42 protein-coding genes (1 of these 42 only partly in view) are annotated in these 57671 nt (G+C 59.1%); 26 read left to right on the top strand and 16 right to left on the bottom strand.

Annotation, left to right across the window (positions count from 1 at the left end; translation table 11 throughout):
- Positions 1-311 precede the first annotated feature (311 nt).
- From ED655_RS12865 to ED655_RS12855, 3 genes are all read left to right on the top strand, one after another.
- On the top strand, positions 312-1046 hold the full coding sequence (locus tag ED655_RS12865; protein WP_162993517.1) for an EAL domain-containing protein: 735 nt from the start codon (positions 312-314) through the stop codon (positions 1044-1046).
- 145 nt (positions 1047-1191) lie between these two features.
- Positions 1192-2412, top strand: coding sequence for a 5-aminolevulinate synthase (gene hemA, locus ED655_RS12860; RefSeq protein WP_122050493.1), 1221 nt, complete (start codon positions 1192-1194; stop codon positions 2410-2412).
- 274 nt (positions 2413-2686) lie between these two features.
- Positions 2687-5374, top strand: coding sequence for a mechanosensitive ion channel family protein (locus ED655_RS12855; RefSeq protein ID WP_122050492.1), 2688 nt, complete (start codon positions 2687-2689; stop codon positions 5372-5374).
- Between the two features lie 196 nt (positions 5375-5570).
- On the opposite strand, the gene ED655_RS12850 is transcribed toward ED655_RS12855, so the two are convergent.
- Both ED655_RS12850 and ED655_RS12845 read right to left on the bottom strand, forming a co-directional pair.
- Complete coding sequence (locus ED655_RS12850; RefSeq protein WP_162993516.1) at positions 5571-9206, bottom strand: PAS domain-containing protein; 3636 nt, start codon at positions 9204-9206, stop codon at positions 5571-5573.
- Between the two features lie 142 nt (positions 9207-9348).
- Complete coding sequence (locus ED655_RS12845; protein WP_122050490.1) at positions 9349-10116, bottom strand: SDR family oxidoreductase; 768 nt, start codon at positions 10114-10116, stop codon at positions 9349-9351.
- 310 nt (positions 10117-10426) lie between these two features.
- Here ED655_RS12845 and cysG point away from each other — a divergent pair, with 310 nt between their 5' ends.
- The 5 genes from cysG (at position 10427) to ED655_RS12820 (ending at position 17984) form a co-directional block, all read left to right on the top strand.
- Positions 10427-11842: a siroheme synthase CysG gene (cysG, locus tag ED655_RS12840; RefSeq protein WP_122050526.1), complete on the top strand. Its 1416-nt coding sequence runs from the start codon at positions 10427-10429 to the stop codon at positions 11840-11842.
- Between the two features lie 93 nt (positions 11843-11935).
- On the top strand, positions 11936-12619 hold the full coding sequence (locus ED655_RS12835; protein WP_122050489.1) for a phosphoadenylyl-sulfate reductase: 684 nt from the start codon (positions 11936-11938) through the stop codon (positions 12617-12619).
- Between the two features lie 50 nt (positions 12620-12669).
- Entirely contained in the window at positions 12670-13464 is a 795-nt protein-coding gene (gene cysD, locus ED655_RS12830) for a sulfate adenylyltransferase subunit CysD (RefSeq protein ID WP_023979512.1), read from the top strand.
- A gap of 15 nt (positions 13465-13479) precedes the next feature.
- The gene (gene cysC / locus ED655_RS12825; RefSeq protein ID WP_162993515.1) at positions 13480-15348 is read left to right on the top strand and encodes an adenylyl-sulfate kinase; all 1869 of its coding nucleotides are present in this window, start codon (positions 13480-13482) and stop codon (positions 15346-15348) included.
- Positions 15349-15791: 443 nt separating this feature from the next.
- On the top strand, positions 15792-17984 hold the full coding sequence (locus ED655_RS12820) for a Hint domain-containing protein (RefSeq protein WP_122050487.1): 2193 nt from the start codon (positions 15792-15794) through the stop codon (positions 17982-17984).
- 99 nt (positions 17985-18083) lie between these two features.
- On the opposite strand, the gene ED655_RS12815 is transcribed toward ED655_RS12820, so the two are convergent.
- The 3 genes from ED655_RS12815 to ED655_RS12805 all read right to left on the bottom strand — a co-directional run bounded on the left by ED655_RS12815 (position 18084) and on the right by ED655_RS12805 (position 20010).
- A complete protein-coding gene (locus ED655_RS12815) occupies positions 18084-18884 on the bottom strand; it encodes an acid phosphatase (RefSeq protein ID WP_122050486.1) in 801 nt (266 codons plus the stop codon).
- Between the two features lie 122 nt (positions 18885-19006).
- The gene (locus ED655_RS12810) at positions 19007-19372 is read right to left on the bottom strand and encodes an ArsR/SmtB family transcription factor (protein WP_122050485.1); all 366 of its coding nucleotides are present in this window, start codon (positions 19370-19372) and stop codon (positions 19007-19009) included.
- Complete coding sequence (locus ED655_RS12805; protein ID WP_205836047.1) at positions 19369-20010, bottom strand: peroxiredoxin; 642 nt, start codon at positions 20008-20010, stop codon at positions 19369-19371. Before ED655_RS12805 ends, ED655_RS12810 begins: the two co-directional genes overlap by 4 nt.
- A 162-nt stretch (positions 20011-20172) precedes the next feature.
- Here ED655_RS12805 and ED655_RS12800 point away from each other — a divergent pair, with 162 nt between their 5' ends.
- The 4 genes from ED655_RS12800 to ED655_RS12785 all read left to right on the top strand — a co-directional run bounded on the left by ED655_RS12800 (position 20173) and on the right by ED655_RS12785 (position 24209).
- Positions 20173-21099: an MBL fold metallo-hydrolase gene (locus tag ED655_RS12800; RefSeq protein WP_122050484.1), complete on the top strand. Its 927-nt coding sequence runs from the start codon at positions 20173-20175 to the stop codon at positions 21097-21099.
- A 135-nt stretch (positions 21100-21234) separates the two neighbouring features.
- The gene (locus tag ED655_RS12795) at positions 21235-22836 is read left to right on the top strand and encodes a bifunctional protein tyrosine phosphatase family protein/NAD(P)/FAD-dependent oxidoreductase (RefSeq protein ID WP_122050483.1); all 1602 of its coding nucleotides are present in this window, start codon (positions 21235-21237) and stop codon (positions 22834-22836) included.
- Positions 22837-22863: 27 nt separating this feature from the next.
- A complete protein-coding gene (locus ED655_RS12790) occupies positions 22864-23646 on the top strand; it encodes a sulfite exporter TauE/SafE family protein (RefSeq protein ID WP_240993658.1) in 783 nt (260 codons plus the stop codon).
- 101 nt (positions 23647-23747) lie between these two features.
- The gene (locus ED655_RS12785) at positions 23748-24209 is read left to right on the top strand and encodes a GAF domain-containing protein (protein ID WP_122050482.1); all 462 of its coding nucleotides are present in this window, start codon (positions 23748-23750) and stop codon (positions 24207-24209) included.
- Between the two features lie 306 nt (positions 24210-24515).
- On the opposite strand, the gene ED655_RS12780 is transcribed toward ED655_RS12785, so the two are convergent.
- On the bottom strand, positions 24516-25313 hold the full coding sequence (locus ED655_RS12780) for a class I SAM-dependent methyltransferase (protein ID WP_122050481.1): 798 nt from the start codon (positions 25311-25313) through the stop codon (positions 24516-24518).
- Positions 25314-25402: 89 nt separating this feature from the next.
- On the opposite strand from ED655_RS12780, the gene ED655_RS12775 reads away from it, so the two are divergent.
- On the top strand, positions 25403-26218 hold the full coding sequence (locus tag ED655_RS12775; RefSeq protein WP_122050523.1) for a helix-turn-helix transcriptional regulator: 816 nt from the start codon (positions 25403-25405) through the stop codon (positions 26216-26218).
- A 149-nt stretch (positions 26219-26367) separates the two neighbouring features.
- Here ED655_RS12775 and ED655_RS12770 read toward each other — a convergent pair whose 3' ends face one another.
- From ED655_RS12770 to ED655_RS12760, 3 genes are all read right to left on the bottom strand, one after another.
- A complete protein-coding gene (locus tag ED655_RS12770; protein WP_122050522.1) occupies positions 26368-27507 on the bottom strand; it encodes a purine-nucleoside phosphorylase in 1140 nt (379 codons plus the stop codon).
- Entirely contained in the window at positions 27507-29030 is a 1524-nt protein-coding gene (locus tag ED655_RS12765) for an adenosine deaminase family protein (RefSeq protein WP_122050480.1), read from the bottom strand. Before ED655_RS12765 ends, ED655_RS12770 begins: the two co-directional genes overlap by 1 nt.
- 317 nt (positions 29031-29347) lie before the next feature.
- Positions 29348-29626 (bottom strand): HU family DNA-binding protein, encoded by a 279-nt coding sequence (locus ED655_RS12760; RefSeq protein ID WP_023979527.1) that lies wholly within the window; start codon positions 29624-29626, stop codon positions 29348-29350.
- Positions 29627-29814: 188 nt separating this feature from the next.
- Between ED655_RS12760 and xdhA the strand changes: the two genes are divergently transcribed.
- The 4 genes from xdhA to ED655_RS12740 all read left to right on the top strand — a co-directional run bounded on the left by xdhA (position 29815) and on the right by ED655_RS12740 (position 35323).
- Entirely contained in the window at positions 29815-31272 is a 1458-nt protein-coding gene (gene xdhA, locus ED655_RS12755) for a xanthine dehydrogenase small subunit (RefSeq protein ID WP_122050479.1), read from the top strand.
- Positions 31273-31285: 13 nt separating this feature from the next.
- Entirely contained in the window at positions 31286-33688 is a 2403-nt protein-coding gene (gene xdhB / locus ED655_RS12750) for a xanthine dehydrogenase molybdopterin binding subunit (RefSeq protein WP_240993660.1), read from the top strand.
- On the top strand, positions 33685-34524 hold the full coding sequence (gene xdhC / locus ED655_RS12745) for a xanthine dehydrogenase accessory protein XdhC (protein WP_122050477.1): 840 nt from the start codon (positions 33685-33687) through the stop codon (positions 34522-34524). Before xdhB ends, xdhC begins: the two co-directional genes overlap by 4 nt.
- Before the next feature lie 130 nt (positions 34525-34654).
- On the top strand, positions 34655-35323 hold the full coding sequence (locus ED655_RS12740; RefSeq protein WP_122050476.1) for an HAD family hydrolase: 669 nt from the start codon (positions 34655-34657) through the stop codon (positions 35321-35323).
- A 103-nt stretch (positions 35324-35426) separates the two neighbouring features.
- On the opposite strand, the gene ED655_RS12735 is transcribed toward ED655_RS12740, so the two are convergent.
- Genes ED655_RS12735 through ED655_RS12725 form a run of 3 tightly spaced genes read right to left on the bottom strand, consistent with a single transcriptional unit; the run spans position 35427 to position 37738 of the window.
- The gene (locus ED655_RS12735) at positions 35427-35624 is read right to left on the bottom strand and encodes a hypothetical protein (protein WP_122050475.1); all 198 of its coding nucleotides are present in this window, start codon (positions 35622-35624) and stop codon (positions 35427-35429) included.
- A 5-nt stretch (positions 35625-35629) separates the two neighbouring features.
- Positions 35630-37483, bottom strand: coding sequence for a ferrous iron transporter B (gene feoB, locus ED655_RS12730; protein WP_408735677.1), 1854 nt, complete (start codon positions 37481-37483; stop codon positions 35630-35632).
- A gap of 15 nt (positions 37484-37498) precedes the next feature.
- Positions 37499-37738, bottom strand: a complete 240-nt coding sequence (locus ED655_RS12725; RefSeq protein WP_023979534.1) for a FeoA family protein — start codon at positions 37736-37738, stop codon at positions 37499-37501.
- Positions 37739-38354: 616 nt separating this feature from the next.
- Between ED655_RS12725 and ED655_RS12720 the strand changes: the two genes are divergently transcribed.
- Together ED655_RS12720 and ade are read left to right on the top strand one after the other, a co-directional pair.
- Positions 38355-39908: an NAD(P)/FAD-dependent oxidoreductase gene (locus ED655_RS12720; protein ID WP_162993514.1), complete on the top strand. Its 1554-nt coding sequence runs from the start codon at positions 38355-38357 to the stop codon at positions 39906-39908.
- A 247-nt stretch (positions 39909-40155) separates the two neighbouring features.
- Positions 40156-41856: an adenine deaminase gene (ade, locus tag ED655_RS12715; protein ID WP_122050472.1), complete on the top strand. Its 1701-nt coding sequence runs from the start codon at positions 40156-40158 to the stop codon at positions 41854-41856.
- 59 nt (positions 41857-41915) lie between these two features.
- Here ade and ED655_RS12710 read toward each other — a convergent pair whose 3' ends face one another.
- The 3 genes from ED655_RS12710 to gluP all read right to left on the bottom strand — a co-directional run bounded on the left by ED655_RS12710 (position 41916) and on the right by gluP (position 46006).
- Positions 41916-43433, bottom strand: a complete 1518-nt coding sequence (locus tag ED655_RS12710) for a carbohydrate porin (protein ID WP_122050471.1) — start codon at positions 43431-43433, stop codon at positions 41916-41918.
- Between the two features lie 172 nt (positions 43434-43605).
- Positions 43606-44676, bottom strand: coding sequence for an N-acetylglucosamine-6-phosphate deacetylase (nagA, locus tag ED655_RS12705; RefSeq protein ID WP_240993659.1), 1071 nt, complete (start codon positions 44674-44676; stop codon positions 43606-43608).
- A gap of 49 nt (positions 44677-44725) precedes the next feature.
- Positions 44726-46006 (bottom strand): glucose/galactose MFS transporter, encoded by a 1281-nt coding sequence (gene gluP / locus ED655_RS12700; RefSeq protein WP_122050469.1) that lies wholly within the window; start codon positions 46004-46006, stop codon positions 44726-44728.
- A gap of 540 nt (positions 46007-46546) precedes the next feature.
- On the opposite strand from gluP, the gene ED655_RS12695 reads away from it, so the two are divergent.
- The 3 genes from ED655_RS12695 to ED655_RS12685 all read left to right on the top strand — a co-directional run bounded on the left by ED655_RS12695 (position 46547) and on the right by ED655_RS12685 (position 50769).
- On the top strand, positions 46547-47683 hold the full coding sequence (locus tag ED655_RS12695; protein ID WP_122050468.1) for an ROK family protein: 1137 nt from the start codon (positions 46547-46549) through the stop codon (positions 47681-47683).
- 101 nt (positions 47684-47784) lie between these two features.
- Positions 47785-48549, top strand: coding sequence for a copper homeostasis protein CutC (locus ED655_RS12690; RefSeq protein WP_122050467.1), 765 nt, complete (start codon positions 47785-47787; stop codon positions 48547-48549).
- A gap of 27 nt (positions 48550-48576) precedes the next feature.
- A complete protein-coding gene (locus tag ED655_RS12685) occupies positions 48577-50769 on the top strand; it encodes a beta-N-acetylhexosaminidase (RefSeq protein ID WP_122050466.1) in 2193 nt (730 codons plus the stop codon).
- 128 nt (positions 50770-50897) lie between these two features.
- Here ED655_RS12685 and nagB read toward each other — a convergent pair whose 3' ends face one another.
- Positions 50898-51665: a glucosamine-6-phosphate deaminase gene (gene nagB, locus ED655_RS12680; protein ID WP_122050465.1), complete on the bottom strand. Its 768-nt coding sequence runs from the start codon at positions 51663-51665 to the stop codon at positions 50898-50900.
- A gap of 326 nt (positions 51666-51991) precedes the next feature.
- Here nagB and ED655_RS12675 point away from each other — a divergent pair, with 326 nt between their 5' ends.
- The 4 genes from ED655_RS12675 to exaC form a co-directional block, all read left to right on the top strand.
- Complete coding sequence (locus ED655_RS12675; RefSeq protein ID WP_122050464.1) at positions 51992-54466, top strand: TonB-dependent receptor; 2475 nt, start codon at positions 51992-51994, stop codon at positions 54464-54466.
- A 93-nt stretch (positions 54467-54559) separates the two neighbouring features.
- The gene (locus ED655_RS12670) at positions 54560-55513 is read left to right on the top strand and encodes an N-acetylglucosamine kinase (protein WP_122050463.1); all 954 of its coding nucleotides are present in this window, start codon (positions 54560-54562) and stop codon (positions 55511-55513) included.
- Positions 55514-55625: 112 nt separating this feature from the next.
- Positions 55626-56417 (top strand): deaminated glutathione amidase, encoded by a 792-nt coding sequence (locus ED655_RS12665; RefSeq protein WP_122050521.1) that lies wholly within the window; start codon positions 55626-55628, stop codon positions 56415-56417.
- A gap of 248 nt (positions 56418-56665) precedes the next feature.
- A protein-coding gene (exaC, locus tag ED655_RS12660; RefSeq protein ID WP_122050520.1) for an acetaldehyde dehydrogenase ExaC crosses the window boundary here: on the top strand, positions 56666-57671 show its 5' portion. 500 nt of this gene lie beyond the right edge of the window; 1006 of the gene's 1506 nt are visible here — the first part of the coding sequence; its start codon is at positions 56666-56668; its stop codon lies beyond the right edge, outside the window.

Below are 57671 nucleotides of genomic sequence, written 5' to 3'. Positions count from 1 at the left end.
GGGGGCGAGGCCGGACAGACAACGCGGGTCCGGGATTATCTATTGAGGAGAAAAGCCCTGCACCGATCCTGTCGCCTGAAAGGGGGGAGGCACAGGCAGACCGGATGGGCGTACGGGTCTCTCGCGTCACGTTGTCCAGTATCATCCTTCCCGATCTCACCCGACCGAACCTTCAGACAACATGTTCTGACCCGGTGAACTGCGCTGGTGCGAGTGCAGGCCGGATTGGCACGCCAATGGAAGGCGCCGTTCGGAGGCGATCGCGCTCATGCTCTCATGTTTCTCACACGGCTCACTGTTCCGGAACCGGGATGGGCGCGCCTGTCCTGCGCTGGATTGGCCGTTATGGTCGCACAGGTGATCATGTCAGGCTTATCGGATGGGATGTCGTACCATTGGTTCAGCCGCGAACCAGGCAGAAGGCGCGTGACAGGGACGATGTGACAAGGTCTGACATCGCGACATTGCGTGAAATCTGTCATCGTATGTCCCCGGTCGGTGGGCATTACAGGGTCAGTCTGGCTCTGTCTGATCATACCTTGCCTGACAAGAGCTTCGTGCTGGCCCTCAAAGAAGTGTTTGCGGAGACACGCTTCTCTCCACAGGCCCTGCGCCTTGTTCTGGATGAACGCAGGTTTTCTCTCGTCGGGCGCGAAGAGGCGAGATGTCTCTCCGCTCTGGTCGAGTGGGGGGTGGAATTGTGGGTTGGGCGTTTTGGGCAGGGAGTATCCAGTCTCAGCCTGTTGCGAGAGCGTGCGGGCTCAGGGTTGATTGCCGGGGTAAGTCTGGAAGCCGGCCTTGTCTCTGCACCATCAGGACTTTGGCGTATGGCCCCGCAGAAACAGGAGCGGCTCGACCCGGTTGCAGCGAAATTCTTCTCTGCCACATGCGGGGCCCTGCAAGCCATTGGGATCAGGACGCATTTCGCCAGAATCGCCTCTTCGGCCCAGTATGGCTTCGCCCTTGGGGCTGCGTTCGATGAAATGAGCGGCTTTTGCCCTGAATTAGAGGACATTGCGATGGAAGCAACGCCGCCTTGCGCATAAAGCAGGGCTGGACGTAGCCTCTCTCTTGCGACAGGTTCCGCCAGTCTCTCCCGTTGCGCGGGCGAGCGCCCATAACGTGAGTTTAACTTGCCCTGCAACGCGGTTAGCTGTTTTGCGCTATGGACATAAAAGAGGGAAGAACGAGATGGCGCACGTCGATACAGGCTATGACACGTATTTCCAGAAGGCTCTGGACGGCCTCAAGGCTGATGGCAGCTACCGGCATTTTGCCGAGCTTGAGCGCCATGCCGGTCAATTCCCTCACGCCTATCACCACGGTCTGAAGCGCGATATCACTGTCTGGTGCTCGAATGACTACCTTGGCATGGGCCAGCACCCCGATGTGCTCAAGGCGATGCATGAAAGCCTGTCTCGTAGTGGCGCCGGGGCCGGTGGCACGCGTAATATCTCGGGTACAAACCATGAGCATGTTGCGCTGGAAAAGGAACTTGCCGCGTTGCATGGCAAGGAAGCAGCCCTTCTGTTCAATTCAGGTTATCTCTCCAACTGGGCGACGCTTGGTACGATTGCTGCCAGGCTCAAGGGCTGCGTCGTACTCTCTGACGCTGCCAATCATGCATCGATGATCGAAGGCATACGCCATTCGCGCGCCGAGAAGATGATCTTCCGCCATAACGACGTCGAGGATCTCGAGCAGAAGCTCAAGGCAATCCCGCTCGACACGCCCAAGATTGTCGCCTTTGAATCGGTCTACTCGATGGATGGCGATATCGCGCCGATCGAAGCGATCTGTGACCTTGCCGATCGTTATAACGCCCTGACCTATCTGGATGAGGTCCATGCGGTGGGCCTGTATGGACATCAGGGAGGAGGTGTCGCCGAGGAGCGCGGTCTTGCGCATCGCCTGTCAGTCATTGAGGGAACTCTGGGCAAGGGTTTTGGCGTGGTGGGCGGCTATATTACCGGCAGCGCAGCCCTGTGCGATTTTGTGCGTTCCTTCGCCTCGGGATTCATTTTCTCGACTGCGCTCCCACCGATGATCGCCGCAGGGGCGTTGGCGAGCATCCGCCATCTGCGCAACAGCCAGAGTGAACGGGCGGCGCATCGTCAGGCAGTGGCGTGGCTGCGTGAAAGCCTCGACCGTGCAGGTATCCCCCATCTGGACAACCCATCGCATATCGTGCCGGTGATGGTGGGCGATGCGACGCAATGCCGCGCGTTGTCTGATGCGTTGCTCCAGCGCTTTGGCCATTATATCCAGCCGATCAACTACCCAACGGTTCCCCGGGGCACGGAGCGTCTGCGCATCACACCAGGGCCCCTGCACAGCAAGGACGATATCGACTCTCTTGTAGCAGCGCTGGCCGAATTGTGGCGAGAGCATCGTCTGGCCAACGCAGCCTGAAAGCCAGAATCACTCATGGGGCGGAGCCGGTCATGCTGCGGACCGCCTTGCGGCGCCCCGGCGACCATATTGCCGTGTCTGGAAGCCGGAACCGGGTTGCGCTTTCATCAGTGAAAGATCGTGGGATACTGGATCCACCGCGGATGTAGATCCCTGATTGTCATGTTGTTTTGACCGGGTGGCTTTGGTCGCTATCCGGCATTGAAGAGGCCTGCCATGCCGGTACAGGCAGGTCGTACACTACCAAATTTCTGTTCCCGCAAGGATATGCCTGATGTTGTCCCTTTCGCGAGCACCCGGTTCGGGCGCCACGGTCCTGACACTCCAGAACAGGTATCCTGCGCGAAGACCCTCCCTGCTGCTGCTGTTTGTCGTCCTGTTTGCTGGCAGCCTGTGCCTGCGTCCAGCCGCGACGCTTGCCCAGACGCAGCCCGCCGCAACAGCACAGGATACACCGCGCATAACGGCTGATCAGGCACGGCAACTGGCTTCAGTGCTCAATAATGAAGTCAAGCGCCGCGAATTTCTGACAACGCTGCAAAATCTCAGCCAGGCCCAGCAGGCGGCCAATCCGGCAGATTCGGCTGACAAGCCGGGCCCGAAGCTCAAGCCCGATGGGCTTGGGGCAGAACTGCTCGGCAGTGCCTCAGACTGGACCCATGCTGCAAGCGTGCAGGCGCATAGCCTCTTGCGTACAGTGGTTGACGTCCGTGCCATAGGGCCGTGGTGGCGTCATATGCGCAACGATCCGGCCGATCGTCAGGAATCCCTGAAGTTGCTGCTGCGTGCGCTTATTCTGGCCGCAGTGAGTACCTGTCTCTTCTACGCCCTGCGTTTTCTGCTGCGTGGCGTGCGTAATCGTGTCGAGGCCCTCGCCCGTATCAAGGGACGTACGGCGCTTGCTCGCGAGATTGATGACCGTCAGGCAGCAGAAGAGGCGGCTGACGAAGCCGTGCGGGAGGATAACAAGGCGAAGTCTAAAGATGAGGTCGTTGCCTATGACGGAATATCATCCTCTGACCCTGCCTCCTTGCTAGCGCAGGACCATGGTGACGCCTATCAGAAGCCTGCGGACGAAACACCGCATCTCCAGTCCGCAAGTCCCTCGCCGCAGGTGAAGGATGTCCCGGGTGGCACTACGCCTCCACCGGACAACCAGGATCGCGAGCGTCTGTCGCGTTTACGTCATCAGGGCGCCCTTGCCAGACTGACGCTGGTTCTCAAGCGGCTGCCATACAGTTTCCTGTGCCTGCTGCTGGATTGCCTGCCAGTTCTCGTCGTGCCGTTCATTGCGCTACTCATCATCATCCTAGATCCTGCGGCTGATGAATTTACGACGGCATTGCTGCGAGCCCTCAGCCTGACAGCGCTGGTGGCAGGAGGGCTGATCATTGCCATACGCACTATTCTTGCGCCCCAGCGCCCCTGGCTGCGTCTTGCGCTGCTCTCCGATTCTGCGGCGAGCTTCCTGTTTGACTGGCTGCGCCTGCTGATCCTGACCACCGGTATTTCAGCCGCTGCTCTCGAAACGCTTGATGATTGTGGTTTGCCCGACAGGGTGATCGAGGCGCTGCTCAAGATCCTGACGCTCGTTCTGCATCTCATGGTGGCAGCCATGATCATTCGCAGCCGCCCCAAGGTCATGCGTTTTTGCGAGCGCAGGGAGAAGCGTGGCTTTGGTGCCAGCATGTTGCATCTTTTTGGTCGCACATGGTGGGTGATTGCCTTGTTCTTCGACATGGGACTATGGCTTGTCTGGGCAGCCGAAATCCATCATGGCTATGCTGCCATCTGGAAGCTGTTCCTGCGCAGCGCCGTCGCGCTTGTAATCATGCGCTGCGTCAGCATTGTACTTTACGGCTTGCTGGAGCGTGTATTCCGCTCCGCACCGGGTTGGGTCACGCTCAGTGAAGACGCACAGACCCGCTTCAGCCGGTATTACGCCCCTGCGCAACGGGTCACGTCTGTCATCATAATCGCGCTGACGGTCCTTGCGCTTGCGAGTGCCTGGGGTGCGCCCATCAAGGCCCTGTTTGGCGCTGGGGGGCTTGGCTATCGCCTCGTCTCATCATCCATGACGGTACTGATCGCCTGCCTGCTTGGTGTTGTGGTGTGGGAGGCGAGCAACATCAGGCTGGAACGCTATGCGCGCAAGGTCGGTGGCCTCGATGACGGTGCGGCAAGAGTGGCGCGCGTGCGAACATTGCAGCCCATGATCCGCATCGTTCTTCTGGTCATTCTGGTGGCGGTCATCGGGTTCACCGTGCTGAGCGAAATCGGCGTGAATGTCGCACCGCTTCTGGCAGGTGCTTCGATTTTTGGCGTGGCACTCGGCTTTGGTTCGCAAAAGCTTGTGCAGGATTTCATCAACGGGATCTTCCTGCTCATGGAAAATGCCCTGACGGTGGGCGATGCCGTGACGCTTAACGGGACTTATGGCGTGGTCGAGCATCTCTCGCTGCGCACGGTGCATGTTCGCGCCAATGATGGCTCGATGAACATCTTCCCGTTCAGTTCGCTCGGCCAGATCATCAATTATAATCGCGATTTTGCCCGTGCGATCATTGTGGCCGAGGTCGGTTATGAGACAGATACGGATGAGGTGGTGAAGGTGATCAATGACATCACGGCTGAAATGCGGGCAGATGACAACTTCAAGGCTCTGATCATCGACGACTTCCAGATGTGGGGTGTGGACGCGCTGAATCAGACCTCTGTTACCGTGAGAGGCACACTGCCGACGATCACCTCAGGGCGCTGGCCAGTGCAGCGTGAGTTTTATCGTCGCCTGAAAAAGACATTCGAGGCCCGTAACATCCATCTGCCCTATCCGACCCGTTATGTGGAGGTGACCGGTCTGGCGGGTATGGGAAGCGGCGAATTGCCGGAACGTGATCTGCCGTCCGGAGATGCGGGCACCACCAGGAAAAACGCGCCGGTACCATCGCCCCGGCAAGAATGATGGTTTCCTGCTCAGGGCCGCCGGGGACGGCCTTGATGACGGGCGATCCGCGCGACATGGGAGAGGGACAGTACCGCTCCCGCCGATACAGGCCACGGTAGTCATAGTGCGGGAGTTGCCCCGGCGCGGGGGCTTTGTGTCCCTGGCTGGAGGTCCACAACGGACAGGTAGATGCACAGATTCTCCCCGGGAGGGGTCAGCCACGCCTGAGAGCGTTCCTCAACTTCTCATCGAGCATGGCGGTGGTGAAGGGTTTGGGCAGGATATGGATTTTCTCATCCTGTCCGCTCCGGTTGAATATCGCCTGCTCGGCATATCCCGTAATGAACAGCACCGAGAGCGAAGGGCGCAGTACGAGGGCTGCATCGGCCAGTTGTCGGCCATTCAATCCGCCTGGCAAGCCGACATCGGTAATCAGCAAATCATAGAGACGTTCGCGGTCGTTCAGCAGGGCCAGCGCTGCCGTACCGTCGCTCGCCTCCTGAACAATGGCACCCCAGTCTTCCAGCGTTTCACGAACCGTGAAACGCAGCGTCTCCTCATCATCGACCAGCAACACGCGCAGATGACGCAGCGCATCGCCATCCTGCGCAAGATTCAGCGTGAAAACAGGGGAGGGCAAGGGAGCGGCATGGCTGGGCAGCCAGATATGGACCGAGGTGCCCGCACCGGGTATCGAGGCAATGCTGACCCGTCCCCCGGACTGTCTGGCAAAGCCATAGATCATGCTGAGGCCAAGTCCGGTACCTTTGCCAATCGGCTTGGTTGTGAAGAAAGGATCGAAAGCACGTGCCATGACATCAGCGCTCATGCCCACGCCTGTATCCGTCACTGACATCACCTGATAGACGCCGGCACGGACCCCCCATTCCTCTGCCTGAAGCGCCCCCAGCGTGGCGCGTGATGTCGCAATCGTCAGATGTCCGCCTTCCGGCATGGCATCGCGTGCATTGATCGAGAGATTGAGCAGCGCGTTTTCAAGCTGGTTCGTATCAACCAGAGCCGGCCCGATGGTCTCGTCCAGACAGAGTTCGAGCACGACAGATGGACCGACTGTACCGGCAATCAGGTCCTGGAGCCCGCGAATGAGCGTGTTGATGTCAGCAGGTTGCGGATCGAGCGTCTGGCGGCGCGAAAAAGCCAGCAGGCGGTGTGTCAGGGCGGCGGCGCGATCGGTAGCGCCCTGAGCCGCTGTTATGTAGCGGTCCAGCCCTTCGGTGCGTCCCTGTTCGATACGACGCGTCAACAGCGAGAGCGCGCCCCCGATGCCGGCAAGGATATTGTTGAAATCATGGGCAAGGCCACCGGTAAGCTGGCCCACGGCTTCCATTTTCTGTGACTGGCGAAGCTGATCCTCCAGGGCGATGCGATCAGTTACATCGCGGCCAATCAGGTAGATATCCTCCCCTTCGGTCGAACCGGACCAGTTGAAAGTATGCCACTCGCCATCCTGGTGCAGAAAGCGCAGGTCCACCCCGTGGTCGAGCCTGCCCTCGCGCAGTAGGGCAAGGGCTTCTGTCGCCCGCGCCACGTCTGCGGGATGCACAAGCTGTTCGGCCTTGCTGCCAATCCAGTCACGCGCCTTGTCACCAAAACAGGTCTGCCAGCTGGGGTTGAGGTAACGCAGCCTGCCGTCGCGATCGGTCAGGGCCAAAAGGTCGGCGCTGATCGCCCAAAGTCTGTCACGCTCGCGTGTGCGGCGCAGAACCTGCTCTTCGAGGGTCTCGTTCATGCGGCGCAGGGCTTCCTGCGCGCGCATCTGGCGTATGGCGGCCCAGCTTCTGTCGGCAATGGTGCGAACGAAGGAGAGGGTGATCTCATCCCAGCAATGGGCATGGGCAAAGTGGACGATGGCGACAGCCTGCAGGATACCATTATCCATGATCGGCACATTGAGCAGGGCGCAGATCTTGAGCGGTGCAAACTGGGTAGCCTGCGCTGCCGTCAGGGGACTGGTCCTGACATCGTCAATGGCCACGACCTCGCCTGCCTTGAGCAGATCGATATAGGTGCCAAAGGACCGGAATGCGTAAAGGCCGGAAACATCGGGAATATCATCATTCCTGCGCCAGCAATCGGTGACCTGCGCCAGTTCCCGCTCATGGTCCACATCGGCAAAGCCGGAGCGATCTGCCTCGATGGTCATACCAAGGGTGCGCGCGGTGAGCGCCAGGATATCGGCCTCGCTCGTCAGTGCGCGGAGTTCATCACCGAAAGTGACAAGGGCCTCGCGCTTGAGTGTCTGGCGCTTTGGCGCGTCGATATCGAGCAGGATACCCGGAAAATGACTGATATGGCCATTATGGTCATAGGTGCAGGAGCCATTGGCTTCGATCCAGCGGCTGGTGCGTGAGCCATCATCGCAGAGGCGGAACTCGCAGCGAAACGGCTTGCGCTCCTCAAGTGCCGTATCGAGAGCCGCCTGTAGAACAGGGCGGTCCTCGGGAGCCACACTATCAAGCAATTGTATGAGTTCCAGGCCATCGGCGAGCTGGGCCGGGGGCAGATGCAGGGTCTGCGCCATACGCAGATCGCCCGTCACAAGCTGGCGTCTGGCATCCCACAGCCACATGCCGATGATGGTGCCTGCTGCGAGTGCAAGTTCGAGTCTCTCATGTTCCTGATTGGCAACCGTCATGTCGCGTGAGACGCCGAGAATACGCTCGGGTCTGCCATCAGGGCCCAGAATGGGGGTGACGACCACATCCCACAGACGTTTGCGCCCGTCGCTTGTCTCGACATATTCCTGAAAATGGCTGGTGAGGCCGTCTCTGGCGGCACCGATCGCATCAAGCGAGAGTTTTCGGCCGCGCTCCTGCCATACATCAGGCCAGTATACGCCGAGCATATCTGCAGGTGAGCAGAGGCCGAGAACGAGTACGGCCCCATGATTGACGAAGGTTATCTTCCCGTCGAGGTCGAGAATTTTTATGCAGTCACTGGCGCTGACGAGCAGGGAATTGATGACAGCCTGACTTGCGTGCAGGGCAGCTCGCGCATCACAATCAATCCCGGCGTCAATGACGGTTCCTGTACACCCCTTGGGGTGGGGTTGAACACTGACATTAACGGCTCTTGGTGCACCACTGGCCTGCCGAAATACCAGTCCGGAGCCTCCGGCCCCGGTTAGCCATCTGACCGGATCGGTCTCGAGCGCTGTCGGCGAGGATTCATGAATACAATCCAGAAAGACCGGCCATTCGACTCCAAGGCGCAGGGCTTCGGCGTCGATGCCACACAGGGCAGCCAGATAGGGATCCCCTGTCAGCAGGCATGTTTCGGCGCTCCACAACAGGAAGCCCAGTGAGGCTTGCCGCACTCTGCCTTCCAGGTCATCCGGCGTCGTGGGCCGTAGGACGTCAGGGAGGGGAGAGACGATCTGACGTTCGGTGCGGGCGGCATCATCCTGCGCCGAGGGTGCCAGGATGAACGGGTCATTTCGGCATATTGCACCAAGCAGATTGGCATGAGCCTGCACAATGCGCTTTTGTTGCAGGGATATGGGAGCCTCATGGGCAGCGACCGCGACAAGCCCTGCGACCGGCGTACCGAAAGGGAAGAAATCCCAACCTGCAAGCTGTCCTTTCCCGGGGAAGGGAACATCTTTCATCCAGTCTTGTTTGCTGGAGCGTGAAAGATCAGGAAGAACCGTCATCCTGCCCGGCGTTTCCGCCTGTGTTGCCTGAATGAGGTGCGGCTCCCCATCTCGCACGGCGATCAGTGAGAAAGCGAGATCGGGGAAAGTCTCCTGCAAGGGGAGCAGGAACGTGGGGGGCGATGCGATCGGCTGGATTGCCGAGGTGTCAGGATCGGGACGCTCCCAAAACAACATGTGATACGCCCCCATGATTCAGGCTGCCCCTGATGAAGCAGGGGCAGGACAGTCGTCTCAGGCACCATACGATGAGCCCGCTTGATCACTATCAGTCATAGCGCTCCAAGCGTGAAAGCGTAAACACAGAATTCCAAACAGGTCAGACGGAAGCCGTCAAACCACCGTCAACAGTTAAAATGTGACCATTGACGAAGCTGGAAGCCTCGGAGGCGAGGAACACAGCGGCCCCGACAAGCTCTTCGCTTTTGCCCCAGCGTGCGGCAGGGGTGCGTTGGCAAAGCCAGGATGAAAAATCGGGATCAGCCACAAGAGCAGCATTCATCTCCGTCTCGAAATAGCCCGGCGCGAGGCCGTTGATCTGTAATCCGTGCCGCGCCCAGTCGGTCGCCATGCCTTTGGTGAGCATTTTCACGGCCCCTTTGGTTGCGGTGTAGGGGGCGATGCCGGGACGCGCCAGTTCGCTCTGGACAGAGCAGATATTGATGATCTTGCCACGTGCGCGCGTGATCATGCCCTTTGACACGGCCTGGGCGACGAAAAACACCGAGCTGAGATTAGTGGAAATCAGCCGGTCCCATTCGGCACGCGGAAACTGGTCGAGAGGCGAGCGGAACTGGATGCCTGCGTTGTTGATCAGGATATCGATCGGCCCTTCGGCCTCGATCGCTTCAACGCCTGCAATGACCTGATCCTGATTGGTGACATCAAAGACGCTGCCGCGTGTCACGATGCCCTCGCCCTCAAGACGGGCGCGTGCGGAATCGAGATGCGCAGGGTCACGCCCGTTCAGAATGATTTCGGCCCCGTAGCGCCCCAGACCCTGTGCCAGAGTAAAGCCGATGCCGCGCGAGGCACCGGTGATGAGGGCGCGCTTCCCCTTGAGGGAAAAAAGGGCGGGCTCGGACATGGCTGGATCCTTTTCTGGACGGTCCGGCCCGTGACTGTCGGGGCGGACATGATCTGGCGGCTCGCTGAACACATTATCGTTTCGAGCCGCTCATATGCTGGGCATGGTATCAGGGATGCTCAGACTGCCCAGCCGACATTTTCGTGTGGTTTCTTTCAGCGATCCTTCACCTGCACCCTTGTCACATCACGGGAAGGGATGACAGGGGCGTATGTCCGGAGAGTTTTCAAGTGCCCTTGCCCAGGCAAGTGAGCGGGCCTGTGTCGCCGCCGATCTTGGCGCGGCGCATAGGGCACGCCATACAGGAGAAATGACCAAGGAAGCGACCTATCTCCCTATCGCCCTGCGCCTCGATGATGGCCGCGCTCTCGTAATCGGGGGCGGGCAGGTGGCCGCCAACAAGCTGCGCCTGCTTCTGGGGCGCTGTGATGATATCGCCCAGATCGGTCCGGTTCATGACATCGAAATCCGCCAGGCGATCGACAGCGGCCACGTCACCCATCTCGGCGAGGCACTCGACGCACATCGTATCAGCGCGTTGCTGGGGGAGATGCGCATTGTTTTCGCGGCCACCGAGGATGCTGCGTTCAACCGCATCATTGCGGCACAGGCGCGCGAACAGGGGGTGAATATCTGCGTCGTTGACGATCCTGAGCCATCCACTTTCATCACCCCTGCCATCATTGACCGGACCCCGGTTCAGATTGCGATCTCCACCAATGGCGCGGCGCCCGTACTGGCCCGGCGCCTGCGCACCCAAATCGAGGCGCTGCTTCCCGACGGGCTCTCGCGTCTCGCGCGCTTCATGCAGGCGCAGCGTACCTGGATACGCCATGCCCAGCCGGACACCATGATCCGGCGACGGGCATGGGAGGATTTTGTGGATGGCGCAGGTGCCGAGCAGGCCCTGCGGGGAGAGGATGAGGCTGCAAGAGCCAGTCTCGAACGCAGCCTGGGTGGCGTGCCGAGAGAAGGCGAGGTCTGGCTGGTCGGTGCCGGGCCGGGTGATCCGGACCTTCTCACGCTGGCGGCCCTGCGCCTGATGCAGAATGCCGACACCGTCCTGTATGACCAGTTGATTCCACCCGCAATCATGGACCGCGTACGGCGTGATGCAGAGCGTGTGTTTGTTGGCAAGAAGCGCAGCCACCACACCTTGCCGCAGGAAGGGATCAATGACGAGTTGATACGCCGCGCCAAAGCGGGTGAACGCGTTCTGCGCCTGAAGGGAGGCGATCCGTTCATTTTCGGGCGTGGTGGTGAGGAAATGGAGGCGCTGGTGGATGCCGGCGTCACTGTACGCGTCATCCCCGGCATTACGGCTGCCAGTGGTTGTGGCGCGGCGGCAGGCATCCCGCTGACGCATCGGGACTGCGCACAGAGCTGTGTGTTTGTCACCGGTCACGCCCGCGCCGATGGCACGCTCAATCTGGATTGGCCGAGTCTGGCCAAGAAAGGGCAGACACTCGCCATCTATATGGGGCTCGCGCCGATGGCGGATCTCTGCGCCCAGCTTCAGGCCCATGGCCTGCCCGCCGACTGGCCCGCCGCTGTGATCGAGCATGGCACGCGTCATGATCAGCGCGTGCATGTGGCAACGCTTGCGACGCTGCCTGCGTTGGTTATCGAGCGCAATGTGGCAAGCCCGGCGCTCACCCTCGTGGGGGAGGTGGTGAACCACCGCCGCTCGGGGCATGGGAAAGCAATTCACCATAAAGAAGCGTGAGTTCGTAGTTTACCCATTGCACGGTGTTGTCTGAGGTATTATGTCGAGCGTGATGGCGCAATAAGCGATTTTTCAGTGTGGATTTAACCAGTCATGGCCCTGACCCAGACCGAACGGCAGATCCTTGAAACGACCGGCGAGGAAGCAATCCTGGAGCGCTCCATGGAAGTGCTTTCAGGGCGTATGGCGCTTGTCTCGTCCTTTGGTGCCGAATCCGCGCTGCTTCTTGCTCTGGTTGCCGAAATCGACCGTGATTTTCCGATATTCTTTCTCGATACCAGGCGCCATTTTCCCGAGACGCTGAGCTATCGTGATGTTCTGATCGAGCACCTTGGACTGACCGGGGTTGTGAATATCGCCCCATCGGCCAAGGCGCTGCATGATCGTGATCCTCAGGACATGCTGGCCGATTTCGACCCGGATGCCTGCTGCGCCCTGCGCAAGGTCGAGCCCATGGATGACGCATTAAACGATTTTGATGCGTGGATAACCGGGCGCAAACGCGGTCAGGCAGCGACACGCGCCTCGATGGCCGTCTTCGAGCCGCTCGCGGACGGGCGAGCCAAGATCAATCCGCTTGCCTCCTGGACGCGAGAGCGCATCGCGAGCGAAATGACCCGGCGTGACTTGCCGCGTCACCCCCTGACGGCCCTCGGTTTCAAATCCATCGGCTGTGCGCCCTGCACACGGGCCGTGGCCGAAGGTGAGGACCCCAGAGCCGGACGCTGGGCCGGCCAGACCAAAACCGAATGCGGCATTCACCTGCCAGCGCGATAACGGAGCATAAAATGAGTTTGGCGTCCCCCACCCTCGCCACGCCGCGTGCCATGGATGACCTCGATCAGCTTGAGGCGCAGAGCATCTTCATTCTGCGCGAGGCCTATCGCAAGCTGCGTCCGCTCTCCCTGCTCTGGTCTCTGGGCAAGGACAGCAATGTCATGGTCTGGCTGGCACGCAAGGCGTTCATGGGCCGTGTGCCGTTTCCGGTCATGCATGTCGATACGGGCAAGAAATTCCCTGAGATGTATGCCTTTCGCGAGGAATACACCAAGAAATGGAACCTCGACCTGATGCTCGGCGATTGTCCGCCGGTTGAGGAAATCGATCCGTCCCTGCCGCCTGCGGCGCGCTCTGCAGCGCGCAAGACCGCCGGTCTGGCCAGCCTGATTGAAAAGCACAAGCTGCGCGGGGTCATTGCCGGTATCCGCCGTGACGAGCAGGCGACGCGCGCCAAGGAGCGCGTGTTCAGCCCGCGTGGGGCGGGTCATCGCTGGGATGTACGCAATCAGCCGCCGGAATTCTGGGACCAGTACGCCACCCCTTATGAGGATGGGATGCATATCCGTGTGCATCCGCTGTTGTCATGGCGCGAAATCGATATCTGGCGCTATATCGAGCGCGAGAACATCCCGCTGGTCGATCTGTATTTCGCGAAGAACGGCAAGCGTTACCGCTCGCTGGGTGACCAGGATATCACGAGCCCCATCGACAGCAACGCCTCGACTCTCGCCGAGGTGATTGCCGAGCTTGAAAACAGCAAGACATCCGAGCGTGCCGGTCGCGCGATGGATCATGAATCGGAAGACGCGTTCGAGCGTCTGCGTGTTGCGGGTTATCTCTGAGCCATGGGCGAAATCATGAAAAACAACGACCTCCCAGCCTCGCTGCGCGCAGCTGCCACGCCGATCGTTATTGTTGGCCATGTCGATCACGGCAAGTCGACGCTTATTGGCCGTCTGCTTTACGACACGGATAGCCTGCAGGACGGCAAGCTGGCTCAGATTGTCGAGAGCAGTCGCAAGCGCGGCCTCGCTGTCGAATGGAGCTTCCTTCTCGACTCGCTTCAGATCGAGCGCGATCAGGGTGTGACCGTCGATTCCACCCGTATCCCTTTTCATCTGGGCGGCCGCGAGTTCGTTATTGTCGATGCGCCGGGCCATCGCCAGTTTCTGCGTAACATGATCACTGGTGCCGCTGACGCCGAGGCTGCCGTTCTGGTGGTGGATGCGCTTGAAGGCGCCCAGGAGCAGACGCGTCGTCATGCGATGCTCCTGCGCCTGATTGGCATCCGTCATGTGATCGTGCTGCTCAACAAATCCGATCTGCTGGATTTCAATCAGGCGAAGATCGCCCAGGCCGAAGCCGATGTGCGCGACTTGCTGGGTCGTCTCGAAATCACAGTCGAGGCCTTCGTACCGGCCTCCGCTCGTGATGGCGACAACATTGCCAGCCGCTCGGAGCGCGCGCCCTGGTATACGGGGCCGACGCTGGTTGAGGCTCTGGCCGCCGTACCGGCACCGGCCTCACGCCTGGCTCTCGATTTCCGTATGCCTGTGCAGGATGTCTATCGCTTCGACGATGTGCGCTATGTCGCCGGGCGGATTGAACGCGGTGTCATTCGCGCAGGCGATCGCATCATGATCGGCTCACAGGGTCAGCAGGCCACAGTTGCAGAAATCTGTCGCTGGCATGCGCCGGAAAATCCTGTCGCGGGAGCAGGGGAGTCCATCGCGTTGCGTCTGGAGCCCGATCTGGTGCCGGATCGTGGGGATCTGCTTTATCCGGTGCAGGAAAATGGGGCGGCACCGATCCGCACAGCACGCCTGCGCACGCGCCTCTTCTGGCTTCGTGGTGAGCCCCTGCGTGTGGGTGAGAGCTTTACCCTGCGTCTGGCCACAGCCGAACATGATGTGACGGTCGCCTCGATCGATGCCGTCGTGAACCTTGATGATCTCACGCTTTCGCCCGGCGATGAGGTGCCGCCGGATGGTTTTGCCGAGATCACCCTGGTGGCCTCTCACGCCATCCTGTTCGACCCGTTCTCACCAGGTTACAGCGATGGGCGTGGTGTGCTGGTGGATCGCTTCCAGCGCATTGTGGGCGGTGCCCCACTTCTTGGGGCTGCTGAACTGCCGGATGGTGCTCATGCCATCCACCCGACAGCCAGCAAGGTGACTGCCGCTCAGCGCGAGTCTCTGCATGGTCACAAGGGCGCTGTGTTCTGGCTGACCGGCCTGCCGGGTTCGGGCAAGAGCACAATTGCCCGGGCGGTCGAGACTGATCTGGTCGCGGCTGGAATTCGTACAACAGTGCTGGATGGTGACACGCTGCGCGCTGGTCTGTGCAGCGATCTCGGCTTCTCGCCAGAAGATCGACGCGAGAATATCCGTCGTGCTGCCCATGTGGCGCGTATTCTGGCAGAGAGTGGGCAGGTAGTGATCGTTGCTCTGGTTTCCCCTTTGATCGAGGATCGCAGGCTTGCAGCCCAGATTGTCGGCGAGGGGTTCCACGAGATCCACGTGGATGCGTCGCTCGAACTCTGTGAAACGCGCGATCCCAAAGGGCTTTATGCTGCGGCCCGTGCTGGCAAGCTACCCCAGTTCACTGGGGTGAGTGCGCCTTACGAGACGCCTACAGGCCCTGCTTTTCGTCTCGACACCACCAGGGATATAGACGCTTCGGCAACTGGACTGAGTGAGTTTGTCCGGAAGATGATTGAGGGCTGAAAAGCAGGACATCAACGCGGTTTCGATAAAGGGGCGATCATTGATCGCCCCTTTTTTTATCCAGAAACTGCATCCTCGCAAGAGAGAGGCTACTCAACGAAGAGAATAATTCGTTTCATTTCTGCATACGAAATATTTATAGTTATAACAGATCCAGATCTTTCCTACGAAAATTATTATATATATGAATATAGATTCCATAGATTCGTAAATCCATAAGTTAATAATTAATAAACAACCGAATAGATGGGTTCATGAATCATATTGTTGTAAATATACGCAGATTTCATGTCGTCAGGATTCGAATTTCGGTCATCTGTATTGTCAGGTCACGCCAATCTGTTTCTGTGATTTGTTGCAGCCCCCTGAAGAGCGCGTACCTCTTGTCATGACGAGGTCAGCGCTCCTTCCGATCAGGCGATATTCAGTTCGAGGAGGAAAGCGTGATTTATCATTTCGATAAAGACAACACATCAGGTGCAGTCGAGGTCGACAGGCCCGCAGAGATGTACGTCCATAGCGGAGCCTCGATTTCTGCCCTGCAAACCCCTGTCTATACCGGGGGGCCTTACGATAATGAACACGCTATAATTATCCATGCTGATAGTGGCGCGCGCATTGTTGACAGTGTTCTGGCCGGGTTTCGTGGCGATCTGACAGGCGCCTATACCAGTGCCCTTACCTTCGACCTGACCTATCTCACCGTTTCTGGTGGGGAGATGAATGACAGTTTGATCAGCGGTATCTCCCAGATCACTTATGCGGATGGGGCTGTTTGCCGCGGTATCACGGCCGTGGACAGGGGCGCTATCGTATTGTCCAGTGGTTCGGTGGCCAGCAACATCACGCTTCAGCCGGGCGGTACGATCTATATGACCAGCGGCGCGACGGTGACGGGAATTGATTGCTTGTCCGGATCGTATCTCGGTATCGACGCAGGGGCTCAGTTGCATGCGGTCAGCATTGCCGCTGGTGTTCATATCTCGGCGCTGTCACAAATCGGCACACCCACGCCACCCGAAATCAGGGATCTGACACAGGATCTGGCTAATGGTGTGACAGGAAACTGGGTGGCAGTGCCGGGGGCAGATGGCGCAACGTGGTACCAGTCCGGATCACTCTTTACGATGAACTGCGCGGCATTTTACGGGGATCCCGGAGGGAGCCTGACCATAATGAGCGGCGCTGTCGTTTCGGGTATCGTCGCTAGAAATATCAGTGTCGTGGTTCAGAGCGGTGGCAGGTTGATAAGTTCCTACATTGATCAGGCGAGTTCGCCTGACGGTGTTTCCGTATCTGCCGGCGGCATGACCATCGGAAATATCTATATCGACAGCGATGTGCAGATTGACGCCGGAGCAATCTCGAAAGTCGAGGAATTCTATAGCAGTGCCACTGATGGCGCCCATGGTTCGGTCAGGCACAAGGTCGAGGTACTGGCCGGGGGCAGGATTATCGATCCTGATATAGGAAGTTCCATCAAGCTCATGGTCAGGTCTGGCGGCTGGATGGTCGGGCTGGCCATGCAGGCCAATGCCAATTTGGAAGTAGAGAGTCTCGCCTCGAGTCTCTTTATCGATAATATAGATGCCTGCTTCCTGTCGGGGGTCATGCTGCTTACCGACAGTGGAGAGCGGAAAATCGAGACACTCAACGCGGGTGATCGTCTGATCTGTATGGAAAACGGCATCAAGATCACGCGCATCATCAAGCGGGTGATCAGGAAGGAATGCCAGGTTCGTCACGACCTGCCTGACGATATGTCGGGCTTGCCTGTGCGCATCTTGCGAGACGCCTTTGCGCCGGGACAACCCCATAGCGATTTGCTAGTCACTGCCGAACATTGCTTTTTGTTCGATGGTAAATTCGTGCCGGTACGCATGCTCGTCAACAACCAGACCATTCTCTACGATCGCTCTTTCCGGACCTACGCGTATTTCCATCTCGAAATGGAGCGTCATTCTGTCATCTTTGCTCAGGGCGTGGCGACTGAGAGCTATTTTGATTCCGGTGCGGGATATGGCACGGTTTTGCGCCAACTGGATCTTCCGGAAGAACCCCATGCATCGAGAACGCTCAGAAGCTGGGCATGTGATGCAGCGGCCCCACTTGAAACATCCGCCGGTTTCGTACAGCCGCTTCATGTGGCCCTGTCTGAACGCGCGGCCGGGATGGGTATACTACCCCAAGCAGCCAGGCACGAAATGACTTACGACCCGGTTCTTGTTCTGAAGGATCAGGCTGGCCGTATTCTGCCTCTGGCTGAACAGTCATGGTCGCATAGGGCGTATAGGGTGCCGCCTGGAACACGAAGAGTATGGCTCCATTCGCGTGCGGGGCGTCCATTTGATGCCATTGGGCCTTATATCGATGACCGTCGTGTGCTGGGTGTACTGATTGGCGAAATCACACAGGCCCGGCAAGATCATAACCAAAGGCTTGACGCACATCTGACATCGTCAGGTCAGCCCGGCTGGCATAATCTGGAGAATGCCCGTTGTCGATGGACAAATGGCTGTGCTGCCATCGATCTGGTATGTCCAGAGGGTCAGGACGAGACGATCCTCAGATTGGAGATCCTTAGTGCTGGCCCTTACAGGATAGACCTGCCCGAGCCGCAGATGAAGGTCGCATGATTTGCAGGAAGGGCAGCGCCAGCATGGCGCCGCCCAGGTTTGCGGCCGGGTATGTGTCGTGGCATGAGGGGCACGGATACGTCACGCTGAGTGCGGCGCTCAGTCATCCGTAAAGGGCGAATGGGCTGCGGCATCTGCCTCAACTGCGCAGCGTTGCTTATCCGGCAGAATGCCGTTTGCTTTCATTGCAACGAGCTCCTCTCGGGCTTTGGGCATAAGGGCGCGTATGACCGGATTTTCGAGTGTGGCAACGGCAAAGGCCCCGGCTGCCTGATAGCCTGCAGCAACATCCGACGCCCAGTGCACGCCGCATATGATACGGCTTTCTCCAATCACACGACCACGTTGCAGCAGTTCTGCGCTGCGTTCCGGCAGAAGTGCCGAGAGGACAAGCGCTGTGGAATAGCCGGCGATGGTATGACCCGACGGGTAAGACGGGCTTTTCGCCAGTCTCTCATCACGCGCAACGCAGATGGGCGCATCATTGCCGATAAAGGGACGCTTGCGCTTCCAGTAATGCTTTTCTTCCGACGTTCTGCCGCTTTCGGCCTTGGCCATCATGTCGAGGATACGCGCCAGGGTCGGGGCCTTGGCGATGTCGATCGTAAAGCCTGCCGCGCAGGAAAAGCCCTTGAGGAAGGGGGCAGGGCGCAAATCGGCGTCGCTTTGCGCGAGTGTCCAGCGTGGCGTGTCCTTGAGGGCGCGTGTGCGTGCGAAAATGCGGTCGTCATCACCTTGCGACGCCAGCCCGACCGATGGCGGGGTTGCAAGGGCCAGACGCTCATCCGGCAGATGGGCGGTATCGAGAGGCTGGGTGGGTGCCGTGGTGCACGAAGCGAGAAGGCAGAGCAGAAAACCGCCCCGGACAAAGGAATTCCGACCGGATTTGGAAGGGGTCATATCGAGCCTATTCGTTTCATATGAGATACGAATGGCTGTTATCAGGATTGGAAGATTCGCGAAACTGTCTCAGCAAGCAAGATGTGTTGTGACGCTCTCCTGCAACGTCACCAGAGAGGCATTCAAGGCAAAATCGACGCGAAATGAGCTCCATAGCGCGGCGGTTCAGCGGTAGCTGGAGCGAGCAAGGGTGTTTCCCTGTCCTCAAGCAATCCGAGGACGGTTGCAGTCCGAATGCGCTCTGCTGGTGAGGCAAAATCGTAGATCACCTCGCGGGCAGCGCGGCTGGAGGCGATGATACCGGCGCGACGCAATTCGCCCAGCTGTTGCGACAGGGCGGGCTGACCAATCCCGGTACGGGCCTCGATTTCAGCCACGGTATAGGGAGCCTCGCTCAGGACGGACAGGATCGACAGGCGCTGAGCCTGCCCATAAAGGCGAAGGCGCTCGACAAGTTGTGCCATATGCTGGCTGTTCATGGCCTTCATCGCCCGTCATCTTTCTGCAGGCAGTGAAACCAGGGCTGCTCGCATGGCGCGTTCATTTCCGCCACGGTGAGCGAGGGGGGGCGGAAGATGGCACCCCCTGGCTGCCAGTTCTCCGGCGTCAGGGCATCGCCATGCGCGGCGCGCTGCAGTGCTGTTACTGCGCGAAGAATTTCGCTTACCGAGCGACCCACACAGAGTGGATAAACCAGGATGGCCTGTATCCGCCCATCGGGGTCGATGATGTAGGTCGAACGCACCGTACTGCTGTCCTGAGCTGTTGCATCGAGCATGCCGTACGCGCGCGCAATGGCCATGGAGGGATCCTCCACCACCGGGAATCTGATTTCGGTGCCGAGATCGCGCCCGATGGCATTGATCCAGGCCAGATGGGACGACAATGAGTCGACAGAAAGACCGATCAGCTGACAACCGAGCTGATCGAATTTCGGCTGGGCCTTCGCGAAGGCGATGAACTCACTGGTGCAGACCGGTGTGAAATCGGCAGGGTGTGAGAAGAGCACAACCCATCGTCCCCTGAAATCGCTTAGTGTCAGGAGACCCAAGGTCGTGCGGGCACGAAAATTGGGGGCGAGTGTGCCCAGACGTACAGGTATCTGTGCCTGCTCTTCCATCTTCATCCATCTCCTGCACCGTTAATACGCATCGGCATCGACGATTCACGATCTAACGTTGGGTAGCCGTGCGGTCCTTGACGAGAGCAAGTATCACAATTACATAAACGGCGAAATATCATATTCAAGAAATATGTAATTCATGATCAGTTCAGCGGAGCGCGCGTGATGGATGACGCAACGATTGCCCAGGCAGCCAGCCAGATCGAGGCCAGCAGGGCGGGCCAATCTTCGTGCCCGGTGGTACGCAGTTTCTTCGACGAGACAACGTTCACTGCTTCGCACGTCGTGCACGATCCCCGCACCCGCGAGGCGGCGATTATCGACAGCGTGCTTGATTATGACCCCGCTTCTGGTCGAACGGGGTCTTTGAGCGCGCAGGCCATTCTTGAGTATGTCCGCGCTGAGTCCCTGACCGTGACATGGCAGCTTGAGACCCACGCCCATGCCGATCACCTGTCGGCAGCGCCGTGGCTGCAGGAGCAGCTGGGAGGCAAGCTCGCCATAGGATCCGAAATCACCCATGTTCAGGAGGTGTTCGGCAAGATCTTCAATGCCGGAACACGCTTTGCACGGGATGGCTCGCAGTTCGATCATCTGTTCCGCGATGGTGAGCGTTTCAGAATTGGTGAAATCGAGGCGATTGCGTTGCATGTGCCGGGGCATACCCCTGCCGATATGGCGTTCGTGATCGGTGACTGCGCCTTTATCGGTGATACGCTCTTCATGCCCGATTTCGGGACAGCCCGTGCTGATTTCCCCGGTGGCGATGCGAGGCAGCTCTATCGCTCCATTCGCCGCCTGCTTTCCCTGCCGCGTGAGACGCGTCTTTTCCTGTGTCATGATTACAAGGCACCCGGACGTGACTGGTTTGCCTGGGAAACCACCATTGGAGCACAGCGCGACAGCAACCTTCACGTTCATGACGGTGTGAGCGAGGACGAATTCGTCGAGATGCGCACGAAACGTGATGCGACTTTGAGCCTGCCCAATCTCATTATGCCCTCGGTCCAGATCAATATACGCGGGGGGCGTCTGCCGGAGCCGGAAGAGAACGGTACGCGTTATATCAAGATACCGCTCGACACGCTTTGAGAGCACGCTGTGCGGTATCCAGCCTGAATGGCCTGCACAGCACCTTGTTGAACCCCGCCCGTTACAGAACGCAGCATCCAGCCGGTGCGCATTGACCCGGCCCGCAATACAGTCCGAGAAGAGAGAGGCAAGCTCATGTCCCTTCGTTTCCTGACGGCCCATTTCGCCGTATCGCCCCAGATCAGGGTGGAAGATCTGCCCGCGCTCAAGGAGCAGGGTTTCAGCGGCATTATCTGCACCCGCCCCGATGGTGAGGAGAAGGATCAGCCCGGCGTGGCCGATCTGGGTGTGGCGGCGGAAAAATGCGGGCTGGCTTTTGCCTATATCCCGGTGCGTATGGGGGCCACGCCCGATGCGCATAGTGTCTCGGTCATGCGCCAGACCCTTGCCGAGATGACCGGGCCTGAGAACACGGGCAAGGTTCTTGCCTATTGCCGCTCTGGCCGACGTGCGGCTGATCTTTATGAGCTGGCGTCGACCCAGAAGGAAGAAAAGCCCGCTGGCGCTCAGCGTTTCGATGTTGTTGTGGTCGGCGGTGGCGCGGGTGGTCTCGCCTGCGCGGCAAGCCTGTTGCGTCGTCGGCCCGGGTTGCTGGTCGCTGTCGTGGAACCCTCGACCGAGCATTACTATCAGCCGGGCTGGACCCTCGTGGGCGGGGGTGTCTTCACGGCGCAGCAGACGCGTCGTTCCGAGGTCGGGCTTATCCCGGCGCGCGCCAACTGGATTCGTCAGGCCGTCACGGCCTTCCTGCCGGAGCAGAACCGTATCGAGCTGGGCGACGGGACCCAGATTGCCTATGAGGCGCTTGTTGTGGCGACCGGGCTCAAACTCGACTGGGCTGCTATTCCAGGACTGGCCGAGACGCTGGGCAAGAATGGCGTCACGTCGAATTATCGCTACGATCTCGCCCCCTATACCTGGGAGCTGGTGAGCAAGCTCGAAGAGGGCAAGGCGCTGTTCACCCAGCCACCCATGCCGATCAAATGTGCAGGGGCGCCCCAAAAGGCCATGTATCTCGCCTGCGATGCCTGGCGTCGTCGTGGGGTGCTGGGTCGTGTGCAGGTCGAGTTCGATACAGCGACGCCCAGCCTGTTTGGTGTGGCCGATTTCGTACCGGCCCTGATGGATTACATCAAGGGCTACAGCATTGACCTCAACCTCAAGTCACGACTGGTAGCGGTCGATGGCGAGCGTAAGGTTGCAACCTTCGAGCGCGTCACGGAAGCCGGCACGGAGCGTGTCGAACGCGCATTCGACATGCTGCATGTTGTGCCCCCCCAGACCGCGCCCGATGTCATTCGTTCCTCGCCGCTTGCTGGCGCTGATGGCTTTGTGTCGGTTCATCCGGATACGATGCAGCACACGCAGTATGCGAATGTCTTCGCCGTGGGTGACGTGGCCGGCACAAGCAATGCCAAGACGGCTGCCGCTGCACGCAAGCAGGCACCTGTGGTGGTTGAGAACCTGATTGCCCAGCTTTCCGGGCGCAAGCCGGATGCTGTGTATGACGGTTATGGCGGCTGCCCGCTGACGGTTGAGCGCGGCAAGATTGTGCTGGCCGAGTTCGGGTATGGCGGCAAGCTGCTCCCGACCCTGCCGGCCTGGCTGCTTGACGGCAAGAAGCCCACACGCCTGGCCTGGTTTCTCAAGGAAAAGATCATGCCGCGTCTGTATTGGGATTTCATGTTGAAGGGACGCGAGTTTCTGGTGCGACCAGCCCGCAAGACCGAGGGCTGATCTCAGCCAATGATGTCGACCCCGTTCATGCCTGACGCGTTCATGTCTGCCTCGTCTGTCCCTGCTCTGGCATGCGGGAGTCTGGTTGGTCTGGTTCTGGGACTCATCGGTGGCGGCGGGTCCATTCTGGCTGTCCCGCTGCTGATCTATGTTGTGGGGGTGCGTAACCCCCATATCGCGATTGGCACGAGCGCTTTTGCTGTCGCGATCAACGCGCTGGCAGGTCTGCTCAGCCATGCGCGTGAGCACACGGTCAAATGGCGCTGCGCCGGTTTCTTCGCGCCTGCCGGGATGCTTGGCGCGGCGCTTGGGGCGCAGATTGGCAAGGCTATGGATGGACAGCGACTTCTGTTGCTGTTTGCAGGGCTCATGGTGCTTGTCGGGATCGCGATGATCCGTGGCCGTCATGACGAGGGCATACCGGGTGCGGCATGCAATCGCGACAATGTCTGGAAGGTTGGCCTGTTTGGCCTGTGCACAGGCGGGCTGTCCGGATTTTTCGGTATCGGCGGTGGGTTCCTGATTGTACCGGCGCTGATGGCGGCTACGCATATGCCTGTCCTCAATGCCGTGGGAACCTCACTTGTGGCCGTTGCGGCTTTTGGTGTGACGACCTCTGTCAGCTATGCGCTTTCGGGCCTTGTGGACTGGCCTTTGGCCCTGTGGTTCATCATGGGGGGTGTTGTCGGGTGCCTGCTGGGGACGAAACTGGCCAGCCGCCTTGGCAAAGGGTCCGGTGCCACGTTGAAACTTCTCTTCGCTGGCCTCATCTTTGTCGTGGCGGCCTATATCGCCTATCGCACACTCTGAAAGCGCAGGCATTTTGTTCTATGCGTGCCTTCAGAAACCCTCGCCCCTACCTGAAGGCGCTATGTGGCGCCTTCAGGATACGTCCGGAAAGATGAACCGCCATGAGCGCGCCTGACAGCAGACTGACGCAAGATGATATCCTTTCGGCAGTGGAGGGGCTGGTAGCGGCCGAAAGCGACATGATCGCGAATATGGCCAATATCGCAGCAGTTCTCTTTGAGGCACTCCCGCGCATCAACTGGGCAGGGTTCTATCTGCTGCGCAAGGGTGAACTGGTTCTGGGGCCGTTTCAAGGGCGTGTAGCCTGCACCCGCATTGCGCTGGGGCGCGGGGTATGTGGCAAGGCTGCCAGCGAACGTAGTATCCAGCGTATCGATGATGTCCACAGCTTCCCCGGCCATATTGCATGCGATGCGGCATCAGCGTCGGAGATTGTTCTGCCTCTGGTCAGAAACGGTGAATTGCTGGGCGTACTCGACATCGACAGCCCCGAGCAGGCGCGTTTTGGCGATGCGGAGCAGGCTGTGTTGGAGCGCGTTGTTACCCTCCTGCTCGAAGCCTAAGGCGAGATCGCGCGCGGCCTGATCGTGAGAGAAAGGTCATGTGCGCAGTCCGGCAGGGGCATTGCTGAGGGCAAAAAGAAGGGATGAGAGCTTTTCTGTGGGTGTAACCCTCGACCCTACCCTGCCAAGAGAGTCAACGCCGATGGTATGCCTCTCAAATCTATTGGGGGGTGCAGCCCCGTCGTCGCCGCGCCGCTCAGCTGAGGCCATATGAGCGTGGCTGCGGCGGCATCGCATCCTCCTGTTGATTGAACGTCTCCTGCGCTTCCATTCGGATCGCGTGTTACAAGACAATCGCCATCCGGCTCAGGCGTTCGGGCGGTTCCAGACGATGATGGAAATCGGAAAGCTGAAAACAATGCCGCCTTCTGTCTGACGTGGTGCCATGTCCGAACTGTTCTCACCGCTCGCAATCTCCTGCATGAAAAAGGACGCGAGAGCCTCGCGATCTACTTCGGCAACCTGATCGTTCAGGCGGGATTCCAGACGGTAGCGGCTGGTTTCCACGTGGTGCAGCCCGGCCTCCTCACCCAATCTCATGATCTGACTGAGCGTAAGAGCCGTTGTGTGCGAGGGGTCACGCAGCTTTTCGGCATGATCGTATTGGCTCTGGCAGGCTGGAGCGGGTGTCGCATCGATGACGACAATCCGACCGCCGGGACGACAGACACGGATCATTTCTGCGAGGCAGGTCTGCGGCGTTTCCATGTGATGGAAGCTGTAACGCGTCACCACCAGATCGAATTGTTCGTCCTCAAAAGGCAGCGCCATCGCGTTCCCGGTCTGGAAAGAGGCTTCGACGCCCAGCCGATCGGCACGCGCGCTCGCCTGTGCGATCATCGCGGGGGTCAGATCCAACCCGGTTACCTCGGCCCCTGCCTCTGCCAGCGCGCAGCTGACGATGCCGGGCCCACAGGCCACATCCAGCGCCTTCACGGCTGGGCCGGGCGCACAGGCCTTCATGGTCTGGGCCATGCTTTCCGCCTCGGCATGAATGGGGAGGTCAGCGAAAGGGGCCGCCCATCGGGTGAATTGCCGTATGACGGTGGCATTGTGCGGGTCAGGGGTGCCGCTCGGGGTCGCGGTTGCGGGCAATACAGACATGGTGGTTTCCTCTCCTTGCCGGACAGGATAGGAAGATCGCTAATGGCCGACTAACGCGCTTCGGCCAGAAAATGACGGGAACCGGCCAGATGAAAATCCTGAGCAGTAAGGAGACCACGGCCGTTCTGGTCGAAGCAGGCCTCGACAGGCCGCAGCAGAAATCCTTTGCCCTGAGGCAATCGACCGAGGCGATTTTCTATGACTGGCATGCGCATTCTTATCACCAGATCATCTGCGCCCGTGCCGGTACCACGCAGATAGAGGGGCCAGACAGGCGCTATCTTCTGCCTGCTGGCCACGCCTTGTGGATTCCAGCCGGGACGCGCCATCGCACCATGATCCGTGATCATGACGGCATGTCCTTCTTTCTTGCGCCTGACGATACGCAGACTGCGGTCGAGGCGATGACGACATTTCCTCTGACACCGATCTTGACCGAGATGATGTTCTACGCGCTGCGTTGGCCGGATGGACCACAATCCACTGATGTGCTCGCGCAGAGCTTCTTCGATACCCTTGCCCTGCTCTGTCATGAGCGGATCAAGGCAGCGCCTGCCGCCGGGCTCGCCTTGCCCATGCCAAGACACCCACGATTGATACGGGCTGTCGATGCGGCATTGCTTGACCCGGCATCGGCCACGATGACCCGGATCTGCGCCTGTGCTGCCATGTCGGAGCGCAGTTTTCGCCGCCATTTTCAGGCTGAAACCGGAATGGGCTGGCAAAGCTGGATGACCCAAACGCGCCTGTTTCATGCGGCCCTGCAACTGGGGCAGGGGCAGCGTGTGACCGATGTCGCAGCAGGGTGCGGCTATGCTTCATTGAGCGCCTTCGCCAAGGCCTTCAATCAACGTTTCGGTCTGACTCCTGCACGGTTCAGGGCACATGCGATGCAAGAACGCTAGGCAGGGTTGCTCATCGGTGCGCAGGTAATCCCACCCGGTCCTGCTGAAACAGGTTTCCCGCAGGCGTTTCCGGAGGACGACTCTCCTCCGGTGGTGCGTGGGGGAAACCCATGGTCACGGCCCCGCCTGAACCCTGACCGGACCGGACTCTAATGTGCCGCGCCCGGTGGCGTGCTCTCGTAGCGGTCCCAGTGCGTGGCGAGGTCGCGCACGACAATGCTGCCAATCTGATAGGCTGCGTTCACTGACGGGATGAAGGCCGAGTAGCCTTTCTCATTGGCTTCGTCCGAGAGAAGCTGCGCGGCCGTCTGGCCCGGTGGGGGCATGTCGAAATTGCTGGCAGTGCGCAGGATGAGCGCGCGTTCGGGATCGACGCGCCCAGCCTTCGCCTGAAGGGCGAGTGCCTGACAGAAGGCCACGTCTTCCTCGGCGGTAGTCGCCATCACACCCTGATTATCGGTCCAGTAGCGCACCCAGCGCTCGGCCCAGCGATTCATGAGCTTGCCCACCCAGAAGGTCTCGCCCGAGATGGTATCACCCAGCATGACAGAAGGCGGCTTTTGCGCTGCGGCGTAGCCATGATAGCGGGCGCGGCTCTGCTTCATGCCCTCGCTGTCGGGCAGGGAAACGGAACGGGTCAGTTCATAGGCCCAGCGGGTGAGGCCCGGATTGAGGGTGTAGAGCATATCGCCTGAGAGGGAATGCAGGGGTGGGCGTGGTGTTTCGTCGGGGCGACTGCCCTGTACGGGCGTGAAACCGTCAGGCCAGTCCTTGGGAATTTCACGCGGGTCGATCAGATGGGAGAGCCCGCCATTGATGACGCGGGGTGCCCAGACGGCGGAGCCGATCGTACCAAAATTGGGATCGATCCCCGCAATGCCTGCCAGCACGAAATAGCTGTGGCGCAGGTCGAAGCGTGGGTCGAGCAGCAGCGCCGTCATGGCAGAGGCCATATGCTCCGGGCCTTCGCCAGAAGCGATGGCAAGCACCTGCAACTCGGGGTTGTAATGCATGACTTCATGATCTGTGCCCGGGGCGGGAAGCGTCTGGCTGAGCGGGAATTTCTCGATCCAGTTCTGATATTCGCCCGGTGTGTCTCCCGTGTCCTTGCCGATTTCAAAGGTCGTCACAACCACAACGCGCACAGGGATGGTGGCAGCAGAGGCATGACCCGCGACCGGTGCTGTCGGCCCGGCAGCATGGGCGGGAGCTGCGGTCAGGCCCGCGGGAACACTGCACAGGAAGAGGGAGAGGGCGAGGCGGTGGCGAAGGCCTTTGGGGCGTGTCATCATAGGAAAAGGGGCTCGTGGCTGACGGTGTTTTCGAAGGCTGCGAAGTTCTGTTCGAGCTGAAGCTGAAGGCGCGCCTTGGGGCTTTTCTTCAGGAAATCGGCGCAGGCAAAGCTCTGCGGAGCCTTGCACAGGGTGATGACGTGATCTCCGTCCCACAGGCTGGTGCCGGGTATGAAGGCATAGGTCAGGCTGTTGCGCGAGATGGTCTTGAGGTCGGCATAGGTCAGGGGGGCGGTTGAAAGGGCCCTGACATAGGCCTCTGTGAGATTGCTGCGGGACACGCCCTCATCATCGGTCGAGAGCACGACCGGCACATGGGCGCGTCGATACAGCCCCATCGGATGGGCGGCACCGCTCACCCCAAGGATCTGGTCATTGCTGGTCAGGTTGATTTCCACCGCGACACGGCGCTGGGCCATTTCACCCAGCAGGCGCACAGCATCTTTTTCCCATGTGATGTCCACGCCATGGCCGATACGGTCTGCGCCAGCAATCTCGACAGCATCACGAATATGGCTCTGCAGCCCGGTGATAGGCACCAGCGCAGGGGTGAGTTCGCCAGCATGAAGACTCAGGCGCACATCGGGATAGAGCGCGCCAAGTTTTGCGAACATCTGCATGTGCAGGGCGTAATCGGCCATTGCCACGGCATCGTCTTCAGGGGCGACGAAATTCATGCCGACAAAGCGAGGGTCTTCATGGGCAAGGGCATAACCCGTATCGAGCTGCGCAAACACCTCGGGAGGGGTCATGGTCCTGATGGCCTGAAACAGATAGCGTACCGTTACAGCACAACCCGGATGGGCCGCAGGCGTATCGCATTGCAGGATGTCGCGCGCCTGATGCTCCATCTCATCCGTCTCATGGCGCGCTTCGGCCACGAGGCGGGGGCGCTCATCATGAAGCGCCTCATGGGCGGCATCGAGGTCGAGGTCGTGCAGGGGGTGCTGGTCGCCGGCTTTCACCATGCTGCCCAGTGCGGGTGAGATCATCAGTTCCAGATAGACCACGTGATCGGCCGCCGCCTGATCGCGCGCCTGTGCAAGCATGGCGCCCTGATGAGCCGAAAGCACCGGCGCAAAGCGCCCGAAAGTCGAGAAAAAGTGATCGTGCCCGGAGCGGTCTGCCGGCGTGGGAACGAAATCATGCATCGAAAGAGAATCGATCATGAGCTCGCGTGCGTCCTGTCGGGTGCGAAGCTGGGAAGCGGGCATATCGCCCGGCGTGGCCAGACGGCACTTGGTGGGCAGGATTCGTCCCTGCGCCAGAGAGACGCACAGGCCGTCCTGACCGGCCCAGTCAAGGAAGCTTTCGGCCGGAATGGCGCCAGCCAGATGGTTGTGGAGATCGCCCCCCTTGGGAAAGCCGCGCAGAAACACGGTCAGGCGCGCGGGGTCATTACGCAGATGATCGAAAATGCGCGAGGTTGCCTGCGTGTCGGCTGTCTCGGCGCGGGCAGAGGCAGACGAAAAGACGAGCGGAACGGCAAGGGCGAAAGCGGGCAGGATGCGGGGCAACATGCCGCGAAACGTGACGAAACCTTTTGGGTTTTGCAAGCACGCGAACACGCAGGATGTCGCTTTTATCGGCATGACAGCAGCGCGAGGCTGAGGGAGCCACCCGCTAAGGTTTCGAAGAAATCGTCTGAAATCAGGAATGTCTGTGCGGGATCAGTGGATTTGCAGCAGGCTGCACTGGAACTGAAACGGAACAGGGCCCGGACAGTAGCCGGGAGGCACCCTGCCTGCTGCACGGGGCAGGAGAGGCAGGAGATGCCTGGGTGCCGGATCGGGCGGCGTCGAGACGCTACCCATGACATCCGGCACGGTAGAGCGGCTTACTTGCCGGCCAGAGCGTCCTTGACGTTCTTGGCGGGGGAGTAGCTGAGCTTCTTGGACGCTGCGATCTCAATCGTCTCGCCGGTCTTGGGGTTGCGGCCCTGACGTGCTGCGGTCGAACGGACCTGGAACTTGCCGAAGCCCGGGATGGACACTTCGTCGCCCTTGGTGGCGGCTTCGATGATGCTGGCCCAGACGGTGTCGAGGGCGGTCTTGGCGTCGGCCTTGGTGCCACCGGTGGCAGCGGCGATGCGGTCGATCAGATCAGTGGACTTCATAGTGATCCTCTTGCGTTTGAAATGGCCGTGGAGCCTTAGGCGCAGTTCGATGAGAGAACAAGGCAGGAAATGCAATATTCCTGATTGTTCTCTGCCGTCGAATCTTCCAATCATACAAGAGTTTCCGGAAATGGCGAAGGGGCCGCCCTCGTTCAATCAACCAGTTTCCACCTTTGGGGGGGTAATCCATGCGTCAGACGATACGCTTCTATCTGGGGGAACGCCTCTTCAGCCTGAGTGATATCGCCCCCGACACAACCTTGCTGGACTGGCTGCGCCATGAGGGGCGTACCGGCACGAAGGAGGGATGCAACGAGGGCGATTGCGGGGCCTGCATGGTGATCGTGGCGCGGCTGCGTCAGGGCAGGCTTGCGGTGAAGGCCGTCAATGCCTGCATCCAGTTGCTGCCCATGCTGGACGGTGCCGCTGTTTTTACAATCGAGGATATCGGGACACCGGGAGCGCTCCACCCCGTGCAGGAGGCTATGGTAGCCCTCAACGGCGCCCAGTGCGGCTTCTGCACGCCGGGTTTTGTGATGTCGATGGTGGCCTATCGTCAGGCCGAAGGCGCATCGGATGACGACGCCGCGATCGATGCCGCGCTTTCGGGCAATCTGTGTCGCTGCACGGGTTACGCGCCCATCGTCAAGGCAATGAAGCAGGCGCTCTTGGCTCCTCCTGCAGCTTTCGAGCAGAGGGTGGCAGAGATGACCGAGCGCCTGCACGCCTTGGCAGACGGTCAGGATGTGCTGATCGAGCATGAGGGCAGCAGTCTTTTTGTGCCTGCCACGGCGGAATCCCTGGCGCAACGGCTGACCTCGTTTCCGGATACCGTGATCGTGGCCGGGGCGACGGATGTGGGGCTCTGGGTCACCAAAGCCATGCGCCCTCTGCCGCGCGTCGCGTTTATCGGGCAATGCGCGGATCTGTTGCGTCTGGAGACGGGCGCCCAAGGCCTTTATATCGGGGCTGCCGTCACCTACGAGGAGGCGCGCGAGGCGCTCTCGCGGATTCTGCCCGATTTTGGCGTGCTGATCGGTCGAATCGGTTCCACACCGATCCGGAACAGTGCGACGCTTTGCGGCAATATTGCCAATGGTTCACCGATTGGCGATGGCCCACCTGCGTTGATTGCCGCCGGGGCAATCCTGCATCTGCGTTGCGGCCTTGAGAGACGGGATATGCCGCTTGAGGCGTTCTTTCTGGCCTATGGCAAGCAGGACCGCCGACCGGGCGAGTTTGTCGAGGGTGTGAGCGTACCAGCACCGCGGCCGGGAATATTCTATCGCAGCTACAAGATATCCAAACGTTTCGATCAGGATATTTCTGCGGTTCTGGGTGCGTTTGCCTTGCGCTGCGACGCGCAGGGGCGTGTGCTCGATGTGCGATTGGCTTTTGGTGGCATGGCCGCCACGCCATGCCGCGCCCATCACGCCGAAAAGGCTATGATGGGCGCTCTGTGGAACGAGGACGCTCTGGAGGCTGCCCGCGAGGCCCTGTCGCTGGATTTCAAACCGCTGAGCGATATGCGGGCCAGTGCCTGGTATCGCCAGACGGTCGCTGCCAATCTTCTGACGCGGTTTTTCGAAGAGAGCCGGGGTGAGACCATGCGTCTCGCCAAGGCCGGGAGCTTGGCCCATGTCTGATGTTCAGGGTTTCATGGACACGCCAATCGCCGGGGCAAGCAAACACTCTGCCGCCGAAGGCGCAGGCCCGGGTTCGATGAAGCACGAAAGCGCCATTCTGCATGTAACCGGGCAGGCGCAGTATATCGACGACCTCCCCGAGCCCAAGGGGCTGCTGCATGTTGTGGCGGGGCTGAGCGAAAAGGCCCATGCCCGTCTTGTGTCGGTCGATCTGTCAGCGGTGCGCGATTATCCGGGCGTGGTGCGCGTCATAACGGCGGCAGACATACCGGGAGACAATCAGACTAGCCCGGTTCACGCCAATGACGAGCCCTTGCTGGCGGTGGATCTGGTCCAGCATGTTGGTCAGCCTGTCTTTGCCGTGGTGGCGACCGATCGTGCCATCGCGCGCCGTGCCGTGCGTCTGGCGCATATCGACTATGATGAACTGCCAGCACTGCTCGATATCGACGCTGCGCGGGCCAATGGAAGCCCGCTGGTCTGGCGCCCGCTGACGATGGAGCGTGGTGCCGTTGGTCCCGCTCTGGAAAGCGCACCGCGCAGGCTGAGTGGCTGCGTGACGATTGGCGGGCAAGAGCATTTCTATCTCGAGGGGCAGGTGGCTCTGGCCCAGCCGGGTGAGGCTGGCGAGATGCGGGTCTGGTCCTCCACCCAGCACCCCTCTGAAACGCAGCATCTCGTGGCAAGTGTTCTGGGCCGCCCTCATCATCTGGTCACAACTGAAATCCGCCGCATGGGGGGCGGGTTTGGTGGCAAGGAGTCCCAAGCCAATGGATGCGCCTGCCTGGCTGCCCTTGCGGCAGAGCTGACCGGCCAGGCGGCCAAGATGCGCCTCGATCGTGATGATGACATGATGATCACGGGCAAGCGTCACGATTTTCAGGTGCGTTACGATGTCGGCTTTACCAGCCAGGGCGATATTCTTGCCGTGGATATGGAACTGGCGGCCCGCTGTGGCTGGTCAGCGGATCTCTCGGGGCCAGTGACAGACCGCGCCCTCTTTCACGCTGATAACGCCTATTATTACCCCGATGTGCGTTTTCGCTCACAGGCGCTCAAGACCAACACACAGTCCAATACGGCTTTTCGCGGGTTTGGCGGCCCGCAGGGGATTGTTGCTGCCGAGCGTGTGATTGAGGAAATCGCGTTTGCCACCAGCCAGGACCCGCTCGATATCCGTCTGCGTAATGTCTATGGCACTGGTGAGCGCAATCTGACGCCCTACCATATGGTCGTTGAGGACTCGATCAGCGATCTCGTCATGACGCAGCTGGCAGAGCGCTGCGATTATCGTCATCGCAAGGCGGCCCTCAGAGCGTTCAATGCAACCAGCCGCACTTTGCGCAAGGGGATCGCACTCGTTCCGGTGAAGTTCGGCATTTCATTCACCGCGACGCATTACAATCAGGCTGGTGCTCTGGTTCATGTCTATACCGACGGGTCGGTACAGGTGAATCACGGTGGGACAGAAATGGGGCAGGGTCTGCACACCAAGATGGTGCAGATCGTCATGCAGGAATTTGCCCTGCCTGCTGACTCAGTGCGCATCACCGCCACGACGACCGGCAAGGTGCCCAACACGTCAGCCACGGCGGCATCATCTGGCGCAGATCTGAACGGTATGGCGGTGCTCGATGCCGTAAGCCAGATCAAGGGGCGCATGATCGCTTTTGCTGCTGAAAAATGGCAGGTTGCGCCCGAGGCAATTTCTTTTACGCCCGAGGGTGTCAGCATCGGGGACGAGTGTGTCAGCTTTCGCGATCTGGTGTGGCAGGTCTATTTTGCCCGTATCTCGCTGTCAGCCAGCGGATTTTACAAGACGCCCAAAATCTCCTGGGATGCCGCAACGGGGCGTGGGCGCCCATTCTACTATTTCGCCTATGGTGCGGCCTGCGCTGAAGTCACGCTCGACCTGCTGACAGGTGAGAACACGATAGACCGTGTGGATATTCTTCATGACGCGGGGCAATCCCTCAATCCGGCCATTGATATCGGCCAGATCGAGGGGGCGTTCGTTCAGGGAGCGGGATGGCTCACCACGGAAGAACTGGTCTGGGACGAGAAGGGCCGCCTGCGTACCCATGCGCCAAGCACCTATAAGATTCCAGCCTGCTCTGACCGACCGCATATCTTCAACGTGATGCTGCTGGAAAATGCCCCCAACCGTGAGGAAACGATCTACCGCTCGAAGGCTGTGGGCGAGCCTCCTCTGGTCCATGGTGTCGCAGTCTTGCATGCGCTGTCCGATGCGATTGCCAGTCTGGGCGACTACCGGCACTGTCCGGGGCTGGATGCACCCGCGACACCCGAGCGGCTGTTGCGCACCATCATGGCCATGAAGTCATCTGTCGCCCAATCATCCGCTACCCGGCCGTCATCTGTTGCCGTGGGCGCCCCGACGGGAGAGAGCGCCTGATCGACCTCGACCTGATCCGGCGCTGGCAACGCGAGGCGGTTGCTGTGCTCCGGATCCTTGTGGCCGACGCTGCGGGCTCGACCCCGCGTGAGGCCGGGGCGTTTATGCTGGTGTCTCACAACGCCCAGACTGGCACGATCGGTGGTGGAACGCTGGAATGGGAATGTCTGGCCGAGGCACGCCGGATTCTGAGCGGTGCCACCCTTGCGCAGGAGCATCGCTATCGTCTCGGACCCGAGGCCGATCAATGCTGTGGCGGGGCCGTGACGATACGCTACGAACCGGTTTTCGATCTCGATCATGAATTGTCCTGCCTCGAGGCTGAACAGGCGTCATGGCCTGTGGTAAGCCTGTTTGGCGCAGGGCATGTTGGCCGCGCCCTTGTCCGTGCGCTTTCCCCCCTGCCTATGGCCTTGCGCTGGATTGATTCACGAGTGGATGAATTCGGGCTCGTGCCCGAGGGTGTGACAATGAGCGTGACGCAGGATTGGGAGGCCGAACTCGCCCTGCTGCGCCCCGGTGATGGTGTGGTCATCATGACACCCAGCCATACGCTGGATGCGCTCATCACGGCTGCCGCCCTCGATCGTGGCGATCTGGCCTATGTCGGCCTGATTGGCTCGCGCACCAAGCGACGCCGGTTCGAGGCCGGATTTCGTGCGCTGGGGATGGCACAGCACAGGATTGATGCGCTGGTCTGCCCTATCGGGCATCGTGACGGTCCGTACAGGATCCGTGACAAGCGTCCTTCGGTCATCGCTGCCCTCGTTGCGGCGGAGCTGGTCGTCAAACTCGTTCATGGCGGCCATACGAGCGATGAGTGCGGTTCGTCATAAGCAACGGAACGGCGGGAGGCCGACCATTGCCAGCCCACTGGCCCGACAAGCTGTGATCGGCCATCTGGCAACATCTGCGCGGCCTGGCCCGTTGAACGCACATCAGTAACTTATACCAAAGGAGACATTCATGACCGGCCCTGGCCCCATACGCGGCGTGTTATTCGATATGGACGGGCTTTTGCTCGATAGCGAAACCCTGTCTCTCGATGCCTTTACCCTCGGCGCGCGTGATCTGGGCTATGACATGGATCATGAATTTGCGCGCCAGATGATCGGCCTGCCCGGTGATGCTTGTGCCCAGCTGGTGATTGACAGCTTTGGCCCCGACATTGATCTGGCTGCATTGTTCAGGAGGCAGAATATCCGTCTGCATGAACTGGTTCAGGCGGGTAAACTCGTGCTGAAAAAGGGCGTGCTTCCGTTGCTGGAAATGCTCGATGCCCGCCAGCTGCCACGCGCCATTGCCACATCCTCGGGGCGTGAGCGTACCGAGGCGCATCTGCGCCATGTGGGGATCTATGACCGGTTCGATGCCATCATCACGCGTGACGATGTGACGCGCGGCAAGCCTGACCCGGAGCCCTATCTGCGCGCCGCTGAGGCGATCGGGGTCGAGCCCGCCTATTGTCTGGCGCTCGAGGATTCCCACAATGGCGCCCGCGCGGCCCATGCCGCCGGGATAAGGGTCATTGTGGTGCCTGACCTGATGGCCCCGAATGCGGAGATCACGGAGAAGGCCCATGCGATCATGAATGATCTTCATGAGGTGTGCGACTTTATCGATCGCGCAGGCTGATTCGTCGCAGTTGAGGGGGCGGGTGAGGGATACTTATCTGTCCCTTCTCTGCCGTATTCGATTGAAGCTTGTCAGGCGGAGCGCGTTGCGCCCTCAGCCGCTTCTAGTGACAGCCACCGCCCTTGCAGCCGGAGCATCCCCCGCAGGACTTGCCTTCCTTAGGCGTCGGGGCACCAGCCGCGTGAGGGACATGCAGGCCAAGCGCGGTTTTGACGCGGCGCGCATGAGCAGGAAACAGCCGGTTCAGCCAGAAAACCACGGCGACCACGATAACGGCGATGACGATGAGAGTCTGGATCATGGGCCTTATCCGCTAAGGGCGACAGTCACATGATAGGTAAGAAACGACGCGAGATAAGCAAGGCCGAAAAGATAGGCCGCAGCACCGGCGACGACTTTCCATGAACGCGTCTCACGCCGCATGACTGCGAGGGTGGAGATGCATTGCGGGGCATAGACATACCATGCCAGCAGCGAAAATGCCGTGGCCATGCTCCAATGAGCGCTGAGCAATGGCAACAGGGCACTTGCTGCACTGTCTTCATTGGCACCCAGCGCATAGACGGTTGCCAGCGCACTCACTGCGACCTCGCGCGCAGCAAGGCCGGGTATGAGCGAGACGCAGATCTGCCAGTTGAAACCGAGCGGGGCGAAAATCGGCAGCATCCAGTGCCCGATATGGCCAGCGAGGCTGTAATCGATGGCCGCCCCTGTGGCATTGGCGGGCGGGGCTGGGAAGCTTGAGAGCGCCCAGAGAAGCACGTTCAGGGAGACAATGATCGTGCCCACGCGGGAGAGGAACATGACCGCGCGCTGCCACAGGCCCAGGGCCACGCTTTTCAGATTGGGCGAGCGATAGGGGGGCAGCTCGAGCATCAACGGATGCTCATCGGATGCCACACCGCGTGTCATGAGGCGCGCGGCAACAATGCCGCTGAGAATGGCCACGAGGTAAAGCGCAAACAGCACAAGGCCCTGAAGCCCGAGAAAGCCAAGCACCGTTCGATGCGGCACGAAAGCGCCGATCAGAAGTGTATAGACCGGCAGGCGTGCTGAACAGGTCATGAGAGGCGCGATCAGGATCGTCACCAGACGGTCGCGCGGGTTCTGTATCGTACGCGCCGCCATGATGCCCGGAATGGCACAGGCGAAGCTGGAAAGCAGCGGAATGAAGGAGCGTCCACTCAACCCGGCCAGAGCCATCACACGGTCGAGCAGGAAAGCGGCTCTTGGCAGATAGCCCGTTTCTTCCAGGGTCAGGATCCAGAGGAACAGGATCAGGATCTGGGGGAGGAAAACGATGACGGTTCCTGCCCCGGCAAAAATGCCATCCGCCAAAAGGCTGCGCAAAAGCCCGGGCGGCAGGGGTGAGACCACCATCTGTCCCAGAGAGGCGATGCCGGCTTCCAGCGCATCCATGAGCGGTTGTGCCCAGGCAAAGACCGTCTGGAACATGAAAAACAGCACGACCAGCAGAATGATCGGCCCCCAGACGGGATGCAGGAACCAGCGGTCGAGCCTGTCAGCCAGCCGGTCGCCACGCAAACTCCCTTCATTGGTATAGCGGGCGATAAGCTCGCCTGCCCGGGCATGCAGGTCGATCTCTTTGCCGAGTGTGGGCGGGGTCAGGGTCTCGGTCTGATCCAGTGCCGCAAGAAGATGGCTCACACCGCTCTTGCGCAGGCTGATGGTCGGGATGATGGGCAGATCGAGCGCTGCGGCGAGGCCCGGCACGTCGATTTTCAGCCCGAGCCGCTCGGCCTCATCCATCATGTTGAGCACGACCAGCATGGGGCGGCCCAGCTGCATGAGTTCGAGCAGAAAGCGTAGATGCAGCCGCAGATTGCTGGCTGAGACGACGCAGATGATCAGGTCAGGCTGTTTTTCTGAAGGATGACGACCCATGCAGACATCGCGCGTGACATCCTCATCCGGGCTGGTGGCGCTCAGGCTGTAGGCGCCCGGCAGATCGAGCAGGCGTACTGACCGGCCATTGGGCGTCGTGAAATACCCTTCCTTGCGCTCGACCGTGACGCCTGCGTAATTCGCGACCTTCTGTTTGCTGCCGGTCAACTGGTTGAACAGCGAGGTCTTGCCGCAATTGGGATTGCCGACGAGGGCGGCACGCAACGGAAGGGTCTCCGTTACGGTCGTGGTCACGGCATCCATCAGGGATCAGTGGTCGCGCTTGAGCGAGACGCGTGCAGCTTCGCCACGACGCAGGGCGAAGCAGGTGGAACCAAGACGAACGGCAATGGGGTCATGGCCGACCGGGCCGGTCGCGACGATCTCGACAGGTGCGCCCGGAATGAAGCCAAGCTCCCCAAGGCGCAGGGCGATCGGATCGTTTTCCGTGCGGGAAACGACCTGACTGATCACCGCGTGGGCGCCTTTGGGAAGGGAGTCGAGAGTCATGGGTCAATACACCTGTAATCTGGGGCGAGACGCCCTGAGAACGCTTCTCAATTGCCTAGATAGTCTTTCATGTTTTCTTAGGGAAGGGGGAGGAGGTTAAATCGTTCGACACGTGCGCGACGTCGCTATGCGCAAGGGGGATTATTGACCGGATTGTTTACACAAAAAGTGCAATACCCCGGCAGGTCAGTGCGCTATGTCCCTCCCGACGCTTTCTTTCAATCACTGATCACGATGTGAGAGTGACCATCCGGGGAAATCGGGCAGGCAGAATAGACAAGGACAATAATCCATGTGCAATTATCGTAAATCGTAGGAGAAATTTTCTATATTTCGATAGGCGGTCCTGAAAACTTCAGGTTTTTCAATAATAGTTTTTGCAAGAAAAAATTACTTAATTATATATATTACGGATAAAGAATACCAACTGACTTTCATCTCGAATTAGAAACGGCGCAAGAGAGGGTTCATAGGTATTGATTCACGATTATCTCGCTATGTTGATCGAGGTTTCGAGTTGATTTCGTCAAAACGAGGACTTAATTCATAATTAGCCGGTATCGCCTGGAAAGGGCGAAATATAAAGTCACAAATCATCTTTCATCGAGTGCGCCCTGTGTCTGCAGAAAACCTGAAATCCGTTCATGATGTCCTGATCATTGGGGCTGGCCTTGCCAGTCTTACTCTGGCCAGACAGTTGCTGGACAAGCAGCCGACGCTCGATATCTGCATCGTTCATAATCGCCGGTTTCCCTATCCCGAGCGAATTCACAAGGTTGGTGAGTCCACCGTAGAGATCGGCGCTTATTATCTTGCGCAGATCATCGGATGCAAAATTCACTTGGAAATGCAGCATCTGCACAAGATGGGGCTGCGATTCATCCAAACTCTGGGCCTGGAGGGCAATGCGCCTTATCGCGAACTCGGGCTTCAGTATTATCCTCATCATACGACCTATCAGATTGATCGTGGACGGCTCGAAAACTATCTGCGCGACGAGTTGGGCAACAGGATTTCGCTGGTCGAGAATAGTCGCGTTCTCGGGATGGAGAAGGGCATCGACCACAACACCGTTTCCGTGCGAGATCACGATGGTGTCGTAGCGACACGGCGGGCGCGTTGGGTGGTCGATGCCTCGGGGCGCGGGCGTGTGCTGATGAAGCAGTTCGGCCTGCAGAAAGAGGCTGCCGTCAATCACTCGGCCGTCTGGTTTCGTGTTGGTGGGAATGTCGACATCAACGAATTTCTCAAATCCACCGACGCAGCCAATCCGTTTGGCGACGCGCCGGAGCGTGGGCGCAGTACCACCCATCTGGTGGGCAAGGGTTACTGGGTGTGGATCATCCCCATCAACAAGCAGACGACCAGCATCGGGATCGTCTTTGACAACAGTGTCCACAAGCTGTCTGAGATGAGTTCTCACCCGTTGGCATCTGACTGGCTCAGGCGTCATGAACCACGAATGCAGGATTATCTCGAGAAAAAATCGTTCGAGGTCATCGATTTCGTAATGCTGCGCAATTACTCTTATCTTTCCAAGCAATATATCTCTGAGGATGGCTGGGCGCTTACAGGTGAGGCTGCTGGATTTGTCGACCCCATGTATTCGAATGGGACCGACTTGATCGGGCTTTCCAATACCATGATCACCAATGCGATCACCCGGCCTGACGGCAAGGAACTCATCAACCGGATAAATGACCTGCTCGCGGAAGTTTATGCTGGCTTCGTTGATACACACCATGATTCCAGTCCGAAATTTGATGATTGGAACTATATATTCGTCAAATCGAACTGGGATGCCTGCTTTTATTTCATGTTCATGTGCGTGCTGTTCATGAATGACAAATTCGACGACATCGAGTTTGTGGAGAGTATTCACGGCACCGTTGCAGAGTTCTACAAGGTGCACCATGAGGTCATGACCTTCCTGCGGACACCCGGTGCCGTGCAGGGTAACTACGAACTGGCCGATTTCATCAGTCTGGTTGGCTCCGTGCAGGATTATGCCAATCGTTCGATTTTCCTTGATGATAAATCGGATGAGGCTGTCACGGCTCGTCTTGAGCAGAACCTGAACACACTGCGTGAACTGGCAGACTCGATTATCAAGACGCAGACTTTCGATGAGAGCTTCCAAAACATGGGTAAAAGGCTGGATGCAGCCTGATACTGCCAAGGATGTTGCGATAGCGCCTGTCTCGCTCAGAAGGACGAGTGTGATCACGCCAATCTGTATGGAGCGACGTGAGATCAAGGGCATGTCGCAAGTCCATGTGTCACCCGCGGATGCTTTGTGCCCATGAAAGGCCAGGTCGGGCCCCTTGTCTCCTCTATCGTGATGTCCTCTATAGATAGCCTACATGATGGGTTGTGAGTGCGGGGTCTGATCCCGCATTCCTGAGGAGCGGCAGATAATGCGTGAGGAAATCGAGCGGCGTGTGAAGCAAGGGGTGGGGGCAGAGCCAGCCGATCTTGTCATACGCAATGTCAGGCTGTTCGATCTGGTCACGGGTGACCTGCTGCCGACCGATATCGCGATCTGCGGTGATCGTGTCGTGGGTATTCTCGATACCTATGAAGGGGTACGTGAGATCAATGGGCAGGGACGCATTGCCGTTCCAGGTTTCATTGATACGCATCTGCACGTTGAATCGTCGCTGATTACGCCATTCGAGTTTGATCGCTGTGTGCTGCCCTATGGCGTGACAACGGCGATCTGCGATCCGCATGAAATGGCGAATGTGCTGGGCGGCGAAGCCTTCGCGTATTTTCTCGAATGCGCTACCCGCACCGTGATGGATCTGCGCGTCAATCTGTCGAGCTGCGTCCCGGCCACACCGTTCGAAACCTCGGGGGCAGCTCTCGATGCTGACGCCCTCACACACTACCGGTCCCATCCCAAGGTGATCGGGCTCGCTGAATTCATGAATTTCCCGGGCGTGCTTTCATGCCAGCCCGATTGCATCGACAAGCTCGTGGCTTTTGCGGGTGAGCATATCGATGGTCATGCGCCTCTTTTGCGTGGGCGCAAGCTTAACGGCTATCTGTCTGCGGGTATTCTGACGGACCACGAGGCCACGCTGGCCGATGAGGCGCTGGAGAAGATCCGCAAGGGTATTACCATCCTCATCCGCGAGGGGTCGGTTTGCAAGGATCTGGCAGCGCTGGCGCCTTTGCTAACCCCCGAGACATCGCAGTTTTTCGCTTTCTGCACCGATGACCGCAATCCGCTCGAAATCGCGCATGAAGGCCATATCGACTTCCTGATACGCAAGGCCATTGCGCTTGGCGTCGCCCCGCTTGCGGCCTACCGTGCGGCGTCCCTTTCGGCGGCGCGTGCTTTTGGCTTGCGCGACCGCGGACAGATTGCCCCGGGACAGCGTGCCGATATCGTTCTGCTTGATGACCTCGAAACCTGTCAGGTCGCACAGGTCTTTTCCGCAGGGCGTCTGGTTGACGAGGCGTTGTTTGCAGCGCGTGAGACGATCGACCCGCAGGGATATGGCACGATGCGCCTCGCCGCGCCGATCACTGCCGAAGATCTGGTTATCGCGGCACCGGGGGAAAACAGGCCTGTCATCGGTATCGTGCCGGGGCAGATCATAACGGACTTCCTGCGTTTCGATCTGCCCGTGCAGGGTGGGGCGGTTCAGCCAGACCCAGCACGTGATATCGCGAAGATCTGTGTCATCGCGCGGCATGGCAAGAATGACAATATCGGCCGCGGTTTCGTCAAAGGCTTTGGCCTGAGCACCGGAGCGCTCGCCTCATCGGTGGGGCATGACAGCCATAATCTCTGTGTCGTCGGGATGAATGACAGCGATATGGCGCTGGCTGTCGCGCGACTGGCCGAACTCGGTGGTGGCTTCGTGGCGGTCAGGGAGGGTCACGTTGTGGCAGAATTGTCCCTGCCATTGGCTGGGCTGATGAGCGACAGACCCTTCGAGGTCGTACGGGCCGATCTGGAAAAACTGCGTGCGGCAGTCGGCGCCATGGGGGGCACGCTGGAGGAGCCCTTCCTGCAACTGGCGTTCCTGCCGCTGCCGGTCATTCCGCATCTCAAGATCACAGATCTCGGGATGATCGATGTGGATACCATGTCACTGGTATCCTGAACGTTGGATAAACAAGGTTGATCAGGGCTGCGCCGGTGTGTACCGGCGCAGCGCCTTGCTCAGAAATTGGTGGTGAACTGGCCGCCAATCACAGCGGCGTCGTTGAAGGTGGTTGTGGCACCGGGATGCTGCAGGTACTGGAAGTCAAACTGCAGCGCCGTGGCCCGTGCCAGATGCACGCTGTAGAAAGCTTCCCAGACCTGTTCCCAGTTCTGCACGCCATAGACGTTGCCCCACTGGTTGGACACGAAAGGCAGACCCAGAGCGACTGAGGATTCCTGCTGCAAGCGCACCGAGCGGCTCATGTTCATATGCTGGAACATGACACCGATCTGGTCGAGCGGGCGATGCCACGGCGTGCCGCTTTGCAGGAGGCCAATCCATTCATGGTCACGCATGGCCACCACATTGCCCTGGGCATAACCGACACCGCCGATAACGATCAGACCATCGGCCAGGCCTTTACCACTACGCATAAGCATCTGGTCGAACATGAACCAGCTGGACCACATACCCGATTGCTGGCGTGCGCCCAGGCCGCTGGCCTGATAGGACCCGCCATAACGATCCTCATAAAGATGCGGGTAGCGTGAATTGTCGTAATAAAACCCGACCTTGTAGTGACCCAGCAGCTTGTCCTTACCGAAGGCGGGATCCCAGCCAGCCTCGAACTGAGAGCTGAGCTTGCCCAGACCATCCTGGGCAAGGGCCCATCCTGATACACCGCCATTGAAGGCGTGCGGGCTGACGGCAAACAACCCACCCATAAGATAGGTGCGCTCCGTCGGGCGTACGCGCAGCACGGCACCGATATTGGCAGAGGGCCAGTCGCGTCCACCGGGTGCATATTTGCCCGGTGCGAAATTGCCGCACACGCTGACATTCATGAAGTTACAGGCAAGGGCATCAAAGTCGAAGAACGTCCCGGTGGGGATCACACCGGCGGAAAGAATGACCCGGTCATGCAAAAAGGTCTTGTCAGCGTACATCGAGACAAGATGGGCGACGACATTGCCGCGCGCGCCGTAGATCTGCTCGGGGTTGGAGACATAGTCACCCAGCGAGTAGCTGAAATTGCGACCATGGCCGTTCACGACCAGCATATGCGTCCAGAATCCCTTGAACCCTGCCAGCTTCTGCCAGTCGATGTCGAGTTCGGCAGCAACCTGACCGGCAAAGACATTATCACGCGTGCGCCCACCCGTGAGATTGCCCATATATTCTTCGTTGAGCGCTATGTTGAGGAAGATACCGCGCTTTTGCATCCAGCTTTGCGCCCCGCCCCAGTCACCCAGCAGATGCGGATTACCATAGAGGGAAGGAACAAGGGGCCCGATGGGCACAGCGCCCTGACCGGCAATGGGAAAACCCATCGCAACGTAATCGTCACTTTCGAGGGTCTTGGCCGTCTGCGCCTGAGCGTGAACCTGTGTGGCCGAGACCGCACCGCAGGCAAGCGTCAGTGACAGAGCGAGAGAGGCTCGGCATCGCTTTGCGGGACGTCTTTTATGGCCCGCAGAGGGGCACGCGCCGGATGGGCTGGAAGGGGTGTGCGGGATTAGTTCTGTTCTGCTCATCACTCTGACTGGTCTGAGTTGGCCGCTGCCTTCAAGCGGCAGCGTGATTGCACAAGGCATTAACAGAAAGACATGTTCGCGCAACACCAAGAAAAAATACAAGATTTCGTGTGATATTGTTACAAACCCGTGAGAGGATTGAGGGATTTCTCACGCCCGTCCCCATCTCCACTCATGCCTCGTAGGTTTTGCGTCCGCCAACCCAGATCTCCCGCACGGTAAGCGCGGCATCCATCACCACCATATCGGACAGCTTTCCGCAGTCGAGCGTGCCACGGTCGTGAAGGCCGAGATAACGCGCCGGGTTGCTGCTCACCAGTGCGCTCGCCTCGGGCAGGGAGGCCCCATGAGCCACGGCGTTGCGCAAGGCCTGATCGAGCGTCAGCACGCTGCCGGCCAGCGAACCGTTTGGCAGGCGGACCACGCCATCCTTGATGACCACATCCTGACCACCCAGTGAACTCGGACCATCAGGCTGACCCGCGCCACGCATGGCATCGGTCACGAAAACCAGACGATCGCGCATGACGCGTGAGGCAAGCCGGAAATTGGCCGGATGCACGTGATGCGTGTCGAAAATCATTTCCGCATAGCTGGCGTCATGACACATCAAGGCGGTGACCGGGCCCGGATTGCGGCCCTCCACAGGCGACATGGCATTGAACAGATGCGTCCCGCCGCCGACCCCGCCTGCCGTACAGATACGGCAAAGGGCGGTCACGCTCGTTTCGTAATCTGCCGTGGTATGGCCGAGACTGACACGGATACCGGCAGCAGCGAGGCGATCTATGGCCTCATCAGCATGCTCTATCTCGGGTGCAAGAGTTACCACGCGCACGCATCGGGCTGCCAGCACTTCATCGAGCTTGTCTGGGGTGGGGGCGATGGTGAAAGGCGGCTGAGCCCCGAGCTTGTGAGGGCTGACAAAAGGGCCCTCCAGATGGACACCATGGATGCGTGGCTCATCGGAACCGGGATTTTCCATGATGCCGGCCACATCATGCAGTGCGCGCATCACATCGTCCCAGGGACGGGTGATTGTGGTTGGCAGGATTGTGGTCGTGCCATGCTGCATATGAAATCGTGCGAGCGTTCTAATCGCCTCGGGGCCATCCATCGTGTCAGCGCCGCCCCCGCCATGTACGTGCCCATCAATGAAGCCGGGCAGGATGTAACGATCGGTCGCCCCGGTAGCCGGCTCGATGGATCGGATCACATCATCGAAGGAAATGGTACCGGGCATGATACGATCTGGCAGGACGATCTGTCCGGTAAGCTGGGTAAGCACGATCCTATTCTCCCTGTGAGAGCCCGACGCGGCCATAGCGGCGGGCGTATCCTAGAATGATGAGATAGGCCGGAATGACGATCATGGCGAACATGCCCTGAAAGCCAAAAACCGGTTTAAGCCAGACATAGAACTGGGGCACGACCGCACCGCCGCTATACGACATCACCATGATGGCCGAGGCCATGGCCGTGAGATGACCGGCGCCGCGTATGGCAATCGGGAAAAGGGTAGGCATGATCATGGCATTGGTCACACCCAGCAGTGCGACGCAGAAAACGGAGGTATAGCCTTGGGTCAGTACCGCCAGAACGGTCAGCACACAGCCGACAAGGCAGGACAGCTGCACATAGACTTCCTGCCGTATGAACCGCGGTACGATGATGAAGCCCATGATATAGCCAACCAGCATCCCCGTCAGCGTCAGGGCCGTGAAGAACTTGGTCTCATCCAGAGGCAGGCCGAAGCTCTGCCCATAGGTGCCAATTGCATCGCCCGCCATCACTTCGATGCCGACATACAGGAACATTGCAATGAACCCGAATACCAGATGCGCCTTGAAGAAGCTGGGGCTTGCGCCGTCGCCCGTCCGGATCGGAGGAGCTTCAAGATTGGGGAGCGGGGCAAAAGCCACGATTGCGGCGATCAGAACCAGCACGCCGGCCATACCCAGATAGGGCAGATAAAGCGCCTGCACGAAATTGTTAAGCAGGGCTTCACGGATAGCAGGGTCAGTGGCCGACTGGGCTTTTTCTGCGACAGAACCGATATTGCGCATGACGAGCAGGCCCAGCACAATGGGAGCCAGAATACCGGCGGTCTTGTTGCAGATACCCATTATGGAGATACGCTGCGCTGCTCGATCGGCTGGCCCAAGCAGGCTGACCAGCGGATTGATCACAACCTGCATGAGAGAAATGCCAGCTCCAAGGATCAGAAGGCCAGTCAGCGCGCCAGGATAGATTCGCCACGCGACAAACTGTCCGAAAACGGCGACGCCAAGAGCTGAGACAAGCACCGAAAGGGTGAGCCCTGTCTTGAGACCCAATCGCTGTGCGATCAGCGATGTTGGGATGGAAAACAGGAAAAAAGAGAAATAAAACGCAAGCGGAATGAAAAAGCTGGAGAATTCGCTGAGCGAGAAGGCAACGCGCACGAAGGATATGAGCGGGCCATTCAACCAGGTCACAAATCCCATCGCAAAGAAGATAAGTGCTGCAATGGCCAGGGCACTATAGCCGTAGGGACCGACCAGCCTGTTATCATGTGGAGAGAGGTTGGACATCTTGTCTGAAATTCCTCACTTGAAAGCGGGATATTTATTTTAAAAATTGAACTATGCGGATTATAGGTAAGATGCAGCCTCCAGGCCAGCACCATTTCGACGTTTTGTTTTCACAATAATCGGAAATGACGTCAGGTACCGCCCCCATCGCGTCAGGCGCTCTCCGTTGCCTTGCCGAGCGGGCATGAAGTGACGATCCAGTCAAAATCCAGATGAATGGCATGATTACGGAGGGGGCTGTCAGAAGTCAGGAAAGCCAAGGACGCAGGCTAGCTATGCCTGCTCTAAACGATTTACTCCTGATTGCGGCGGGTAGTGCCACATGTTGAAGCGGAGATAGTCAGACATTATCCTGATTATTCCGGATGGAGTAACATCAGCAGTCATCGTTATCACTCAGGTAGTCGGGAGACAGTGTTGCCAGGCGACGAATTGACTTCCGTGCTTCATTGGACAAGGCCTGATGTCAGGCCAACATTACGACGGCCCACAAACTGGACGATAGACGATCGCCGCCTGATTCTGTTAAAGAAATAGGAGATGTTCTCGATAGGCCACCACCGGATCCTGAGCGTGCTCAGTCGTTCCGGGCCACAAAGTCGCACGGATCTTGCGCGTATACTCGGTCTCAGCAAGGCGAGTGTAACCGCCCTTGTGCGTGAGCTGATAGAGCGCCGGATACTTGATGAAAGGGAGCGTGTTTACGGATCTGGCCGACCCTCGGTCATGCTTGGTCTTCGGCAAGATGCAGCCAGTTTTATCGGAATCTCCTTGCAGGGAGATCCTGCGTGCGCTGTCCTAACGGATCCTCATGGTCGTATCCATGCGCAGCTGGCTTTCCCCCTCGTGAGCGATGTCGAGGCAAGTCTGAACGCCATGTCAGATGTTGTGCGCCGAATCGGAGACATGTCGCTGCCTGATATCGGCATGATCGCAGGTATTGGCATCGTCATAGCTGGTATTGTTTCTTCCGACAGTCAGACATGCCTCGCTTCCGCAACGCTGGGCTGGCAGGGTGTCGAAATCGGTTCCCGCCTTTCGGCCATGACCGGTTTACCGGTATTCGTGGAGAATGACGCCAACGCGCTGATCGTGGCGGAGCAACTCTTCGGTAACTCCGGCGAACTCCCCGATTTCAGCCTGGTGTTCGTCAGCGAGGGAATTGGGGGTGCTCATATCGTCAACGGTCGGCTTCATCGTGGGAGACATGGCGGGGCTGGCGAGATGTCTCATTCGCCCATTGCGATTGATGGCGTGGCCCTGCCATGCCGTTGCGGCAATACGGGGTGTCTCGAAACCCTCGCTGCTCTCCCCGCCATTCTGGGAGCCGCGCGTCGTGCCGGGCTGCCCGATGACATAGCCGGTATTGTCCAGTTGGCCACGGATGGCCATCCGGAAGCTCTGACCATATTGCACAGGGCAGGCACGGCTTTGGGTGTGGCACTTTCCCAGGTCATCCAATTTGTGGATCCTGCCCGTATCGTGGTTCGCCTTGAACCAAATCTTGTAGATAGTGTGTTTGCCCGCGCTCTACGTCAGGCAGTCGAGGCACATGTTTTGCGGCGTGACAGTTATCATACGGAATTATTACTATCGCCGCTTCATCCGCTGGATTTTGCTACTGGCGCAGCTAGTCTGGCGGCGCAGCATTTCTTGTTTGGCAATGCCAGTCTCTAATCGTTCCGCCTGTCAGGCTGAGGTAAGCACCGCGTGCTGAGCCAAGTGGGGAGCAACGGGCAGTGCACCAGAAAGAGGAAGCCTCATCAAGGCAGGACGATATGGCTTCTGACGCTGTTAGACCGAAGGGGCGGGTAAGGCAGACGAGTCTCGAAATCTGTGTTGACGATATGGCGGGGCTTGCTGCGGCCCAGCAAGATGAGGTGTCGCGTATCGAACTCTGCGCGGCGCTTGATCTCGGTGGAATTTCGCCTTCTGCCGGGTTCGTTGCGCAGGCGCGCAGGTCCTGCGTGCCGGTATTCGTGATGATCCGCCCGCGTGCGGGGAATTTCGTATTTTCTTCGGCAGAAGTCGCTCAGATGGAAGACGATATCACGCTGGCGCGAGAGGCCGGTATGGATGGAGTTGTGCTGGGAGCCTCTCTCACGGATGGGACGCTCGATTGCGTTCTGCTTGAACGGCTATCCCTTGCCTGCGGTACCATGCACCGGCAATTGCATCGTGTGTTCGACCTTACGCCGGATCCTGTGGCGGCGCTCGATATGGCGATGGATCTGGGTTTTGAGCGCGTGCTGACCTCAGGGCAGGCCATACGCGCACCAGAGGGTGCAGAATGCCTGCGCAGGCTGCATGATCATGCGCGTGGCCGTATTGATATTATGGCTGGCGGACATGTGCGCCCTGAAAATGTAGGCAGGCTGATTGAGGTGAGCGGCGTGAAATCGTTCCATGCCTCTTGCCGGATAAAATCAGCAGTGCAGGATGGGCGACTGGATCATTTCGGATTCGCAGCGTCTCACGCTGTGACATCTTCTGCGGAGATCCTTCGGCTGCACGAGGCGATACGCACTGCATGCCCGGAGTGACCTGCTTCTGAAAAAGGATTGGGCCTGATGTTTCTCCCGAAAAGGGTAATCCACTCCGGGGTTGCGCTTGGCGTATTGCTGGCTGGATATGCCGCGATCCGTCCTGCCTTGGCAGCGCCGCTGACCCCGGTCTTCATGCCCCAGCCTGCCAGGGTTGCACTGGATGCACAGAGCCTTGCGCTCACGGCGCTGCCGGATATTCACTGGTCACACGCGCCCACCCCGTTGCTGAAACGGGCTGCTGCGCGCTTCAGCGCACGTCTTGCAGCGGCTGGCGTTCGCCCTGCGACGGGTCATGGACCCACGCTCACGATCGACGTAGGGCGAGACCCTTCCTACCTGACGCTCGACGCGCATGAGGCCTACAAGCTGGATATCTCTGCCACGGGTATCAGGCTGACTGCCGATGGCCCTGCCGGTGTAATCCATGGTTTTGCCACGCTGCTGCAGATGCTGGACACGAGAGGCGCTGCACCAGTGATTGCACAGGGGCGTATTGTCGATGCACCACGCTTCAAATGGCGCGGTCTCATGTTCGACGTTTCGCGTCATTTCCAGTCCACCGACACCATCAAGCGACAGCTGGATGCGATGGAACTGACCAAACTCAATGTCATGCACTGGCATCTGAGCGACGGAACAGGCTTCCGCGTTGAGAGCAAGCGCCTGCCACGCCTTCAGGAACTTGGCGGCCATAGCCGTTACTACACGCAGGATCAGATACGCGAGATCATCGCCTATGCTGCCGACCGGGGCATACGGATCGTGCCGGAATTCGACGTGCCGGGGCACACGCTTTCCATTCTGGCGGCCTATCCTGAGCTTGCCGCGCAGCAGCCCGTCGTGACGATGAAGGACTGGGTGAAGGATTGCGACGTCGCTTCGGGTAATGGCGAAACAACAACTCATTGCGCGAAGCACCCCAACCTCAACACGCCGGCAATGGACCCGACGAGCCCCAAAGTGCTCGAATTCGCCCGTATCCTGTTTGCCGAAATGGCACGGCTTTTCCCGGACCGCTATTTTCATACCGGGGGTGATGAGGTCGTATCCAGCCAGTGGACCACCAACCCGCAGATCACGGCCTATATGCAGGCGCACGGCTACAAGGATGCGCCTGCCATGCAGGCGGCCTTTACTGCAGAGATCGAGAAGCTCCTCGCTGCGGATGGCAAGATCATGATGGGCTGGGATGAGGTGAGCGAGGCCCCCATACCCAAAAACGTCGTTGTCGAAGCCTGGCGCGGCTCCAAATGGATTGGGTCCGCCACGCGTGTCGGTCATCCGGTGGTCGTGTCATCGGGGTATTATCTCGATCTGCTCAATCCCTCGACCACACATTACGCCGTTGACCCGTTTGATACGCGTGCCGATGGTCTGGCACCCAATCCGCCCGGGCAGAAACCTCGGCCGCTTGAGGATGCCTTTACGCTCGACCCCAATGCGCCACCGCTGGACGAGGCTCAGAAGAAGCTGGTGCTGGGTGGTGAGGCACCGCTCTGGACGGAAGTCGTGTCTGATGAAATGGTCGATGCGCGTCTTTGGCCGCGCTCCGCGGCCCTTGCCGAGCGCTATTGGTCCGATCAGTCGGTAAGAGACCCGCAGGCCCTCACAGATCGTCTCCCGCTGGTCATGAATATGCTTGAGACATTCGGCTTGCAGGCGAGTAATCATCAGGCCCGGATGATTGCCCGTCTGACCCCACAGAACATTACGCCATTGACGCAGCTGGTCGCGATTACCGTGCCGGTGCGCAATTATGCGATCAACCGGCTTGCGAGCCACAAGGGTGATGAAATTCTGAATTCTCCAGCGGCAATTGCGGGGCCAGACAGTTTCGAGGGGAACAAATTCAATATCCTGGCGGTGCGGTACAAGGCAGGCGATCACAGCCTTGGCGCTTCGCTACAGAGCTGTCTCGCGCGCTATATCGGCAATGACAGTGCGTTCCAGGCTCTGTCGGGACAGTCCGCTATCGACGAGGTCAAGCCGGTTTCTGCGCAGATTGCCGCATTGTCACAGCTGGGTCTTGAGGCCATGCAACCTGGCAGGAAGAACAAGGCATGGCACGAGCGCGCGAGGACGCTCCTAGCCGCTCAGGATGCGGCCTATGCCGCCAGTGCTGATCATGAGGCATCCAATCATGTGGAGCAGCCTCCTGGCGGATTATTGATTGCGATCGTACCAGGCATAAAGGCACTGGTTGACAGCGCAGAATAAGAAAAAGGGCTTCGGGTGATGATCCCGAAGCCCTTTCGTCTTTCAGAGCAGCGCGGAAAAGAGGGCATCGCGAGGCGTATTGCACCCTCGATCCGGTCTGGAAAACCCCCTCCCAGAAATCGGAAGATCTAGCGTGTCTGGAAATCCGCCATGCGCCGCGTCTGTTCCGTCAGGGCTGACGCGCTGGCCTCGTCCAGGATAACCGTGCAGCGCCCATGCAGACGAATGGCCGAAGCGCTCACCTGAGGCGTGACATCACCCTCGATGGCACGTGCCACGATATCAGCCTTTGCCCTGCCGAGTGCGAGGAGAAGAAGCTGCTTTGACTCGAGTATGGTGCCAACGCCCATCGTCAGGGCCTGACTAGGCACTTTGTGCGGATCACCGCCAAACATGGCGGCATTCTGTTGCCGTGTGCGCTCATTGAGCGTCACGCAGCGTGTGCGCGTATCGAAAGGAGAGGGAGGCTCGTTGAAACCAATATGTCCTGTATCGCCAATACCGAGCAATTGCAGGTCAATGCCGCCTGCCTGGTGAATTGCCTGTTCGTAGGCAGCACATTCCTGGCTCAGATCGGTGGCCATGCCATCAGGAAGGTGGACGTTTTCAGGGGAAATATTGACGTGCCGGAAGAGCAGATCATTCATGTAATAATGATATGACCTACGGTCATCGGCAGGGAGCCCTACATATTCATCAAGATTGAAGGTGGTAGTCTGAGAAAAATCGAGTCCCTGCTTCTGATGCAGCCTGACAAGGTCTCCGTAGACGCCCTCCATGGTCCGCCCGGTCGCCAGGCCAAGCACAGGTGACGCGCAGGAGGTCATCACAGAAGCGATTTCGGCAGCGGCGAGTCGCATGGCGGAGCTGGATTCAGGCATAATGATAAGGCGCATGGACGGTCATGATCCTGTTTTGTGAGGCTGTGGGCGGGTAAGAGGAGATACCGATTCCCTCCCTAGTAAAACCTCCCCCTTTGTTTATCGACATAAATTAAGCAGAATTCGCATTCAAGACACCCAGATGTGACGATCAACGGAAAAAACAGGGTTATTTTCTGATAAATTTCAATAATCACTTAGTTTTCAGAATAAACTATTGCGGCTCAAAATTCTGCCGTCTAACGTTTCGGTTCAAGGTGGAACGATACGGAAAGATAACAACGATTTCTTTCCATCGTGGCCAGTATATTCTGAATCCTCCACGCAAACGGGAGTGGACCATGCGCCATATGAGACGTGATCTCCTTGTTTTCTGTTCCGCTATCGCAATGAACTGTGCCGCCGGTGCTGCTCTTGCCCAGGCGGCGGCGAAGCCCGGAGAAGGCGGGCAGGCTGAAAATTCCCAGGCGAAGATGTCTGACCAGAAATCCGGTATCTCGCATCGCCGCGCAGGAAGCGCGACAGAGGGTTCAGTCCTGGGGCCCAACCCGCAGGCAGAGGAAATCTCGGTCAGATCATCCAGCCGTCATGCAGATGGGACGACTAATACCACCCCGGGCGGCGGGTTGATGCCAAAGCAGACTGCGCCGCGCTCACAGAGCGGGGTGACGCGCGATTTTATCGCCAAGCAGGCGCCCACGGGCAATATCTCGTCGATGATCGCCAATCTCCCGGGCGTGGTCTATGCCAATCAAAGCCCGCTTGCGACGGCAGGTGACAATATCACCATGCGTGGCATGAACCAGAGCCAGATCGGTTATCTGTTTGAAGGCGCACCGCTGGCTGATCCGATCAATTACGAGCCTTACACGGCGATGCTTGTCGATACGGAAAATCTGGGTTCTGTGACGGTCTCACAAGGCTCGCCCGATCTCAATGCGCCGACATTCAACGCGGTTGGTGGGCAGATCTCGGCAACAGCGCTCAACCCGTCGCACAAATATGGTGGCTTCATCAATCTGATGGGGGGCAACAAGAGCGCCAACAAGGAATTCCTCCGTCTGGATACGGGTGATATCGGGCAGACGGGCATTCGTGGTTTCGTATCGTTTTCGCACCAATCGAACACTAACTGGCGTGGTCCCGGCGGGCTGAAGCGCTACCATGTCGATGCGAAATTCGTGAAGGAATGGGGTGATGGCAACTCGATCAGCGCCATTTTCGGCTTCAACAAACAGGAGCAGACGCCTTTTCGGTCGCCAACGGCGGCCCAGTGGAAGCAATGGGGCGAGGGGCTGACCTACAGTGATCACTACACGCCAGGGGATGCCAGCTACTACAAGCTTCAGTTGAGCAATCTGAACTCGCAGGATGTCGTGGTGCCTATGCATTTCACGCTGGCACGCGGGCTCAAGCTGAGTGTCACGCCTTATTATGTTCATCAGTTCGGCCCCGCTGTGGGTGGTGAGAATATTCCGGCATCCGGTGGTACTTTCGGGACGCAGGTCTATGGCAATCTGAACCAGCCTTACGTTACCAACGGCAAGATCACGACGGTTGCGGTCGATCCGTGGAACCAGAAAGTCGGTGCCATCAATACGTCTCTGGACTGGACCTCCGGGCACAACACGCTGTCTGGCGGTTACTGGTATTCCTATGCAACGCATGAGGAGCACTCGACCTTCGCGACAGTGGATTTCTCGGGCAAGGCTGCCAATTCTTATGGAGCCTATGGCATCCGCGTGCCGGGCGGTGATCTGCTGAGCGGCTACAACCTCAATTTCATGCAGCAGATCAACGCGCTGTTCATTGCCGACACGCTCAAACTGCTCAATGACAAGCTGACACTGAGCGCGGGCTTTCGTACGGTCATGGTGTCACGTCAGGGGACGAATGACGTACCCGGAGCCGATCCCTACAAGACAGTGCGCAATTACTTCGCACCTCTGCCACAGGTGGCCATCAGCTATGCGCTGACATCCAAGGACCAGATCTATATCAATGGCACGACCTCATTCCGTGCGCCGGCTTCGGTGCAGGCCTATAGCCAGATTTTCGATCCCAACTCAGTGGGTGCCACGTCACAGCCAGGCAGCCTGAAGGGCGAGTACGGTATTGGTGAGGAAATCGGTTATCGCCATAACGGCACGCTGATCCATTTTCAGGTTTCGGCGTTCAACATGAACCTGACCAATCATCAGGTAAGCTCCACCTCCTATATTCCTGGCACCAATACGCTGGTTTCCATGCCCATCAATGTGGGTGGCGAGACGATCCGCGGTATTCAGGGTGAGCTGGGGCTCAAGCCCTGGCATCATTTCAGCCCTTATGTCTCGGCCCAGTACCTGCACGCGACAACGGATAATAATCTGCCTGTCTCGGCGACCAACGCAGCGGGTCAGTCTGTCATCGATTATCTGCCAACGGCGGGGAAGACGATGGTGGCCACACCGCATGTGACAGCGTCCGTTGGTCTTGCCTATGACGACAACAGGCAGTTTTTCGGGAATTTCAGCCTGCGTTATATCAGCTCGCAATATTCCACGTTCATGAATGACCAGCGCATGCCGGGCTATGTCGTGTCAGACATCACGCTTGGTTATCGCCTGCCTCATGTCGCGCATTTGAACGGCCCGAAAATCCAGCTCAATCTGGTCAATATCGGCAACAACATCTATCGTTCCGCACCAGCCAGTTTCGTCACCAGCGCCCAGAGCCGCACAGGAATTTACGGTAATCAGACCAAGGCTGGCTCACCCATCTATCTCGTTGGTGGCAATTTCGCGGCTCTGGTTTCACTCTCGACCGGGTTCTGATCCGGCGTGGATCAATAACCGGATCGACTTGACTCATCGCCCCCGCCCGGGGAATGTCCGGGCGCGTTTCAATGGCCTAGAGACGGGAAACACGTGCGGAACAACGATATTGTCGCCATTGATGGCGGTGGCACGAAAACACTTCTCCTGCGCGTCAGACCTGACGCCTCCCTTGCCGACATACGCAAGGCCGGTGGGTCGAACCCGTTTGACGTACCAGAGTGGCGGAGCGTGATTACAGGGCTGCTGGAGGGACAGCAGCCCTATATTCGTGCGGCTGCTTTCGGCATGGCTGGATTTGGCGAGAGCGGGCGTCTCAGCCGCGAACTGGCGCAGACACTTGGTGCAGCCTGTCCCGCGCCTCATGTCATCCATAATGATGTCGATATGGCCTGTCGGGGTGCCTTTCTTAACGGGCCGGGTGTGCTGCTGCTTTCCGGCACAGGGTCGATGGCCTGGGGGCAGGATGAGCAGGGGCGGACAGCCCGTGTAGGTGGCTGGGGCAGTCTCTTCGGTGATGAAGGAAGTGCCTACTGGATCGGGCGTCTGGCCCTTGCGCATCTGGCGCAGGTTCTGGATGGGCGCCTCCCTGACGAGACCGGCTTTCAGGCGCGTTTTGCAAGGATGCAGGGCTGGCCGGAGGAAACTACCGGGTGCACGAGTGCTCTTCAGGAATGGTATGCAGGGCTGCACGAGGCCCGACCGGCCGTGGCAGCCCTCACAGCAGGGCTGGGGCGACTGGCAGAGCAGGGGTGTATCGTCTCGCATGACCTGTTTGCGCAGGCGGCCGAGCACCTTGCGCGGCATGTTCATGCCCTGCGTCACAGGCTCGACGCGCCGCATCTGGCATGGAGCTATGCCGGGGGAACCATGCGCAGTCCTGTTCTGCGCGAGCGTATCACGCAGCAATGTGGCGTACCTGTCGCGCCGGGTTTGCCCCCCATAGGAGGAGCCGTGCTCGTTGCCGCACAGCTGGCGGGCTGGGTTACGGACAGCGCCTTTGTCGCGCGCCTGGGTGAGGCGCTGGAGGCTGCCGGGATCAGCTAGGGCGCTTCGGCAATTTCGCAGCCTCTATCGCGTAACAACGGTGACGACGTGATGGCAAGGCGTGCCTCGCCGGTCTAGGGTGGCGAGATCACGCACCGGAATGGAGCTTGCGATGCGCGTCGCGCTTGGACAATTCATCGTTTCGGCCCAATGGGAAGAAAACCTTGCCATAGCGAGCGGAATGATCGCGGAGGCCCGAGCGGGTGGCGCAAAGCTGCTTGTTCTGCCCGAAGGGATCCTGGCGCGCGATCCGGCAGACCCGGATCATGTTCTGCGCACGGCGCAGAAGCTGGATGGGCCGTTTGTGACCGGGTTGCTGGCGGTCACACAGGATATTACGGTCGCGTTTTGCGTGAACGTGCCTGATGGGGCAGGGCGGTTTCATAACACGCTCGTTGTCATGGCCGATGGTGCTATCCTGGCCTGCTACAGAAAGCTGCATCTCTACGATGCCTTCGCCATGCAGGAATCACGCCTGATTGCCCCCGGCCATGACCTGCCACCTGTTCTCGATATCGGTGGCGTGCGGATCGGGTTCATGACCTGCTATGATGTGCGCTTTCCGGAAATCGCGCGTCATCTGGCGCTCTCGGGTGCGGAGGCGATTGTTGTGCCTGCCGCGTGGTTGCGCGGGCCAGGCAAGGAGCGGCACTGGGAAATCATGCTGGCGGCCAGAGCGCTTGAAAACACCTGTTATGTGCTGGGGGCGGGCGAGTGCGGTCCGCAGAATATCGGCAACAGCATGGTGATCGACCCGCTTGGCGTGGTGGTGGCCGCGCAGGGCGCCCGACCGGGGTTGATCATGGCGACACTCGACCAGAGCCATGTGCAGGAGGTCAGGCGCATATTGCCCGTGCTCGAAAACCGGCGCTTCGCTGCGCCTGTTCTGCGCGACGATCTTTGAGAGTGCAGCGAAGATGCAAGGCGGGATCGCCTCTTTCTGGCGACAGTGCTGCCCTTGCAGCGCTCTCACGAAGCGGTGACCTCTCGCGAGCTTGAGTAAACCCGACCGGCTTTTTCATGTTTATCTCATGAATAACGTTAAACGGCACAGTAATTCTGTTGCTGATAACGGCTATATTGAGTTCGGGTGGTTAGGCTCAGACATCCCCCAAAGATGTCGCCATGCCGCCTGCTGAAAAGGTAGATAAAATGTCGGGAAACAAGGCAGCCCCTCCATTTCGCGAACGCTATGGCAATTTCATCGGCGGACAGTGGCGTGAGCCAGTTTCCGGCCAGTATGTCGATAATCACTCGCCAGTCGATGGCCGCGTGCTGTGCCAGGTTCCCCATTCCACCCCTGCTGATATCGATATGGCGCTCGATGCCGCCGAGCAGGCGCGTGAGTCCTGGGGCCGGACCTCGGTGGCTGACCGGGCGCTTCTTCTGCTTAAGGCAGCGGACCGTATGGAGGCCAATCTCGACCTCATTGCCCGTGCCGAAACCTGGGATAACGGCAAACCGGTGCGTGAGACGCTCAACGCCGATATTCCGCTGGCGATTGACCATTTCCGCTATTTTGCCGGGTGCATTCGGGCGCAGGAAGGTAGTCTGGGCGAGATCAACGACACCACCGTGGCCTATCATTTTCATGAGCCGCTGGGTGTTGTCGCGCAGATCATTCCCTGGAATTTCCCAATCCTGATGGCCGCATGGAAGCTGGCACCTGCGCTTGCCGCCGGTAACTGCGTGGTCATGAAGCCCGCCCAGACGACGCCCGCCAGTATTCTGGTGGTGATGGATATCATCGGTGATCTGTTTCCGCCGGGCGTGCTCAATATCGTCAATGGCAGCGGGCGCGATGTAGGGGATTACCTCGCGAAAAGCCCGCGCATCGCCAAAGTGGCCTTCACGGGTTCGACCGGCGTGGGCAAGACCATCGCTCATGCCGCGGCAGAAAACCTTATTCCTGCAACGCTCGAACTGGGTGGCAAATCTCCCAATATCTTCTTTGCCGACGTGATGGATCGTGATGATTCCTATCTCGACAAGGCCATTGAGGGTTTCGCCATGTTCGCGCTCAATCAGGGGCAGATCTGCTCCTGCCCGAGCCGTGCGCTGGTGCATGAATCCATCTATGAGCACTTTATGGAGAAAGTGCTGCCGCGCGTGCGGGCCATCAAACAGGGTGACCCGCTCGATCCCGCCACCATGATGG

Source organism: Asaia bogorensis, from assembly GCF_900465345.1.
Classification (GTDB): Bacteria; Pseudomonadota; Alphaproteobacteria; order Acetobacterales; family Acetobacteraceae; genus Asaia; species Asaia bogorensis_A.
The sequence above is the reverse complement of the archived record's forward strand: the minus strand, read 5'-3'. Positions and strand labels throughout refer to the sequence as shown.

Excerpts from the sequence above, each read along its gene's own strand:
- ED655_RS12805 (WP_205836047.1), bottom strand. The coding sequence starts at position 20,010 with ATGAAGATGGAAGAGCAGGCACAGATACCTGTACGTCTGGGCACACTC.
- nagA (WP_240993659.1), bottom strand. The coding sequence starts at position 44,676 with ATGCCCGGTACCATTTCCTTCGATGATGTGATCCGATCCATCGAGCCG.
- ED655_RS12855 (WP_122050492.1), top strand. The coding sequence starts at position 2,687 with ATGTTGTCCCTTTCGCGAGCACCCGGTTCGGGCGCCACGGTCCTGACA.
- ED655_RS12710 (WP_122050471.1), bottom strand. The coding sequence starts at position 43,433 with ATGAGCAGAACAGAACTAATCCCGCACACCCCTTCCAGCCCATCCGGC.
- ED655_RS12740 (WP_122050476.1), top strand. The coding sequence starts at position 34,655 with ATGACCGGCCCTGGCCCCATACGCGGCGTGTTATTCGATATGGACGGG.
- ED655_RS12785 (WP_122050482.1), top strand. The coding sequence starts at position 23,748 with ATGAGCGCGCCTGACAGCAGACTGACGCAAGATGATATCCTTTCGGCA.
- ED655_RS12675 (WP_122050464.1), top strand. The coding sequence starts at position 51,992 with ATGCGCCATATGAGACGTGATCTCCTTGTTTTCTGTTCCGCTATCGCA.
- xdhA (WP_122050479.1), top strand. The coding sequence starts at position 29,815 with ATGCGTCAGACGATACGCTTCTATCTGGGGGAACGCCTCTTCAGCCTG.
- ED655_RS12725 (WP_023979534.1), bottom strand. The coding sequence starts at position 37,738 with ATGACTCTCGACTCCCTTCCCAAAGGCGCCCACGCGGTGATCAGTCAG.
- ED655_RS12760 (WP_023979527.1), bottom strand. The coding sequence starts at position 29,626 with ATGAAGTCCACTGATCTGATCGACCGCATCGCCGCTGCCACCGGTGGC.
- cysD (WP_023979512.1), top strand. The coding sequence starts at position 12,670 with ATGGATGACCTCGATCAGCTTGAGGCGCAGAGCATCTTCATTCTGCGC.
- ED655_RS12810 (WP_122050485.1), bottom strand. The coding sequence starts at position 19,372 with ATGAAGGCCATGAACAGCCAGCATATGGCACAACTTGTCGAGCGCCTT.
- ED655_RS12795 (WP_122050483.1), top strand. The coding sequence starts at position 21,235 with ATGTCCCTTCGTTTCCTGACGGCCCATTTCGCCGTATCGCCCCAGATC.
- nagB (WP_122050465.1), bottom strand. The coding sequence starts at position 51,665 with ATGCGCCTTATCATTATGCCTGAATCCAGCTCCGCCATGCGACTCGCC.
- ED655_RS12665 (WP_122050521.1), top strand. The coding sequence starts at position 55,626 with ATGCGCGTCGCGCTTGGACAATTCATCGTTTCGGCCCAATGGGAAGAA.
- ED655_RS12770 (WP_122050522.1), bottom strand. The coding sequence starts at position 27,507 with ATGACACGCCCCAAAGGCCTTCGCCACCGCCTCGCCCTCTCCCTCTTC.
- ED655_RS12685 (WP_122050466.1), top strand. The coding sequence starts at position 48,577 with ATGTTTCTCCCGAAAAGGGTAATCCACTCCGGGGTTGCGCTTGGCGTA.
- gluP (WP_122050469.1), bottom strand. The coding sequence starts at position 46,006 with ATGTCCAACCTCTCTCCACATGATAACAGGCTGGTCGGTCCCTACGGC.
- ED655_RS12765 (WP_122050480.1), bottom strand. The coding sequence starts at position 29,030 with ATGTTGCCCCGCATCCTGCCCGCTTTCGCCCTTGCCGTTCCGCTCGTC.
- cysC (WP_162993515.1), top strand. The coding sequence starts at position 13,480 with ATGAAAAACAACGACCTCCCAGCCTCGCTGCGCGCAGCTGCCACGCCG.
- ED655_RS12845 (WP_122050490.1), bottom strand. The coding sequence starts at position 10,116 with ATGTCCGAGCCCGCCCTTTTTTCCCTCAAGGGGAAGCGCGCCCTCATC.
- ED655_RS12865 (WP_162993517.1), top strand. The coding sequence starts at position 312 with ATGGGCGCGCCTGTCCTGCGCTGGATTGGCCGTTATGGTCGCACAGGT.
- hemA (WP_122050493.1), top strand. The coding sequence starts at position 1,192 with ATGGCGCACGTCGATACAGGCTATGACACGTATTTCCAGAAGGCTCTG.
- ED655_RS12800 (WP_122050484.1), top strand. The coding sequence starts at position 20,173 with ATGGATGACGCAACGATTGCCCAGGCAGCCAGCCAGATCGAGGCCAGC.
- ED655_RS12775 (WP_122050523.1), top strand. The coding sequence starts at position 25,403 with ATGAAAATCCTGAGCAGTAAGGAGACCACGGCCGTTCTGGTCGAAGCA.
- ED655_RS12690 (WP_122050467.1), top strand. The coding sequence starts at position 47,785 with ATGGCTTCTGACGCTGTTAGACCGAAGGGGCGGGTAAGGCAGACGAGT.
- ED655_RS12695 (WP_122050468.1), top strand. The coding sequence starts at position 46,547 with ATGTTCTCGATAGGCCACCACCGGATCCTGAGCGTGCTCAGTCGTTCC.
- ade (WP_122050472.1), top strand. The coding sequence starts at position 40,156 with ATGCGTGAGGAAATCGAGCGGCGTGTGAAGCAAGGGGTGGGGGCAGAG.
- ED655_RS12850 (WP_162993516.1), bottom strand. The coding sequence starts at position 9,206 with ATGTTGTTTTGGGAGCGTCCCGATCCTGACACCTCGGCAATCCAGCCG.
- ED655_RS12815 (WP_122050486.1), bottom strand. The coding sequence starts at position 18,884 with ATGACCCCTTCCAAATCCGGTCGGAATTCCTTTGTCCGGGGCGGTTTT.
- cysG (WP_122050526.1), top strand. The coding sequence starts at position 10,427 with ATGACCAAGGAAGCGACCTATCTCCCTATCGCCCTGCGCCTCGATGAT.
- xdhB (WP_240993660.1), top strand. The coding sequence starts at position 31,286 with ATGGACACGCCAATCGCCGGGGCAAGCAAACACTCTGCCGCCGAAGGC.
- ED655_RS12835 (WP_122050489.1), top strand. The coding sequence starts at position 11,936 with ATGGCCCTGACCCAGACCGAACGGCAGATCCTTGAAACGACCGGCGAG.
- ED655_RS12735 (WP_122050475.1), bottom strand. The coding sequence starts at position 35,624 with ATGATCCAGACTCTCATCGTCATCGCCGTTATCGTGGTCGCCGTGGTT.
- ED655_RS12780 (WP_122050481.1), bottom strand. The coding sequence starts at position 25,313 with ATGTCTGTATTGCCCGCAACCGCGACCCCGAGCGGCACCCCTGACCCG.
- ED655_RS12790 (WP_240993658.1), top strand. The coding sequence starts at position 22,864 with ATGCCTGACGCGTTCATGTCTGCCTCGTCTGTCCCTGCTCTGGCATGC.